Origin of the sequence: Streptomyces monomycini (assembly GCF_022271435.1) — a bacterium.
Taxonomy (GTDB): domain Bacteria; phylum Actinomycetota; class Actinomycetes; order Streptomycetales; family Streptomycetaceae; genus Streptomyces; species Streptomyces monomycini.
In genome coordinates this window covers 112176-169846 of record NZ_JAFIQY010000013.1, presented here as the reverse complement: position 1 = coordinate 169846, position 57671 = coordinate 112176, and the positions used below count along the sequence as shown (strand labels likewise).

Sequence of the window (57671 nt, the reverse complement as noted above, 5' to 3'; positions counted from 1 at the left end):
CCCGCGACCTGATCCTGATGCAGAAGAACCGGATCGGTCTGCCGGAGGACCCGCGTTCGCTGGTGCTGGACGACTTCATCCACGTGGTCGACACGCTGCGTTTCCTGGCGCCCGGGACCGTCGATCACGTGGACGTGCGGGCGAAGATCCAGGACGGTCTGATGCACCACGTGGTGCTGCACCTCTCCGGCGACGGCTTCAGCGCCATCGGCAGCATGAACCGCCTCAGCGGTTCCGCGGAGGAGATCCTCGACGTGTCGGGCCAGGACACCAAGCGCCAGGTCGTCAACCTCGCCGAGGTCATCGACCACAAGGGGCAGCCGAGCGTGCGGCGGCGCGGCGACTGGGTGCCGGTGGCGCGGCAGCGCGGCATCGAGCAGATCGTGCTCGCGTTCCTGGCCGACGTGCGAGCGGGCAGGTTCGTCTCGGCCGAGGACGCGCTCCGTACGCATGAGCTGTGCGAGCGGGTGATCCGGGAGGCGCTGGCGCAGGGGGCGTGAGGCAGGGCGCCCGTACGTCACGGGTGCGCTCCACCGTCAGGCAGACGGCCAGGTCCGCAGGGCCATGTCGGCCACCTGCTGGAGGTCGTCGCGGGTGGCGCCGCCGACGGCCTGGACGGCGATGCCGTTGGCGACGGTCATGATGTAGCGGGCGAGCAGCCCGGGATCCGTGCCGGGCGGTAGATCGCCTTCGGCGACGGCCTGCCGGAACCGGTCGCGGAGCTGGGAAGTGCCCTCCTCGCGCCAGGCGACGAGGGCGTCGCGGGCGGCGCGCCCCGGGTCGCCGGCGGCGAGGGAGGCTTGGACGCCGAGGCACCCGGCGGGGCAGTCCGGCTGGGTCGTGGTCCGGACGGAGCCGTTGAGGAACGCGGTGGCGACCTGCCGGGCGGTCGGCTCCTGCAGGGCCCGGGCTCCGTACGAGGCAGGGCCTTCGGAGTAGCGCTCCAGGGCCTTGCGGAACAGGTCCTCCTTGTTGCCGAAGGCCGCGTACATGCTGGTCCGGGTGATGCCCATGGCGTTGGTCAGGTCGGTGAGGCTGGCGCCCTCGTACCCCTGTTCCCAGAAGACCCGCATGGCCTGTTCGAGGGCCGCGTCGGCGTCGAAGCCTCTCGGCCGGCCGACCGGTCCCTTCCGTCGCGTCTCCATGGACGCGATCCTACCCCTTCCGTACCGGGCGGTGCGGATGTGCTACGTTCCCATTCCGTATCGATCGGTACGGAACTAGGTGGAGGTCAACGCCATGGGACAGCTCGAAGGCCGGACCGCGGTCATCACCGGCGGGCACACCGGAATCGGCCTGGCCAGCGCCGTACGGCTGGCGGCCGAAGGCGCGCACGTGTTCGTCATCGGGCGGCGCAGAGACGAGCTGGACGCGGCCGTGGAGGCCATCGGCCCGGCACGGGTCACCGCCGTGGCAGGTGACATCACGAAACTGGCCGACCTGGACCGCCTCTATGACGCGGTCCGCGCCCGGGGCCGGGGCCTGGACGTGGTCTTCGCCAACGCGGCGACCGCCTCGCTCGCGACGCTGGAGCAGGTCACCGAGGAGCAGCTCGACCAGACGTTCGCGGTCAACGTTCGGGGCACGCTGTTCACCGTGCGGAAGGCGCTGCCGCTGCTCAACGACGGCGCCTCGGTGATCCTGAACGCCTCCACCGCGGCCGGCAACGGCACGGAGGCGTTCGGCGTGTTCGCGGCCTCCAAGGCCGCCGTCCGCTCCTTCGCCCGCACCTGGGCCAACGAACTGAAGGACCGCGGCATCCGGGTCAACGCCGTCTCGCCGGGCCCGATCGACACCACCGGGATCACGGACCTGTTCGGTGCGGAGGCCGCGCCCGGCGTCCGGGCGCAGCTCGCCGCGGGCGTCGCGATGGGCCGGATGGGGCGCCCGGAAGAGGTCGCCGCCGCGGTCGCCTTCCTCGCCTCCGAGCAGAGCAGTTACGTCCTCGGCGCCAACCTCTATGTCGACGGCGGGGAGAACCAGATCTGACCCCTGCCTTCCCGGCAGGCCTCAGCCGTCCCGGTGCGCGCCCCGGCGTGAAGAGAGCGCACGCGGCCCCTTCGCCCCCGCGTGCGCGCCGCGCGTCACGACCACGTACACGCCGAGCGTCGCGATCAGGTACGCGCCGAGCGCCAGCATCGCGCCGTACAACGCCCAGTCACCGAGACGTACGTACGGGCTGGTGCCCTCGGCCAGCGGGACGTCGTACACGGCTGCCGCGCCGCGCTCGGTGCCGAGCCGGTCGCCCACCGGTTCGCCGCGCGGCCCGTACACCGCGCTGACCCCGGTCAAGGTGGCGTGCGCCATCGGCCGCCATGTCTCGGCGGCACGCAGCGCGGCCAGCGAGGCGTGCTGTGCGGGCGCCCAGCTGTCCTGGAAGGTCGACGTGGAGGACTGCGCGACCAGCAGCTGCGCGCCGTCCCGCGCCAGTTGGCGGCTCATGTCCGGGAACGCCGACTCGAAGCACACCAACGGTCCCACGCGCAGTCCGCCCGCCGAGCCGACGGGCATCAGGACCTGCCGGGTGCCGCGCATGCGGTTCTGGTCGGCGGCCTTGCCGACGTGCGTCGCCCAGCCCAGTACGGAGCGGAGCGGGATGTACTCGCCGAAGGGGACCAGCCGCATCTTGTCGTAGCGGTGGCCGGTCGCGCCCTGCGGGCCGACCAGGACGGAACTCTTGTAGATGCCGGGTTGGCCGGCGTGCCGTCCGTCGACGTTCACCAGGAGGTCGGCGCCCACGTCCCTGGAGAGCGCGGCGAGCCGGGCCGCCATGTCCGGGCTGCGGGTCAGGTCCCGGTTGACGCTGCTCTCGCCCCAGACCACCAGCTGGACGCCGCGTCCCGCGTGCGAGCGGGTCAGCGTCTCGCCGCGCGCTATCCGCGCTGCGGCGCCCGCGACTTCACCTGGCTGGACGAGGCCGATACGGACGGTGCCCGCCGCCCGCGGTACCGGCGCCCACAGCCATGCCGCGCAGCTGCCGACCGCGCAGACGAGGAGGCCCGCCATGGCCGGGATTCGGGCACGCGGCAGGGCGACCAGTACGGCGAGCGCGGTGTTGACGGCCACGATGACCAGGCTCAGCAGCCACACCCCGCCGATGGAGGCGAGCCGCAGGGCAGGCGGCACCTGCCACTGGCTGGCTCCCAGCAGCCCCCAGGGGCCACCCAAGTATTCCCAGGACCGCACCAATTCGACCATCAGCCAGCCGGACGGCACGAGCACGAGGGCTGCCGCACACCGGCGTACGCTCGGCGCGTCGTGCAGCAGATTCCGTACGAGTACGCCCCAGGGCGCCCACAACAGACCGAGCAGCGCCGCCAGGATGAGGATGAAGACGTGCAGACTCGGCAGCAGCCAGTGGTGCACCGCCAGCATGAAGCCGGCGCCGCCGAGCCAGCCGTCCAGCGCCGCCCGGCGGTTCGTCCGGGCCGAACGCGCCAGCAGGAGCCACGGGGCGAGGGCGACGTACGCCAGCCACCACAGGGCGGGCGCCGGAAACGCCAGCGCGGGCAGCGCCCCGGCCGCGACCGCGGCGGCACCACGCCCCCAAGGCGACGCGAGCGCCTTCTCCCACCAGCCGGCCGCCTCCCGCATACCGCTCCCTCCCTCGGACGTCGGATCGCAGCATCCAGTGTGCGCGCGTCGGCCGATCATGGACAGCAGGCGGGCGCGACCCGTCAGTCCCGCGCCGGGACCAACTGCCGCCACTTCTCGTGGACGACGACCTCACTCAGCCGCCAGCCCTCGGTGGCGCGACGGGCGGCGAAGGCGTAGCGGCCCGCGCAGGTGTAGTTCGGGGCGGCGGATGCGCCGGTGATCGCGCCGGCGTGCTCGCGGTGCAGGTCGGCCGGCACGCCGGGGCGCGGGTCGGCTGCCGCGCCGGGGTGCACTCCGGCGCCCGTGGCGGGCGGCGCGTCCTGCGGGCCCGCGAGGTGCATCGGGTTGAGGTAGTCCGCCTGTACGGTGGCCGTGTCGCCGGGCGCGCCGCCGTCGCGCAGCTCGATGCCGATCCGCCGGTTGACGATCAGATGCTGGCGTACCGGGAAGCGCCGCATCATCTCGGCCAGCCAGTCCGCGACGTCGGTGACGCCGCCCGCGATGCCGCCCGCCGAGCGGTAGTCGACGTGCCCCTCGGGGACGAACAGGGCCCGGTACGCGGTCCAGTCGCCGTCGTCCACGGCGATCGCGTAGCCGGTGACCAGGTCGTCGATGGCGAGGCGGTCCATGACAGTGGTGTGTTCCACACGCTGGGTCATCGCCTCAGTGTTCGGCATGCGTGGGCCACCGCCAAGAGCCTCGGCACACGGCGCCAAGAGCCTCGGCACGCAAGGCCCGGCACCGGGGGCACGGTGCGCGAAGGATCCGGGCACGGCACGGTACGCCAAGGGCCTGGCCCCGATCCGGCCGTGAGCCCCGATCCGGCCGTGAGCCCCAGTACGGCCGTGGGCCCCGCCCGGAAGCGGGGCCCACGGGGGCGAACGGGGGTGGGCCGGTCAGCGGGCCGAGGCCGGTTCCCCCGCGCCGCGCGCCGCCCGTCCGGCCGAGGTCAGCGCCTGCTCGAACTGCGTGCGGTACAGCTCCTCGTACCGCCCGCCCGCCGCGAGCAGCGCGTCGTGCGTGCCGCGCTCCACGATCCGGCCGTCCTCGACCACCAGGATCAGGTCGGCGGCCCGTACGGTCGACAGGCGGTGCGCGATGACCACGGACGTACGGCCTTCCAGCGCCTCGGCCAGTGCCTCCTGCACCGCCGCCTCGGAGGTGTTGTCCAGATGCGCGGTGGCCTCGTCCAGGATCACCACGCGCGGCCGGGCCAGCAGCAGACGGGCGATGGTCAGCCGCTGCCGTTCACCGCCGGAGAGCCGGTAGCCGCGCTCGCCGACCACCGTGTCCAGGCCGTCGGGCAGTGAGGCGATCAGACCGTCCAGGCGGGAGCGGCGCAGCGCGTCCCACAGCTCCTCCTCGTCCGCCGTCGGCCTGGCCAGCAGCAGGTTCTCGCGGATGGTGTCGTGGAAGAGGTGCCCGTCCTGGGTCACCATGCCGAGGGTGTCGCGGATCGAGTCGGCCGTCAGGTCGCGTACGTCCACGCCGCCCAGCCGCACCGCGCCGGTGTCCGCGTCGTACAGCCGCGGCAGCAGCTGCGCGATCGTCGACTTCCCCGCGCCCGAGGAGCCGACCAGGGCGACCATCTGGCCCGGTTCCGCGCGGAAGGAGACGTCGTGCAGCACCTCGGCGCCGCCCCGCGTGTCGAGGGTCGCCACCTCTTCGAGGGAGGCGAGGGAGACCTTGTCGGCGGACGGGTAACCGAAGCGTACGGAGTCGAACTCCACCGCGACCGGCCCGTCCGGCACCGTGCGGGCGTCCGGCTTCTGCTCGATCAGCGGTTTCAGGTCGAGCACCTCGAAGACCCGCTCGAAGCTGACCAGCGCGCTCATCACCTCGGTGTGCGCGCCGGACAGAGCCGTCAGCGGCGCGTACAGGCGGGTGAGCAGCAGGGCCAGCGAGACGATCGCGCCGGTTTCGAGGTGGCCGCGCAGCGCCAGGAAGCCGCCGAGACCGTAGACGACGGCCAGGGCGAGGGCGGAGACGAGGGTGAGCGCGGTGACGAAGTACGTCTGGACCATGGCGGTACGGACCCCGATGTCCCGCACCCGGCTCGCCCGCGCGGCGAATTCGGCGGACTCCCTGGCCGGGCGGCCGAACAGCTTGACGAGGGTGGCGCCCGGCGCGGAGAACCGCTCGGTCATCTGCGTCCCCATCGCGGCGTTGTGGTCGGACGCCTCCCGGCGCAGCCCGGCCAGCCGCCGGCCGACGCGGCGCGCGGGCAGCACGAACACCGGCAGCAGCACCAGCGCGATCAGCGTGATCTGCCACGACAGACTCAGCATCACCACGAGCGTCAGCAGCAGCGTCACGATGTTGCCGACCACACTGGACAGTGTGTCGCTGAACGCCCGCTGCGCGCCGATGACATCGTTGTTCAGGCGGCTGACCAGCGCACCTGTTCGTGTACGGGTGAAGAAGGCGACCGGCATCCGCTGCACGTGGTCGTAGACGGTGGTCCGCAGGTCGAGGATCAGTCCTTCGCCCAGGCTCGCCGACAGCCACCGGGTCAGCAGGCCGAGCCCCGCCTCCGCCAGGGCGATGGCGGCGATCAGTCCGGCGAGTTTCAGTACGGTACCGGCCGCCTCGCCGCCGTCGATGGCGTCGACCACCCGGCCGGCGAGCAGCGGGGTGGCGACCGCCAGCACGGCGGTCACCGTGCTCAGTACCAGGAACCAGGTCAGCGAGCGCCGGTGCGGCCGGGCGAAGGCGGCGACGCGCCGCAGGGTGGAGCGGGAGAACGGGCGTCTGTCCTGCTGGGCGTTGAGGGCACTGTGCAGCGAATGCCAGGCGGTGACTTCCATGTCCATCGCGGTCCTCCGGAGCGGCGTGGTCGGCACGGGATCGATCGCGGGCCGTGGCGACCGGCGACATGCCTGAAGCTATGACCTCAACCAATGTTGAGGTCAAGGGATTCCCTTGTCGGCGCGCCGGGAGCCGGGGGGGGGAGGTGGTGTGCCGCCCGGCGTACGCAGTGATGCGTACGCCGGGCGTACGGGCTCATGTGCACCCGGATGTACGGGCTGATGTGCACGCCGGGCGTACGGACTGGTGTGCGCGCCGGGCGTACGGGTTGATGTGTACGCCGGGCGTGCGCCGGGCCGTTTGAGTCCTCAGGCGTCCGCGGCGCGCCGCCACGCCGTGGAACGCAGCAGCCGCAGCCCGTTGAGACCGACCAGGACGGTTGACCCCTCGTGCCCGAGCACGCCCAGCGGCAGCGGCAGGTGCCCGGCCAGGTCCCAGACGACCAGCGTGCCGATGCACGCGGACGCGACGAGGAGGTTCTGCACCACCAGCCGGCGCGCCCGGCGGGAGAGCGCGACGACTGTCGGTACTGCCCCGACCTCGTCGCGTACCACCACCGCGTCGGCCGTCTCCAGCGCCAGGTCGGAACCCACCCGGCCCATGGCGACGCCGCTGTGCGCCGCGGCCAGCGCGGGCGCGTCGTTCACCCCGTCGCCGATCATGAGCACCTTCGCCCCGTCCGCCTGCCAGGCGCGGACCGCGGCCACCTTGTCCTGCGGCAGCAGTCCGGCCCGTACGTCCGTGATGCCGCACTCCTCGGCCGTACGGCGGGCGGCGCGGGCGTTGTCGCCGGTCAGCAGGGTCACGCCGGTAGCGGGGGCGGGCCCGGCCCCGCCCCCGGCTTCCGTCAGGCGGGCGGACGCGGGCCCGGCCCCAACGCCCGTCAGGCGGTGCAGCCGGGTCACGGCTTCAGCGGCGCCGGGGCGCAGCCGGTCGGTGACGGCGAGGACGGCGACGGGTGCACCGTCCACCAGAACGGCTGCCGCCGTCTGCCCGGCGGCCTCGATCTCCGCCGCGGCAGCGCGCGCCTCGCGCAGTCGTACCTCCACGAGCCCGTCGCCGCTCCCAGCCGCCCCCGCGCTCAACAGCGCTACCGGGCTGCCGACCCGTACGGTGCGCCCCTCGACGACGGCGTGCACGCCCTGCCCCGGCGCGGACGAGAACTCGCACGCGCCGGGCACCCGCAGACCCCGCTCCCGCGCGGCCGCGACCACGGCCCGGGCGATCGGGTGTTCGCTGGGCTGCTCCGCCGCGGCGGCGAGCGCGAGAGCCCGCGCCTCGTCCGTGCCGCCCAGCGGGCGCACCCCGGCGACGCGTGGCGCGCCCTCGGTGAGCGTGCCGGTCTTGTCCGACGCGACCCGCGTCACCGCCCCCAGGCGCTCCATCGCCGCAGCCGACTTGACCAGGACGCCGTGCCGCCCGGCAGTGGCGATCGCGGACAGCAGCGGGGGCATGGTGGCCAGCACGACCGCGCACGGCGATGCCACGATCATGAAGGTCATGGCCCGCAGCAGGGTGGTGGTGAAGTCCGTGCCGAAGAGCAGCGGCAGCGCGAAGAGGGTGAGGGTCACGGCCACCACCGCGGCGGAGTACCGCTGTTCCACCTTCTCGATGAACACCTGGGTGGGCGCCTTCGTCCGGCCGGCTTCCTCGACCATGGCCACGATGCGGGCGATCGCCCACTCGGTGGCGTCCTTGCCGACCCGTACCCGCAGCGCGCCGGTGCCGTTCAGCGTCCCCGCGAACACCTCGTCGTCCGGGCCCTTGTCCACCGGCAGCGGCTCGCCGGTGATGGTGGCCTGGTCCACCTCGCTCGCGCCGGTCAGTACCGTGCCGTCGGCGGGCAGCCGCTCTCCGGGGCGTACGAGCACCGTGTCGCCCACCCGTAGTGCGGCCGCCTCGACGGTTTCTTCCCGGCCGTCGGCCGTCAGCCGGACGGCGGTGGAGGGCGCGAGGTCGAGCAGGCCGCGCACGGAGTCCTCGGTGCGCCGGGTGGCCAGGGCCTCCAGAGAGCCGGAGACCGCGAAGATCACGATCAGCAGGCCACCGTCGAGGAACTGCCCGATCGCCGCCGCGCCGACCGCCGCGACGATCATCAGCAGGTCGACGTCGAGCGTGCGTTCGCGCAGCGCCCGGAGGCCCGCGAGGGTGGGTTCCCAGCCGCCGGCCGCGTAACACACCGCATAGAGCGGGCCCCACGCCCACGCCGGGGCGCCCGCCAGGTCGAGGGGAAAGGCGAGCAGGAAGGCGAGCGCGGAAAGGGTCGCCCAGCGCACCTCCGGGAGGGCGGAGAGGCGAGTGCGGCGCGGGCGGGGTGGGAGAGCGGGGGCTGTCGGGGCCTCGACGGGGCCCGTGGGGACGGCGGCAGCGGGAACGGTGGACGGCGCGACGGGGGTCGGCCGGCCGGCCGACGGCGCGGCGGTGGCCGGTGGCTGCTGCGTACGGCCGTGACTGGACGTGGACGTCATCGGTACCTCGGTGCGGGGAGGGGGTCGGGTGGAACCCGGACACCATAACCGAATACATGAAGACGTCTTCAAGTATTGCTGAATATACGATGAGGCATATGGGACACGGAGTCGACGGCAGGACCACACCGGCAGCACACCTGGACGCGGATGCGGCCGCGACCATCGCCGCCACACTCCAGGCGCTGGCCACCCCCTCGCGGCTGATGATCCTCACCCGTCTGCGCCAGGGGCCCTGCCCGGTGGGTGAGCTGGCCGAGGCGGTCGGCATGGAGCAGTCGGCCGTCTCGCACCAGCTACGGCTGCTCCGGGCGCTCGGCCTGGTCACCGGGTCGCGGCAGGGCCGCCGGATCGTCTACAGCCTGTACGACACGCACGTCGCCCAGCTCCTCGACGAGGCCGTCTACCACATCGAGCACCTGCGGCTCGGTGCGCGGGACCTGCCCGACACGGCGGCAACGGAGGACACCGACGACTCCGAGGACGAGGCCGAAACCGAAGCCGGAACTGGTGCCGGAGCCGTGGTGGGGAGGCGCATCAGCCGCTGATCAGGCCCCTGACTCAGCCGCAGACTCCGTCCGCGATCCGGCGTGCACCCCCGCGCACCCTCGCGTGCAAGCCCGGAACGCGCCCCGCGCTCGCCCCGCGCTCACCCGGCCTTGCGCGCCGCCAGCTGCTCCCGTACATCCTCCGCCGAGAGATAGACATCGGTCCGTTCGAAATCGCGCAGCGTCGCGGGCTTCTCGGCCTGGAATCCGGTGCGTACGAAGTCGTCCCCGGCGGTGGCGTTGATCAGCCAGTTCGCCACGGTACGGAACCTGGCGACACCGGTACGCAGCGCCATCAGATGGTAGCCGCGCGCCGCCACCTGGGCGGGCAGCCCCGTCAGCTCGTACCCCAGCGGTTTGGACACCGCGTCGATGCCGCCGAGGTCCACGACCAGGCCCAGGTCCTTGTGCCGGTACGGCGTCCGCGGCGCTCCGCGCAGCCCGGCGATGATGTTGCGCGCGGCGTGCTTGCCCTGCCGCTGGGCATGCTGCGCGGTGGGCGGACAGACGGCGCCTGCGCCCTTCGTCAGGTCCGGGACGGCCGCGGCGTCACCGCAGGCCAGCACGTCCGGCGTGCCCGGCACGGTCAGGTCGGCGTCGACGACGAGCCGGCCCCGTACGGTCTCCGCCCCGAGCGTGCCGATGAGCGGGCTGGCCGCCACGCCCGCCGTCCAGATCAGCGTCCGGCACGGCAGCACCCGTCCGTCCGTGAACTGCACACAGTCCTCGGTCACTTCGGCGACCGAGACGCCGAGCGACACCTCCGTACCGCGCTGCCGCATCAGTTCCAGCGCCTTCTGGCCCAGCCGGTCGCCCAGCTCGGGCATCAGCTTCGGCGCGATGTCGATGAGGTGCCACTTGATCTGGGTGGGGTCCAGCCGCGGGTAGCGCCGGGCGGCCGCGTTGGTGAGCCGCTGGAGGTAGGCGACCGTCTCCGTGCCCGCGTAGCCGCCGCCGACGACGACGAACTGGAGCCGCGCCGCGCGCTCTTCCGGATCGGTCGAGGCCGCGGCGATGTCGAGCTGCGCGATGACGTGATCCCGGATGTACGCGGCCTCGGCCAGCGTCTTCATGCCCCGCGCGTACGTCGTCAGGCCGGGGATGTCGAACGTACGGGTGATGCTGCCGGGCGTCAGCACCAGACGGTCGTAACGGATGTCGGTCGTCTCACCCGTGATCAGCCGTACGACGCAGACCTTCGCCGCGGTGTCGATGCCGATCACCCCGCCGGGCACCAGACGCGTCCGGCGCAGGATCCGCCGCAAGGAGGGCGCGATCGACTGCGGGGTGACCACTCCGGCGGCGACGTGCGGCAGCAGCGGCAGGTACAGCTCGTAGTTGTTGGGTGTGACCAGCATGATCTCGGCCGTCTCGGCGGACAGTCCGTGCTCCAGGCCCCGGGCGCACTCCACCCCGGCGAAGCCGCCGCCCACGATCAGGACTCTGGGTCGTTCCATGACGCGTCCTCGCCTCTGTCAGCAGCTGTGTCGGCTCCCGGCCACGCTGGCACGGGGCGGCGGGGCCCGCCACCGCGCCCACCGAGTACCTCCTGCGACCGGGTGAGAAACAGGTGACCCTGCCGCCACATGCGTCACGGGCCCCCGGGCCCTGGGCCCGGGCTCCGGCGCCCGGCTCAGCGGCCGTCGCGATGGGTGGGCCGGGGACGTCCGGTGCGGGCGAAGTGCGGCAGGGAGATGCCGCCGCGGTGCGCCGTCTCGCCGGCGCCGGGCCGGACGAAGAGGGTGACGGTGACGCCCTCGGTGAAGCCGTTACGGCGCATCAGCGTCGCCGACGCCGTGTTGTTCACCTCGACGTCGGTCACCACGGACGAGGCGCCGGCCTCCGTCAGCGCGGCGCAGCAGTCCTGCACCAGCCGCCCGGCCACGCCGCGCCCCTGGAAGTCCGGGTCCACCGCGATCCACTCCAGATACCCCCAGTCCTCCCGCTGCTCGAAGGTCATCGAGCCGAGCACGAACGCGGCGAGCCGGTCGCCGGCCATGGCGACCCGGCAGGCGGGCACGGAGGCGTCGAGGTGCGTGGCGACGGCGGTCAGCGACCATCCGGTGTACGGCATGGCATCGGTGTCGTAGACCCGTTCGCCCAGCTCCAGGACGGCCGGGAGGTGCTCGGGGCGCAGCGGGAGCAGGGTGATCTCAGTGTCGTGCGCGTCCGGTGTGGCCATGACCGGCGCTCCTTTCGCTAGGACGGTGGCGGCCAGGGAAAACCGCAAATCCACCCTAATTGGCGCAATGACCCTCCGTAGATCCACCCCTGTAGTTTGCGGGGGTGAGTACCGCCGTCGCCGAAATCCTCTCCCTCCTGCTGCTGGTCTGCGTCCTGGTCTTCGCCGTACGGAGGCCGGGCGGCGCCCCCGAGGCGGTGGCGGCCGTACCGGCGGCGGGTCTGCTCGTGCTGGTCGGCGCGGTGTCGCCGGGCGCCGCGTGGGAGCAGGTGCACAAGCTGCTGCCGGTCGTCGGTTTCCTGGCCGCCGTGCTGGTGCTGGCGTACCTGTGCGCCAGGGAAGGGCTCTTCGAAGCGGCGGGCGCGGTGTTGGCGCGGCGCTGCGCGGGACGGCCACGGCTCCTGCTGGCCGGAGTCTTCGTACTCGCCGCTGCCGTCACGGCGGTGCTCAGCCTGGACGCGACGGTGGTGCTGCTGACACCGGTGATCGTGGCCACCGCCACGCACGCCGGCGTGCGCGCCCGCCCGCACCTGTACGCGGGCGCCCACCTGTCGAACTCCGCCTCGCTGCTGCTGCCCGTATCCAACCTCACCAACCTGCTGGCTCTCGGCGCGGCCGGGCTGTCCTTCACCCGGTTCGCCGCCCTGATGGCGCTTCCGTGGGTCGTGGCGGTGCTCTTCGAGTACGTGGTGTTCCGGTGGTTCTTCGGCCGGGAACTGGCGGACGACGAACGGTGCGTGGACGCGGGGGAGCCTTGTGCGGGCGGGGCACACGGGCAACAGGCAGCTCCGCCACCGCTCCCGGTCTTCGCGCTCGTGGTCCTCTCGCTGACACTCGCCGGGTTCGTCGTGACCTCCTTCGCCGGGATTGCTCCGGTCTGGGCGGCGCTGGGCGGCGTGCTGGCCCTCGGGATACGCGAGATGGCACGCCGGGGGACGACCGCGACCGACACCGCGGCCGGCCCGGCGACCAGTTCCAGGACCGCGACCAGGACCGGTACCTCGACCGCGACCGGAGCCCTGACCGGGATGCTGAAAGCGGCCAACCCCTTCTTCTGCCTCTTCGTGCTGGCCCTCGGCGTCGTGGTGGAGGCGGTCGTCGCCAACGGTCTCGGCGACGCCGTCGACCGACTGCTGCCCGAGGGCGCTTCGCTGCCGGCGCTCCTCGGGGTGGCCGTGTTCGCCGCCCTCCTCGCCAACGTCATCAACAACCTGCCGGCCGTGCTGACGCTGCTTCCGGTCGCGGCACACGGTGGTGCCGGCCCCGTCCTCGCGGTGCTGATCGGCGTGAATCTCGGCCCGAACCTGACGTACGTGGGCTCGCTGGCCACACTCCTGTGGCGACGCATCCTCCAGGAACGGGGCGACGCACCGGAACTGGGCACGTTCACCCGGCTCGGGCTCCTGACTGTCCCGGGAGGCCTGGTCCTGTCCACGCTGGCCCTGTGGGGAGCCATGCAGATCATCGGCACATGACGGCCCGCCACCCCCGACGACCGATCGGCGAAATCACCTACAGCCCGCCCGGACGAGTGAACTGAGTGAACTTGCGACCGATTGGCGAGAAGGGCGCGCAGACGCCGCGTAGGGCAAATGTGCGTACGGGATAAGCGCTGACCGGAAACAGCTCGGTCCTTCAGCCGAAGCACGGTGCCGGGAAGGGCACGCATGACGCCTTTCCCGCCCCGGTCGGCACTCCTCCCCACCCCCGTCCCGCCCGACAACCGCCCCATCGCACCGGCTGCGCCCACCGTGACCGCCGTCACATTCACGGCCTCCGGTGGGCGGGCGTCCACCACTCAGGTCCATGGCATGAGTTTCGGACAACTTCATTACGTATGGGCCGTCCGGACTGACGGTGGGGCCAGCGGGTAAGCCGTAGACACGTAGGGCGCAGCCGACGACCCGGACCCCGCCGGAGGCTGGCACCGCGCGGATGCCGAACGCCGACGGTGGTCATCTCCGCCCGGGCCGCAACGGGCGACTCCCCAAACTTCCGTACGTCTCCACCGCCAGCGTGCGGCGGCATCACGCGCACCGGCACGGAGGTGGGGACGGGCATGGTGGAACAGGGGCGGAGCTACGCGAGCAGGGAACACGTGGTGGGCGCGACCACGGTGGTGGAACTGAGCGGAGAAATGGACATCCTGGCGACGACCGCGTTGACCGCGCGTCTCGACGAGATCACCGGAGCGCGCTGCCCCGATCTCGTCCTCGACATGCGGCACGTGACCTTCATCGACTGCTGCGGCATGTCGATGCTGTGCCGCACCCGCCGCCGGGTCGAGGCCAAGGCGGGCCGCCTGCGCCTGGCCGGCGTCGCCGACAGCCCCAGTGTGCTGCGACTGCTGCGCCTGACAGGCCTGCTGCCCGCCTTCGACCTCTGCCTCGACCCGGACCCCGACGCCATTCCCGGACTCGCCGGTGGGACCCGGCCGGACGGCGACTGCCGCCCAGGCCCCGAAGGCGCAGGCCGCCCGGCCGCCCCGGACACCGCCGTCGCTTGAGCAGACGTCAGGCCGGCAGATGGGCCTCGATCGCCTCCGTCAACTCCGCCGCCTCGGGCTCGGTTCGGGGCCGGAACCGCCCCACGACCTTCCCCTCCGCGTCGATGAGGAACTTCTCGAAGTTCCACTGCACGTCACCGGCCTCGCCCGCGCCGTCCTCGGTGCGGGCGAGCTCCGCGTACAGCGGGTGCCGGTCCGGTCCGTTGACGTCCGTCTTCTCGAACAGCGGGAAGCTGACCCCGTAGGTGGCCGAGCAGAACGTGGCGATCTCCTCGGCGCTGCCCGGCTCCTGGCCCGCGAACTGGTTGCTGGGGAAGCCGAGCACGCTGAAGCCGCGGTCGCCGTACTGCTGCTGGAGCCGCTCCAGCCCCGAGTATTGCGGCGTCAGGCCGCACTTGGACGCCACGTTGACCACCAGCAGGGCGCGACCTCGGTAGTTGGCCAGCGAGGCGGGCTCACCGTTCAGGGTGCGCAGGGGGATGTCGTACAGGCTCACGTTCAGGCTCCTCGCTACGGGACCGCTGGTGCGGACGGACTTCCTCGGTGACAACAGCGCTCGCCCGCGCGTTCTTCCCTGGCTGCCGTTCCTGCCGGGTTGTGTGGGCGGGGCGGCATTCGTGGGGGACGGGAACGGTTGGTGCGTGTGCGTGACCCGGCCCGGCGTCACATGCCGAACCGGGTGACCGAAGGGCGTTCGGCGACTGGTCGAGCCCTCCCGCTCAGGACAATTCCGGGACAGGGTCGTGGCCATGCTCGGCCATGAATGCATTCTGGGCCTCTTGTGCCCTCTGCGGAATCACGGCCATGCAGTAGGTCCAGAAGTCCGACAGGACAGCGGCGGTCTGGTCGATGGTGAAGTCGCCCTGCACATGGTCAACGTGCTCGTTCTGGATGTGCACGCCGTGAGGGGAAATCTCCGCGTAGTGTGCATTGCCGCCGAATTCTTCGACCTGAGCCTTGGGATTTCGTCGGGCCGCTGCGACCAGGGCGGCGACTTCCAGCAGGCCGTTGGGGGCGAGCTGGATGTCCGTCGTCACCCATTGCCCCAGCACGCGTAGGTCATCGGGACCCACGTACCTTGGGTAACCGCCATCGCTGGCGAAGTACTCGGTGACTCGCTCCATTGGTGTGAAACCTTCCTTACGACGGTGGGAAGACAGGGTATCCGGTCAGGGCATGGCCGGTGACCGGGTCGTAGTACCCCTGGATCCGGATTCCCTTGTACGTGCTCTCCCACATGTTGCTGATGGGGTCGACCACTTCCGCATTCGTAAACGCTTTCCGGATGGCCCGGTCGCACTGTGCCGGAGTCCAGTCCTCAGGGAAAAAGGTGCTCTGTGCGCGCTTCTTGATCCACTCTCCGTCACGGGGATTCTTCATCCACACATGCCCCCGGGTGAGTCCGGACGCATGATCGCGGTCGGTGATCTTCGGCACCTTCACGCCCGGCCGGTCCTGCCCTCCCGGGCGTACGTGATACCCCGTGACCCGCGCCTGGCCGTTTGCGCTGTATTTGATTTCTCCCTTGAGTACGTGATGCCGGGCGGAGTCGGGGAACTTGCCGCTCGGTTTGGCGCGGGCGAGACTGCCGACGTTGTTTTGAGTATTGCGCAGCAGGGGGCGGCCCCTGGGGCCGGTGGGACCTCCACCAGCCATGGCCAAGCGGCGGCCGCCCAGATCGGGCAGCGACAGATCCAGGTTGCGCAGGGGGTTGTCGAGTGAGCGCCACCGCTTGCTGAAGTTACGCAGCGGGGCATTGATATTGCGGAGACCGTCCAGCTTCATGTTGCCCAGGACGTTCTTGACGCCCCCGGCTTCCCCGATGGCTCTGGCGCCGCGGGCGGCTCCTCCGTAGGCGCCGCCCAGGAGGAGGCCGGAGGTGCCGGCGTCCTGGATCTCGGCGAGGTTGATGCCTTTCTGCTCACCGAGCAGGTTGCGGCCGCCCTGGGCCACCACCACGTCCACCGTGATGGCTTCGACGCCGCCGATGGCTGCGGTGGCCAGGACCGTTCCGGCGATTTCGGCCACAGTGGCGGAGACGGCCACGCCTGCGGTGCCGGCCGCGGCGACGATCGCCTCGGTGGCGCCTGCCGCGGCTATCTCGCTGATGCCGCCGGTGAACAGGGCCAGGGCCGTCCCGGCCACCAGCACTGCTCCCGCGATCTCCAGTTCGTGCTCGATCTTCTTCTTGGCCGCGGCGATCTCGTCGGCGAACTTGTCCAGGGCCTTGGCCATGTCCCGGGCGGCGGAGGCCACATCGTCCAGGTAGCCCTTGCCGCCGCCGTGGTATTTGCGCCAGAAGTCGCCGAATGCCTCGATGCCCGGGCCCTTGTTGTTGTCGATGACGTCCTGGGCAGGCTTGTGCGCCGCCGCGGTGACGTCCTCCACGTCGTCGGCGAAGGTCCGCCATGCGCGGGCGGCTTCCCGCAGTTCGTCCTCGTCGCCCTCCGGCCACCACATGCCGGTGAGGTCCTGGACAATCTCCTTGGCCTTGTCGGCGGCGCTCACTGTGCACCGCCCTTGCCGAATCCGGAGGACGCGGAACGGTCTGCTTCCTCGTGGTTGTCCGCCATGTCTTTCATGGCCTTGGAGATACTTTCCAGTCCCTTGACCAAGGCTTGGGCGGCCTTTTCTATTTGCTCGCGGTGCGGGGCGTACATGTGCTGGAACTTCTGTCCCTGCTCGTCGTCTCCCCACGGCGAGCCGAGGCCGTCCAGCGAGCCTTTGAGTTTGCTCGTCGCCTTCGCCAGCGCGTCCGCTTCCCGGTGGAAACGCGGCGCCGCGGACTTGAGCTGGTCCGTGTCGATGTCGAAGCCGTCACCGGCCATAGGTCCCCCCAGGAACTGTGCTTTCGCGTGTTCCCACAATCTATCGCGAGCCACTGACAACGCTTCAGCCGGTTTCGCAGCCGTAGCTGTTCACCGATCAAGTAATTAGCCGTGTGCAGAGAAGAAGCCGTGACGGCGGCGCAGCAGCTCATCGGAAGCCATGCGGGTCCTCATGGCCCGCCGCTCGCGATCGATGATGAACGTGTGCGCGAAAGGCGCGGGACCCTTGTCGTTCCCTGCGGTTCCATCGAGTATCTGGAGAGCCGAGACCTGGACGAGCAGTCGGTTGGCTGCCGGCCCGCGGACTGATTGCCGGGGCGCTGAGCACGCTGAAGCCGCGGTCGTCGTACTGCTGCTGGAGGTTTCGGCCGACGGGGGCGGGTTCACCGGTCAGGGGGCGCAGGGGATGTTGTACAGGCCGCGCTTTCGGACTCCTCGTTGTGGGGCCGCGTTTGTGGACGGGCTTCTTCGGGAGTCGCGGCATTCGTATGTGGGTTCTCTTCCGGCCGTCGCTCCTCCAGCGGCCAGAGTGGCCACGGTCGGAGCGTGCCGGTGCGCCATTCTCTGAGTAGTTGGTCGAAGATCGGGGTGCTTGTGGCTGGTGGTTGGTGGGGCTGGTGGGGCTGAGGGTTCTGTGCGCCGTTCATGTCCAGGGCCAACAGGGAGCCGGTGTCCCGGGTTGCGGTTCGCCACTGGGGCCGGGCCGAGAAGCCCCCGAGTCGGTGATGGGCAGAAGATACGTTCCCGCGCTCTGGTGGCGCGTTGCGTGTGAGCCGGACTAACCGCGGGCTGAGGGCGGCGGGCAGATGGGGTGCCAGGTCGTCGGTAATAACGTGGCTGTGTAATTGCTGTGTGGAGACTATCTCCTTTCTGTGAGGGATTGGTATCGGCCATGCTTTGTTCCGTCATTCGCGGAGGGGAGCGAAGGGAGGAGGTCGGAAAGTAGCAGGCTGTGGGCTGATCGGGTCTGGGTGCGGTGGCGGGCGCGGGTGGAGCGGGGAGCGGAAGTGCAGGTCGGATGTATGGCGTTGGGCGCCGGGGGCTTCGGGGGAAGCGTTCCTGCGGGGCGGGGATTTCTGGTGGTGGCAACCGGAGGGCTCGCTCCGCGGGGTTGACCGGAAAGGTGCTGGACGAAGCAGGATTCATCATTCCGCTTCTGTGGCTCATGTTTCTCTCATGTTCCCGTGTCACGGTGAGGTGGCGTGTTCGAGGCGGCATCGGAAACCACGTACGGCCGTGCCCTTTTCCTGTGGCGGGACATCCCGCTATTCCGGTGCCGTCGCCGCCGGTCATGCACTTCCCCCCCGAAAACCGGCCTCGGCGCAAGGCCGTCGACCTCCGAAGGTGCCGACCGCGGCGGCGCCTTCGGACGGTCGCGCCCGCGCCGGAAAGATCACCGTCGCCCTGCGGTGCCCCTGCCCCCTTCGCTTCCGGGAGAGACCACCATGTCCGCCACCACCTTCGTGGACCGGCCCGTCCTCGCTGAACGACCGCACGGCCGCTGGCAGTTCTGGCACACACCCGCGGGCCGGCCGCGCTGGGACCGGCCCGCCCTCCTGGGCATCGCCGCGCTCGCCGCGGTGCTGTACGCCTGGAACATCACCAGCAGCGACTACGCGGGTTATTACGCCGCCGCAGTCCGCAGCATGTCGGAGAGCTGGAAGGCGTTCCTCTTCACCGCCTTCGACCCGGCGTCCACCGTCACCCTGGACAAGATCGGCGGCTTCCTGTGGCCGCAGGCGCTGTCCGCGCGGATCTTCGGGTTCAGCAACTGGGCCCTGACGCTCCCGCAGTGCGTCGAGGGCGTCGTCTGCGTGCTGGTGATCCACCGCACGGTACGGCGCTGGCGCGGCCCGGCGGCCGGCCTGCTCGCCGCCGGAGCGCTGACCCTCACTCCGGTGGCGGCGTCGATGTTCGGGCACGCGCTGCTGGAGGCGCCGCTGACCATGTGCCTGGTGCTGGCCGCCGACCAGTGCGCGAAGGCGATGACAGAGGGGCGGTTGCGGCCCCTGTTGCTGGCGGCGGTCTGGGTGGGGGTGGCCTTCCAGGCGGCGATGATGCAGGCGTGGATCATCGTGCCGGCCCTCGCCGTCGCGTACTTCGTCGTGTCCCCGGCCGCGCTGCGCAAACGGCTCGGCCATCTGCTGACCGCGGGCGCGGTGCTGCTCGCCGTCTCGTTCTCCTGGGTCCTGCTGATGACCGTCGTCCCGAAGGACGCACGGCCGTACGTGGACGGGTCGCGCGACAACAGCGCCCTGTCGATGGTGTTCGGCTACAACGGCTTCGACCGGCTGAAGTCCGGATGGGATATCGATGCCGCCAACAGCACGCCTCCGGGGGCGGCCAAGGGAGCGTCCGGAGCGGGCGGCGGGGCCGGGGGCGGGGCTGATGAGGGGGGCGGGACGTCTTCCAAGACCTCGGCCAAGACCGGTTCTGGGCGGCACGCGCCCGCGCAGGCCGGTTCGGGGGCGAAATCCGCGCCCGGGACCAGCCTGGCGAAGGGTGGCGGGCAGGCCCAAGGCGGCGGTGGATCGCACGTGGCGGTGGGCGCACCCACCAGCGGCTGGCTCAAGCTCTTCCGCGCGCCTCTGGCCCAGCAGATCGGCTGGCTGTTCCCGCTGGCCCTGTCCGCTCTCGTGCTCGGCTTCGTCACCCGCCGCAAACAGCCCCGTACGGACCCGGTACGCGGCGGCTACCTGCTGTGGGGCGGCTGGCTGCTGACAGCGGTGGCGGTCATGAGCGCCATCAACGTCCCGCACGCCACGTACATGGCCGCCCTCGCTCCCGGCCTCGCCGCGCTGTCCGCCGCCGGAGTCGTCACGCTGTGGCGCGCCCATCGTCGGGAGATGGGAGTGCAGGGGGAGTGGGGAGAGCAGGGAGTGAAAGAGGAGCGGGGAGCGCAAGGGGAGCGGGGAGTGCCAGGAGAGATGGCAGAGCCGGGGGAACGGGTGGTGGGGCGTCCGGCGGCTGGGCGTCGCGTCGGGGGAGGCGTAGGGTCGGCCTTGCGTGCGTGGCTGCTTCCGGCCGTCGTCGCGGCACAAGCGGCATGGGCGGTGTATCTCGTCTCCAGTCACTCCGACTGGGTGCCGTGGCTGACCCCCGTCATCGTCGTGACGGCGCTCGCCGCCCTCGGCCTGTTTGCCTACGGCATTCTTCGCGCCCGGCGCGCTGACGACGGATCGCACGCCCGCGCGCAGCAGTACACCCGCGCCCGGCAGCGCGCCCGCGCCCGGCGCGTCGCCACCGCCGGACTGATCGCCGGCTGCGTCACGATGACGGCGGCCCCCGCCACCTGGTCGCTGTCCGTCCTGAATCCCCGGTACACCGGCTCCGCGCACTCGGCGTCCGCCGGTCCGCAGGACTTCACGCTCGGTACGCCCACCCGGCTGACGGACACCCAGCGCAAGATCCTCGACTACGTCGAGCGCCGCCGTGGCACCGCCGACTACGCCTTCTCCGCCGGACTGCTCACGGCAGAGCCGTACATCCGCCTCGGCGGGTCCGTCGTGCTGCCGCTCGGTGGCTTCGCGGCGGGGACCGAGCCGGTCACCCTCAGCGAGTACCAGCGGCTGGTGGCGGCCGGGAAACTGCGCTTCGCGCTCGTCGGCGCGGGGGACGACGTGGGGACCTCGGAGACGGCGCGGATCAGCCGGTGGGTCCGGTCGGCGTGCGAGAAGGTCGATCCGTCCGCGTACGGGGGCGAGACGCGCGCCGGAGGCGGAAGCGGGAGTGAGAGCGGAAGCGGAGGCGGGAACGGGCGACAAGGTGGCGCCGGGGCCAAAGCCGGAGGGGGCGCGGGTGCCGGTGCGGGTACCGGTGGCGGTTCCGGTGCCGGCCAGAGCCTCTACCGCTGCTCCGCCGCGAGCCCGCGCGGCTGACGGCGTATGCGGCTGACGGCCTGCGCGGCTGACGGCATCTCCCCTGACGGCACACGCCCCTGACGACACACGCCCCTGACAGCCCCCGGCGAGGAGGCGGCGGAGCGCCTCCGTGGTCCCTCTTCCGCCCCTCGCCGTCTATGACCCTCTTGGCCCGTCGTGCCCCTCTTGACCCGTGAGCGAGCGGGCCAGCACAGTACGGATGACCGTCTGGTCCGACCGGCCTCCTGACCCCGCGTCAGGGGAGGTGGAGGGTGCCGTGCACAGCAGCCCGAGCGTCGTGCCGTCCGGTCCGGGCATCGGCGCGACAGGGGCGGGCGGCGAGCCGTCGGGCGCGGGCCTCACCGACGCCGTAGCCGTGCCGCCGGTCGACGAAGCGGCCGCCGTGGCCCTCACACAGGCCCTGGTCCGGCTGCGGACCGTCAACGCCGCGGGCGCCACCAGCGTGGAGCAGCCCGCCGCCGACCTCCTCTCCCGGCTCTTCACCGACTTCGGCTGGCCGCACGACGTCGTCGAGGTCGCCCCCGGGCGGCCCAATGTCGTCGCGGTCGTCGAAGGCGGTGGCGGGCCGGGCCGCACGCTGATGTTCGAAGGGCACACGGACGTCGTGACGGAGGGCGACGCCGCCGCGTGGAGCGTCGACCCGTACGGCGCGGAGATCCGTGACGGACGGCTGTGGGGGCGTGGCGCCGCGGACATGAAGTCCGGGGTGGCGGCCATGATCTACGGGGTGCGGGCGCTCCAGCAGGCCGGTCCGTTCCCCGGCCGGGTCGTCGTCGGCGTGCTGTGCGACGAGGAGGGGCTGATGCTCGGCGCCAAGGCGTTCGCCGCCTCGCCGCCGGCCGCCGAGGTGGACGGCGTCGTCGTCTGCGAGCCGGAGGGGTACGAGGTGTGCGCCTCGGCCCGCGGCGGCATCCGCCTCCGGCTGGACCTGCACGGGGTGATGGCGCACGGCGCGATGCCCCAGGAGGGCCGCAATCCCCTCGTCGCGGGTGCCCGCATCGTCGCCGCGCTCGCGGAGACCGAGGAGTGGGCGGCCGGGCGGTACGGCACCCACCCGCACGCCGGGACGGTGACCGTCACCCCGACGGTGCTGCGCGCCGGTGACCCCGACCAGCTCAACGTCATCCCCGGCCACGGCGTGCTCGGCGTCGACGTACGGACCGTGCCCGGCACCGACCACGCCGAGATCGTCGAGCGGCTGCGGCGGACGGCCGTGGCCGCCGCGGCCGGCGTGGGCGTCACGGTCGAGCTGACCGTCGTCGACGACCGCCCGGCCGTCGAACTCCCCCTCGGCCACCCGCTCGTCCGGAGCGTGGTGGCCGGTCACCGGCGGGTGCACGGCGTCGAGCCGGCGTTCGGCGCGGTCCCCGGTACGACCGACGGGACGATCCTGACCCGCGACGCGGGCCTGCCGACCGTCGTCCACGGGCCGGGCGGCAAGTGGATCGCCCACCAGAAGGACGAGTACGTGGAGGTACGGGAGATCGCCGAGTACGCGCGGGTGTACGCGGTCGCGGCCCGGCACTTCCTCGACGGGAGCGACACCGGCCCCGCACCCGTCTCCGGAACCACCAGCTCCGAAGACGGTGAAGGCGCCAAAGTGGGCGAAAGTAGCGAAAGTAGCGAAAGTAGCGAAAGCGGCAAAGGCGGCGACACTGCATGAGGCCTCCCGCCGGCCGCGACGACGCGCCGCCCCTCCCACCCGTGCCCCCGGCCCGCCTCCCCGTAGGCGACAACTGGGTGCCCGCCCCGCGTACCGGGCCGGTGATCTTCCCGTACGACGGAGCGGAGTTCGCCATGGCGCCGGTGGGGGACACGGACCTCGCCCGGCGCGCCGTCGAGCACGCCGTGGCCGTCCGCCCCCGGGTCGCGAAGCTGACCTCACGCGTACGGCGTCAGGTGCTGGGCGGTGTGGCGGCGGACCTGGAGGACGTCGCCGGGCCGATGGAGGAGCTGCTCGTACGGGAGACAGGCAAGCCGCGTACCGACTGCCGTACCGAGGTACGGCGGGCCGTGGCCACCTGGCAGGCTGCCGCCGACGCAGTGGCGCACATCCACGGTGAGACGGTGCCGCTGGACCTGCTGCCCACGGGGGACGGCATGTTCGGGTTCTGGACCCGGCGCCCGGTCGGCGTCGTGGTCGGCATCGCGGGCTTCAACTACCCGATGATGCTGGCCTCCCACAAGATCGCCCCGGCGCTGGCGGCCGGCTGCCCGGTGATCGTCAAACCGGCCCCGGCCACCCCGCTGGCCACCCTGTGGCTGGTCCACCTCGTACGGGAACGCCTCACCGCGGCCGGCGCCCCCGCCGGCGCCGTCCAACTGGTCACCGGCGACGCCGAGGCCGGCCGCGCGCTGACCACGCACCCGGGGGTCGCCGCGGTCTCCTTCACCGGCTCCGCCGCCGTCGGTCACCGCATCGCCCGGGACGCCGCGCCCCGCAAGGTGGTGCTCGAACTCGGCTCCAACGCGGCGCTCGTGGTCGCCGCCGACGCGGACCTGGACGCCGCCGCGGACGCGGTGGCCCGCGGCGGCTACTACGCCTCCGGCCAGGCGTGCATCGCCGTGCAACGCGTGATCGCCGTCGCGGAGATCGCCGCCGACCTGGAGCGGCGGATCGCCGAACGGCTGCCCGGCATCGTCGTCGGCGACCCGCGCGAGGAGGACACCCGGGTCGCCGCCCTCATCGACGAGGCCGCCACCGAACGCGTGCTGACCTGGATCGACCAGGCCCGCGCCGCCGGGGCGCGGCTGGTGGCGGGCGGCACCCGCGTCGGCCGGTGCGTGGCACCGACCCTGCTGGCGGAAGTGCCGGACGGCCAGCCCGCCTGGGACGAGGAGATCTTCGGGCCGGTCGTCGCGCTGCGTACGGTCCCGGATCTGGACGCGGCCTACGACCTGGTCAACGCCGGGCGGTACGGGCTGCACGCGGCGGTCTTCACCCGCGGCCTGGACGCCGCCTTCCGGGCGCTGGACGCGCTCGACGTCGGCGGCGTGGTGATCAACGAGGTGCCGGGCTACCGCAGCGACGTGGCTCCGTACGGCGGCGTGAAGGACTCGGGGCTGGGGCGTGAGGGCCCGCGCTTCGCGATCGAGGAACTGACGGTGACGCGGATGGCGATGATCCGTCCGTGAGCGCCGCGGACGGCGACGGCACGGGCCCGTACCCCCTACGACCCCGGAGCACACCATGGACCAGGTGAGCGAGTACGCGAAGCTGTTCCGCCTGGACGGGCGGCGGGTCGCGGTCGTCGGCGGGGCCGGCGGCATCGGCCGGGAGGCGGTACGGGCGCTGGCCGCCCACGGGGCCGAGGTGATCGTCGCCGACCTGGACGCGGCCGGCGCCGCCCGCGCCGCGGAGGTCGCCGCGGCCGAGACACCGGCCCCCGGCAGCCGTACCGGTACGGCGACGGCCTGCGCCCTCGACGTGCTGGACGCGGACGCCGTACGGACCGCGGTGGCGGGGTGGGGCGCTCTGGACGGGCTGGTCGTCACCGTCGGCGTCAACGTGCGCAAACGGATCACCGACTACACCGCCGCCGAGTTCGACCGGGTGGTCTCCCTCAACCTGCGGGCCGTCTTCACCCTCGTACAGGCTGCCGCGCCCGCCATGGCGGAGCGCGGCCGGGGCAGCGTGGTCGGCCTGGCCTCGATGCGCGCCTTCCAGGTCGAGCCGGGGCAGAGCGTGTACGCGGCGTCCAAGGCGGGGCTGGTGCAGTTCCTGCGGACGGCCGCGGCGGAGTGGGGGCCACGCGGCGTCCGGTTCAACGCGGTGGCGCCCGGCGTGGTCCGTACGCCGCTGACCGACCAGATCGCCGCGGACCCGCAGTGGTACGACGCCTACGCGCAGGCGTCCGCGCTGGGGCGCTGGGCCCGCGTCGACGAGATCGCGGGTGCCGTCACCTATCTCGTCTCGGACGCGTCCACGTTCGTCACCGGCAGCGTTCTGGCGGTCGACGGCGGCTGGACGGCGGTCGACGGCCGGTACGAGCCGTCGCTCTGAGCCCCCGCCCGTACGGCCGCCTCGGTGTACCCACCGGGCCGGTGCACCCGCCGGCGTACCGGTACACGGAACACTCGGAACACGGACCCGGAACTCGGAACACGAACGCGGAACTCGGAACACGGACCCGGAACTCGGAACACGGACGCGGAACACGAAGCAAGAACACGGACTCCCCATGGAGATACATGCCACCCAACACCACCACCTTCCCCCTCCCCGGCCTCACCGCCCCCGTCGAGATCCGCGTCGACCGCTGGGGCGTGCCCCACCTCTACGCCGCCTCCCAGAACGACCTCTTCCTCGCGCAGGGCTTCAACGCCGCCCGGGACCGGCTCTTCCAGATCGACCTGTGGCGGCGCCGCGGACTCGGCCTGCTCTCCGAGGTGTTCGGGGAGAGCTGCCTCGAACACGACCGGGCGGCCCGGCTCTTCCTGTACCGCGGCGACATGGCCGCTGAATGGTCCGCCTACGCGCCCGGAACGGAGCGCATCGCCGCGGCCTTCGTGCGCGGTGTCAACGCGTACGTCGCGCTCTGCCGGGCCGATCCCACGCACCTGCCCCGCGAGTTCGCGCTGCTCGGTCACCAGCCCGCCTACTGGGACCCCGCAGATGTCGCCCGCATCCGCAGCCACGGCCTCTTCTACAACCTGGAGCAGGAGGTCGCCCGCGCGCTGACCTTGCGGGACCACGGCCCCGCGGTCGAGGACCTGCGCCGGGTACGGGAGCCCGCGCACGGCCTTCGTGTGCCGGAGGGTCTGGACCTGTCCGTCATTCCCGACGACGTGCTCCGCGTCTACCGGCTGGCCACCACACCGCCGTGGGAGAACGGCGGGCCGCCCCAAGGGCCGGACGGCAGCAACAACTGGGTGATCGCCCCGTCCCGTACCGCCACCGGCCGCCCGCTGCTCGCCAACGACCCGCACCGGGCCGTCACCCTCCCCGCGCTGCGCTACCTCGTGCACCTGTCGGCCCCCGGCATCGACGCGGTCGGCGCCGGGGAACCCGCGCTGCCCGGCATCTCCATCGGCCACAACGGCCGGATCGCCTTCGGGCTGACGATCTTCCCGATCGACCAGGAGGACCTGTACGTCTACCGCACCAACCCCGCCGACCCGCGGGAGTACCGGTACGACGGCCACTGGGAGCCGATGCGCCGCGTCACCGAGACGGTCCCGGTGCGCGATGCCGGGCAGCCGGCCACCGTGGACCTGTGGTTCACCCGGCACGGCCCGGTGATCCACGACGACCCGGAGCGCGGCACCGCGTTCGCGGTACGGGCGGCCTGGCTCGATCCCGGCATGGCCCCCTACCTGGGCAGCACCGGATACATGACGGCGGACGGCCCGGACGCCTTCGGCACCGCGATGGACCGGTGGGGCGCCCCCGGCGAGAACCAGGTGTACGCCGCGCCCGACGGGACCATCGGCTGGCAGCCCGCCGGCCGGGTCCCCGACCGCCCGAACTGGGACGGCACGCTGCCGGTGCCCGGCGACGGCCGCTACGAGTGGGCGGGCTGCCACCCCGTGGGCTCGCTGCCGTCCGTACGCGACCCCGCGCAGGGCTGGTTCGCCACGGCCAACCAGATGAACCTGCCGCCCGGCTACCCCAACGCCGACCGGACCGTCACCTACGACTGGCACGCGCCCGTCCGCCACGACCGGATCGCCGCGGAACTGGCCGCGCGCACCGGCTGGACCGTCGCCGACTGCGTACGCTTGCAGACCGACCACACCAGCCTCACCGCGCGCCGCGTCCAGCCGCTGCTGGCCGGCGTCGGCAGCGACGACCCGGACGTGGCATGGGCGCTGGAGCAGCTGCGCACCTGGGACGCCGACCTGGCGCCCGACTCCCTTCCCGCGGCGCTCTTCGAGGTCTGGTTCCGACGGCACCTGCGTCCGGCCGTACGGGAACGGGCACTGGCCCGCCTGCTGCCCCCGGAACGGCGGGCCGCCGCACTGGCCCGCGTCCTGCCGGTCGGCGACGCCGCCACCAGCGACCCCCGGGTGGACCTGGAGCTGCTGCTCACACCGGGGGACCGGCTCGGTCCCGACCCGGACGGCGCCCTGCGTACGGCCGTCCTCGAAACCCTCCCCGCCGCGCTCGCCGACCTCGGGCGGCTGCTCGGACCGGACCGCGCCCGCTGGACCTGGGGAGCGCTGCACCAGGCGGAACCCCGGCATCCGCTCGCCGCGTGGCTGGGGGAGCAGGCCCCGCTCTGGACCCGGGCCGGGCCCGCGCCGCGCGGCGGCAGCGGCGACACGGTCGATGCCACCGCGTACGGCACGGACTTCCGGCAGACCACCGGAGCGACCTTCCGGCTGGTGATCGACGTCGGCGACTGGGACGCCTCGGTGGCCATGAACGCGCCCGGCCAGTCCGGCGACCCGGACAGCCCGCACTACCGTGACCTCTTCGCGGACTGGGCGGCGGACGGCGCCTTTCCCCTCCTGTACAGCCGTGCCGGGATCGAACGGAACACCACCCACGTGATCATGCTGAGGCCGCCGGACGAGCCGGGTGAGGACACCCCGCCGGACCACCGTGATTCAGATCACGGGAATGGTGGTGTAACAAACCACCGGTAAGAGCGCGATGAATAAGGAGGTGCTCGCCGTGCACCGTGCCTATGTGTATCGAGAGGTTCCTCGTGTCACTCACCTCGCCCGTCATGCGACCGCAGGAGACAACCGAATCCCCGGCCCCGGAAGCCGTACCGTCCGACGGTACGGCCGTCGAGGCGGCGGGCGGATTCACCCTGTCCCACGGTGACGAGGGGGACGCGCCGGCGCAGCAGGTCGCCGGCGCCGGAGCCTCCGCCGACCCGGTCAAGGACTATCTGAAGCTGATCGGCAAGGTGCCGCTGCTCAACGCCGAGCAGGAGGTGGAGCTGGCCAAGCGCGTCGAGGCCGGGTTGTTCGCCCAGGAGAAGCTGGACACCGGCGAGCCCGCCGGGAAGCTCCGGCGCGAGCTGGAGATCCTGGTCGCGGACGGCGCCCGCGCCAAGGAGCACCTGGTCGAGGCCAACCTCCGGCTCGTCGTCTCGCTCGCCAAGCGCTACACCGGCCGCGGCATGCTCTTCCTGGACCTGATCCAGGAGGGCAACCTCGGTCTGATCCGCGCGGTCGAGAAGTTCGACTACGTCAAGGGATTCAAATTCTCGACGTACGCGACGTGGTGGATTCGCCAGGCCATCACCCGGGCGATGGCCGACCAGGCCCGGACGATCCGTATTCCCGTCCACATGGTGGAGATCATCAACAAGGTGGCGCGGATTCAGCGCCAGCTGCTCCAGGACACCGGCCGCGAACCCACTCCGGAAGAACTGGCCAAGGAACTCGACATGGCCCCGGAAAAGGTCATCGAAGTACAGAAATACGGCCGTGAACCGATATCCCTGCACACGCCGCTGGGTGAGGAGGGCGACAGTGAGTTCGGCGACCTGATCGAGGACACCGAGGCGGTCGTCCCGGCGGAGGCCGTCGGTTTCTCCTTCCTCCAGGAGCAGCTGCGCTCCATCCTGGAGACCCTGGCCGACCGCGAGGCCGGTGTCGTCTCCATGCGCTACGGCCTCAAGGACGGGCAGCCGAAGACGCTCGACGAGATCGGCAAGGTCTACGGCGTCACGCGTGAGCGGATCCGTCAGATCGAGAACAAGACCATGTCGAAGCTCCGTCACCCGTCGCGGTCCCAGTTGCTGCGCGACTACCTGGACTAGGGAGCCGGTATCCGGACCAGGGGAGCCCGTACCCGGACCAGAGGAGCCGTAGGGCGCGCGGGAGCGGAGCGTCGGACGCGTCGGACGGCTCGCTGGGAGCGGCGCAGGGGGCGCGCGGCCCGCTCAATGCGCCCTCCGCCGGCCGGTGACCGGCCGGCGGACCGCTGCTAGCCTCGCAGGCAGCGGCTCGCGGGGGACGGGGGTCCGGGATGAGGTCCGCAGCAGCGAAAGCCGGTCGTGCCACCGTGACGGCGGTGCTGATCCTTGTCGCCACCACCACGGCTTGTGGCCGGTCCGCCGGGCCAGGGCCCGGCGGCGTTCCGCCCGGTGCGGGGTCCGGCGGCGCCGTGTCGTCGGTGTCCGGGAGCGGCGCGGCGGACGGCGGGGCGTCAGGGGCGCAGGGGCCGAGCTCGGGTGGGCCCGGCGGCCGGGACGGCTCGTACGGCGCCGGAGACGGTTCGCACGGTGCCGGTGAGGGCTCGGCCGCGTACAGCCAGGGTGGTGACCCGGTCGCACCGGTGTCACAGCCGCCGGAGGACACCGGCGTCCCGGAGACGTACGGCGTCGGCGACACGCCCAGCCAAGGCCACGAGTCGCCCGCGCCGTCGTGCACCGACTCCGCTGGCCGGAAGATCTCGTGCCGGGCGGACGATTCCTCCCCGCCGACGGAGGAGAGCGCCCCCAGCCCTTCGCGGACGGACACCGGGCAGTACGGGCGGAACTGGGGCGGCGGCCCGACCGGCGAGACCCGGCAGTCCCCGCGGTCGGCGGACAGCGGGAACACCCGGCCCGGCCCCAGCCCGGCCGCCACCGACGTGCCCTGATCCGGCGATGGGCGCCCCACCTGCCGTACCGGACGATCCGGCCGCCGCGGCCCGCGTCCGTGCCCGCGTCCGTGCCCGGCGCCGCAGACAGCTCCGCCGTGCTGCCCCGCCCTCCCGCGCCTCTGGTTCCGATGGTTCCGACACGCCGCCGCAGCCCGGTCAGCGGTTCGAGTGGGCCAACACCGTCCTGGGCGCCGGATCGCTCGTCGGCGGCCTGATGTTCTACGCGGGCGTCATGCACAGCAGCGCCTACTTCGCCTACTTCCACGTCCGAGCGTCGATCCTCGGCTTCGGCTTCCCCCAGATGATCATCTGGAGCCTGCGCCTGGTGACCCTGCCGGTCCTCGTCAGCCTCGCCCTCCTGGCCGTGACGCCGCGCCTGCCGGAACTGCTCGTCTCGCTCCGTGTCCCGTACCGCGTCACCCTCGGGATGCGCCGCGCGGGCCGGGCCGTCGCCCGCCAGTACGTACTGTTCGTGGCCGCCGGTGTCGTGCTGATGCTGCTGTGGCAGCGCATCCAGCCGTACGGGTGGGCGGCGCCGCTGCTGGTGGCCACCGGCCTCGTACTGGGCCAGAGCGACGCGGCGAACCCCGTACGCCCGCCGCGTGGCCTGTGGCGCAGGGGCTTTCCCATCGCGGCGGCGGCGCTGTTCCTCGTATGGGTGATCGCCCTGGTCGCGGGCCGACTGGGTACGCAGGACGCCCGGTCGACCGCCGCCCACCTCGTCCGCCGTCCCGCCGTCGTCGTGCTGAGCGTCGAGCGCCTCAGCCTGTCCGGCCCCGGCCTGGTGACCGAGACCCTTCCGGGCATGCACTACCGCTACCGCTACACCGGGTTGCGCCTGATCCTGGAGCGCGACCGCCGCTACTACGTCCTCCCCGTCGGCTGGCGCGCCCGTACCGACCCCGCCTTCGTCATCGAGGACGACGACACGATCCTGGTCCAGCTCATGCCGGGCACCCAGCCCCGGGACGGGACGGACACGCGGTGAGAGGCCGGTGCCCCGCGGAGCCGCCCAATTCTGGTCCAGCGTGCAACCATCTTGCATCCGCGCCGGTCTGGCCTCGTATGAACGGATCGATGACCGGGACACGGTCGCAGCGCGTGGCGGGGACCGCCGCGGCCGTGGTGCTGGTGACGCTGGCCGTGACGGTGACGGCCGGCGGCAAGGCTCCGGTGGCCGCGGTCGCGGACGAAGCGCCCGCCGCGGGGCCGCGGCTGACGCTCACCGGCATGACGGACACCTACTCCGTCCCCCCGTACCGCCTCCCGCTCCGGGACCACCTTCCCGAGGAGTACCGGATCACCCTGGAGGTCCGGGAGGCGCGCGTCGTCAAGGATGTCGAGGTACGGATCGACCTGCCCGTCCTCGCGGGCCGGGCGGACATCACCCGGGTCGACGAGGGGCACCGGTGCGCTGTGGCGGGCCAGGTCATGACCTGTGCGCTGGGGGACGTCGAACGGGGCGTGGCCTTCACCCCGTTCGCCCTCACCCCGCGGCAGGGGGCCGCCCCGGGACCGGCCGGAGCCCTGACGATCACCGTGACCAGCGCCGACACGCCCACCGTCCGGCACACCACCCGGGTGGTCGTCGGCGCGCCCGCGGCACAGCCCGCGAGCGCCCCCGCCGGGCGGGAGTGAAGCCCGTCCGACGGCGTTCCGCTGCGCGGCCGTTGGCCGTACCGTTCGGTGCGTTACGTGAGACCCCGCACCGAACGGTGCGCCCGGCAGACGACCGCAGGAGGACATGTGACCAGCGCAGTCGAGCACAGCTCCGTCGAGGTGAACGGCGTCCGGCTGCACATCGCCGAACAGGGGGAGGGGCCCCTGGTCCTGCTTCTGCACGGCTTCCCGGAGTGCTGGTACTCCTGGCGCCACCAGTTCGCGCCGCTGGCGGCGGCCGGATACCGGGTCGTGGCACCGGACCAGCGCGGGTACGCGCGCAGCGACCAGCCGGCCGACATCGCCTCGTACACCATGCTGCACCTGACCGGTGACGTGATCGGACTGATCCACGCGCTGGAGGAGGAACAGGCGGTCGTCGTCGGCCACGACTGGGGCGCCCCGGTGGCCTGGACGACGGCGCTGCTGCGTCCGGACGTGGTGCGCGGTGTCGTCGGGCTGAGCGTGCCGCCCGCGCCGCGCTCTCCCGTGGCGCCCCTGGCCCGCCTGCGGGAACTCCTCGGGGACGGCTTCTACCAGGTCTACTTCCAGGAACCGGGCGTCGCCGACGCCGAGCTGGCCCAGAACCCGGCCGCCACCTTCCGCGCCATACTGTCCAACGGCTCCGGCGACAGCCCGTTCACCGACCCGCCGCGCCCGTGGGTCGTTCCGGAGGGCGCCAAGCTGCTGGACACGATGGAGGAGCCGGCGGAACTGCCCGGCTGGCTGACCGAGGAGGACATCCAGACCTTCGTCGGCGAGTACGCCCGGCACGGCGCCCGTGCCTTCACCGGCGGCCTGAACTGGTACCGCAACATCGACCGCAGCTGGGAACTGCTCGCGCCGTTCCAGGGCCGCGGCCTCGACGTCCCCGCCCTGTACATGGCGGGCGACCGCGACCTGGTCCGCGCCTTCCCGGGCGTCGACCAGCTGCTGCCCGCCCTGGAACGGGCGATGCCGAACCTGCGGCAGGCCCCGGCCCTGCCCGGCTGCGGCCACTGGACGCAGCAGGAGCGGCCGGCGGAGGTCACTGCCGCGCTGCTGGAGTTCCTGGCGGAACTGCCCGCGGCGAAGTGAGGGGGAGCGGTTCGGCGCACGCTCTTTCCGGGCGTGCGCCGGTCGCTCGTTGTTCCGGGCATGCGCCGGCCGCTCGTTCCACCTGGCCGTACGCCGCCCCGAACCCCCGCGTCAGACGAGCCCGGCCAGCACCCGTGCGAACTCGGCCGGCCGGCTGAAGTATCCGACGTGCGACGCGGCCAGATCGTGCACGTCGAACGGGTTGTCCGGCGTCAGCGCGTCGGCCTGGGCGATCATGCGGTCCTGGACGGTGAGCGGAATGCTGCGGTCCGCGGTGAGCCGCAGGAAGGAGTGCGGCACCCGGCCCCACCGGTCGGCGCGCACCACACAGCCGGGAGCCACCACCGCGTAACCCTCGTCCGGGTCCATCGAGTCCAGCAGCGCCCGGAACAGGTCGTCCGTGGCGTCCGCCATGATCGCGGCCTTCAGCCGCGCGAACAGTTCCGGGTCGTCCTGCGCGGCCCGCCAGTTCAGCCGGGCGAAGCCGTTGGCCTGCGTGCCGGGCAGCTCGATCCGCGCGGCGGCGGCGTCGAGCAGGTTCTCCTCGCCCTCGGGCACGTCCCACGCCTCGGTGAGCATCCGGGTGTCGCTGAGGCAGGTCGCGGAGATGTAGACGATACGGGCGAGCAGCTCCGGTACGGCGTTGCCGACGGCGCTGATCGTGACGCCGCCGAGGCTGTTGCCCGCGAGGATCACCGGGCCGTGCTCGGCGAGCCGCTGGACGACACCGACCACGTGCCGGACGTTGTCCTCCAGCGTGACGCCACGCATCGGCGACGGCTCGGCCGCCAGAGCGCCGGTGTCCTGCCGCGCGCTGTAGTAGGCGGCGGGGCGGCGGGCCCCGACACCGTGCCCGGGCAGGTCGACTGCGTACGAGCGGTGGCCGAGCAGGGCCAGTTCGTTGCGGAGCGGGCCCCACGCCTGCGCGTTGCTGGAACCGCCGTGCACGAAGAGGAAGGTGGGGCGGGCAGAGACGTGCCCGGGAGAGTGTGTGGAAGGCATGGCTGTGCGTCCTCGTCATCAGAGGGGGAAAGGCGGTCGCGCGTACGGAGGCCGCCGCCGGTGCGGACCGGCGGCGGCCTCAGCCGTTGGAACGGGTGCGCGAGAGCTGCACCTTGATGACGAAACCCATGGGGCACACGGTAACCAGCCGTATCGGCCGGTGCACGGGAATTACGGACGGGGACCGACGCCGTATGACCGGCCCGGCCCCGGGCCGGTCCAGACCAGTCCCGGTCCAGACCAGTCCCGGTCCAGACCAGTCCCGGTCCGGGCCGGCCCGGACCGGAACCCCCGTACCGCTACACCGCGGCCCCCGCCTCCTCCGCCGTGTCCCGCGTCCGCTCGTTGAGCTTGCTGTGCCGCCGGCCGTAGCCGAAGTACAGCGCGAGGCCGACCGCGAGCCAGACCAGGAAGCCGACCCAGGTGATGAGCTGGAGGTTGAGCATCAGGTACAGGCAGCACAGCAGCGAGACCAGCGGGATGAACGGCACCCACGGCGTACGGAACGCGCGGGGCAGGTCGGGGGCCGTGCGCCGCATGATCAGGACACTGGCGGACACCGCCGCGAAGGCGAACAACGTGCCGATGTTGACCATTTCGGCGAGCAGGTCGAACTTCAGGAACGCCGCCAGCGCCGCCATGATCACGGCGAGCACGACCAGATTGGCTTTCGGGGTGCCGTGCCGCGGGTCCACCTTGCACAGCGCCTTCGGCAGCAGCCCGTCCCGGGCCATCGCGAAGATGACGCGGCTCTGCGACCGGAAACAGATCAGACTCACCGCCGCGAGGCCGACCACCGCGCCGAGACTGATGACCGTGGCGAAGAAGGGATGGCCCTTCGCGGTGAAGGCGTCGGCCAGCGGAGCCTTGACCGACAACTGCGAATAGTGCTGCATTCCGGTGACCACCAGGCACACCGCCACGTACAGCACGGTGACGATGATCAGCGAGGCGATGATGCCGATGGGCAGATCGCGCTGCGGGCGGCGGGTCTCCTCGGCGGAGGTCGCCACCATGTCGAAACCGATGTAGGCGAAGAAGACCATGGCGGCGGCGCTGAGAATTCCCGCGACACCGAATGCCGTCGGGGTGATGCCCGTCAAAAGCTGCAACAGCGGAGCCTGCAGTCCGGACACCTTGGCGGTGTGCTGCGCCTCGGGCACGAAGGGCTGGTAATTCGCGGTGTCGATGAAGAACAGCCCGGCGACGATGACCAGCAGCACGATCGCCAGCTTGATGCCTACCAGCACGTTGGTGACGCCCTTGGACAGCTTTCCGCCGACGACGAGCACCACGCCCAGGACGAGCACGAGAAGCGCCGCGGGAAGATTCACCACGGCGTCGTCGCCCCCGCTCAGCGCGGCGGGAAGGTGCAGGCCCAGGCTGTTGAGCATGGATTGCAGATAACCGGACCAGCCGACCGCCACCACCGCGGTGGCCAGGGTCAGTTCCAGGCTCAGCGCCCAGCCGATGATCCAGGCCGGCAGTTCGCCGAGCGAGGTGTACGAATACGAGTACGCGGAGCCCGCGACCGGGACCGAGGAGGCGAATTCGGCGTAGCACAGCGCGGCGCAGGCGCAGACCGCGGCGGCGACGACGAAGGAGAGCGCCACGGCCGGCCCGGCCATGTTCCGGGCCACCGTACCGGTCAGCACGAAGATTCCGGTGCCGAGAATGACACCGACCCCGAGGATGGTCAGATCGAGCGCGGAAAGATCCCGGCGAAGTTGTTGTTCGCCCTCTCCACGAGCCTCCTTGACGGCTCGCTCCAAAGGCTTTTTGCGCAGCAGACTCACGGTGGGTGTTCCGAACTCTCTCAGGGGTACGGGAAACGGACGTACGCGTTCCCGGTCGGAGTCTCCGTCAGGCGTCCGCGTCCTCGCAACGTAACGCTCCGGCATCTCAAATACTGGGACCGGCGCCGGGACGCGGCGCACCGCGTGCGGGAATGGGTCCGGCCCGGCGCGGCCCGGTGCGGGCGTGTCCCGGACAGTTGTTTCCGTTCGTCCGCCGTGCCCGTCGGCTACAGTGGAGGACATGGCTTCCTGGTACTACTTCATCTGAGACCGGGCGTGACCGCGGGCGGCTGAGGCTTCGCCGCTCCGCCGTACGACCGGCAGCGTTGCCGCCCGCGCAGAACCACTTGCCGCAGGGCCGCCGCGCCGATTCCGCGGTCACTTCTTTCCGCAGCCGCAGCCGCAGCCGCAGCCGCAGCCGGAGACCCATCTGTCCCCGCATTTCGCATGCTCCTGCGCGCTGCCTTCCCGGCCTCCATCGGAATCCGGCCCCCGTGCGAAGCGCGCACGGCGCGGCCACGACGTACCCAGGGAACACCCGTGCGCCATCGCGCCCAATTGACCATGAAAGACGTCTCCCACGGCTACGGTGACCGCGCCGTGCTGGAGCAGGTTTCGCTGACCGTGCGCCCCGGTGAGAAGGCCGGCGTCATCGGAGAGAAGGGTGCCGGCAAATCCACGCTGCTGCGGCTGCTGGCCGGTGCCGAGACGCCGGACACGGGCGAGATCACCGTGTCCTTCCCCGACGGCACCGGCCATCTCGGCCAGACCTCCGCACTCGACCCGCGCGGCACCGTCCAGGACGCCGTCGACGCGGCGCTCGCCGGACTGCGTGACCTCGAAGCCCGGATACGCGCCGCGGAAGCCGCGCTGGCCACCGCGGCGCCGGACGAACTCGACGCATACGGCGAGCTGTTGACCACGTACGAGGAGCGCGGCGGCTACCAGGCGGACGCCCGCGTGGACGCCGCCCTGCACGGTCTCGGACTGGGCCACCTCACCCGCGACCGGGTGCTCGGCTCGCTCTCGGGCGGCGAGCGGTCGCGCCTGTCGCTCGCCTGCGTACTGGCCGCCGCGCCCGGACTGCTTCTGCTCGACGAGCCCACCAACCACCTCGACCAGCAGGCCACCGCCTGGCTGACGGCACACCTCGCGGCGCACCGCGGCACGCTCGTCCTCGTGTCCCACGACCGTGACCTGCTCGAAACGGTCACCTCGGCCATCCTTGAGGTCGACCGCGACCTGCGGACCGTCACGCGGTACGGCGACGGCTGGCAGGGCTACCGTACGGCGAAGGCCGCGGCCCGCCGCCGCTGGGCGCAGGACCGCGAGGAGTGGCTGGCGGAGGTCGCCCGGACCGCCGACCTGGCGGAGTCGGCCGGCCGGCGGCTGGCCGGGACCGGCAAGGACCCGCACGAGGGCTTCGGCAAGCACCGCCGCTCGCACGAGGCGAAACTGTCCGGCCAGGTCAGGGCGGCCCGGCAACGGCTGGCCCGGCTCCGTCGCCATCCGGTGCCGCCGCCTCCCGTACCGCTCCGGTTCACGGCCGAACTGGCCACGGCAACCCCTTCCACCGCTCTTTCCACCCCCCTTTCCACCACCCCGTACGCCACTACGGCTGCGACATCGCCGGCCACTACAGCCGCCACCACGCCTGGTGCGCTCGCCGAACTCACCGGCATCACCGTCGGCGACCGGCTCCGCATCGCCGAACTGACCGTGCAGCCGGGCGACCGCCTGCTGGTGACCGGCCCCAACGGCGCCGGCAAGTCGACGCTGCTGCGCGTCCTGGCCGGTGACCTGCGCCCCGACACGGGCACCGTGCGCCGGCCGGCCCGTACCGGATACCTGGCGCAGGAACTGTCGGCCGCACCGCCCCGGCAGTCCCTGCTCGCCGCCTTCGCCGCCGGCCTCCCCGGCCCGCCCGAGGAGCACGCGCCCGGGCTGCTGTCCCTCGGCCTGTTCCGGGAGGAGGACCTGGCGGTCCCGGTCGCGGCCCTGTCCGTCGGCCAGCGGCGCCGGCTGGAACTGGCGCGCCTGGTGACGCACCCCGCCGACCTGCTGGTCCTGGACGAGCCGACCAACCATGTCTCGCTCGCCCTGGTCGAGGAGCTGGAGGAGGCGCTGTCCGCCTACCGCGGCGCGGTGGTCGTGGTCTCCCACGACCGACGCTTCCGCAGCGGGTTCCGCGGACGTGAGCTGGAGCTCGACGGCGGCCGGGCGGTGCAGGAGCGGGAGAGTGCCGCGGGGAGCCGCTGAACGGGCGGACGGCGGGCGCGCTCCGGGTGCGCCCGCCGGGCCGAGGGCCGAGAGTGGAGGAGGAGTCCGCGAGGAGCCCGCGAGGAAAGGGTGAAGCGACAACCAGTCCGGTGACGGAGGGGCATGGCGGCGCGGTGAACGGGCACGCGTGCGGACAGGCCGGACGGCGGCGTACGGCCGGGGGAGCGGTGCACGGCACACGAGCACGTGTCCGGCACGCGGGACCCACCGGCCGCGAGCGCCACACAGAAACCGTCCGCACACGTTGCAACCATCGAAAACCGGGCACCCGGAACACCGTCAAGACATCACCGTCGAGGCTGTCACGCCTGTCAGTCGGTGACCCGCGCACCCTGAGGAGGAAGCGCCATGCACCTCTCGCTCCTTCAACCGATCATCGACCGGCCGGGCCCCTGGGCCTCCGTGTACGCCGAGGTGCCGCACAGTACCGAGGACGCGGCCAAGCAGCGGGAGCTGTCGGCGGACGCGGCGGCCCGGCAGCTCGCGGAGCAAGGGGCGGACCGGGCCACGTGCGACGCCGTGCGCGAGGCCCTGGCCGGATTCCGCGCCGACGGCGACACCGCGGCCCCCTCCGGGCGGGCGGTCTTCGCCACGGACGGCGAGGTCGTCCTGGACACCCCGCTCGCCGGGCGCCCCGCCCAGCCGTTCGCGGCCTGGTCGCCGCTGCCCCGGATCACCCCGTGGGCCGAGGCCGCGGCGGACAACGCCGGCTGCCTCGTGGTCTACGTGGACCGCCAGGGCGCCAACTTCGAGCTGCACGACGACCGGGGCGGCGAGGCAGCCGGCAAGGTCGACGGCGTGGACTGGCCGATCCACCGCACCGCTACGGCGGACTGGTCCGAACGGCACTTCCAGACCGCGGTCGAGAACACCTGGGAACAGAACGCCGGCGAGATCGCCGAGGCCGCGCAGCGCGTCTTCCACAGCTGCGGGGCCAAGGTCATGCTGCTGGCGGGCGACCCCCGCGAACGCCGCTCGGTCCACGACAAGCTCCCCGAGCAGCTGCGCTCGGTGACCTACGAGAGCGACCACGGCGGCCGGGCCGCGGGCTCCGACAGCACCGCGCTGGCACGCGACATCGCCCACGTACGCGCCGCCCATGAGCGCGACCACGTGGCCGACGTCCTGGACCGCTTCCGGGCGGGCGCCGGAGTGGGCGGCACGGACCCCGCGTACGCCGCGACCGGCGTACCGGCCCTCGTCGAAGCGGCGCGCGAGCACCGCATCGACACCCTGATCATCACCCCCGGCGGCGCCGACGCCGGCCGCGAGGTCTGGGTGGGCCCCGGCGCCGACCAGCTGGCGGTCCGCAACTCCGAACTGCAGTACCTGGGCGAGACCAACCCGTCCGCGGCCCGCGCGGACGACGCCCTGCTCCGTTCGGCCGCCGCGAACGGGGCCGAGGCCGTGGTCGTCCGCGACCCCGCCGAAGCCCCGGCCGGCGGCCTCGGCGCCATCCTCCGCTGGAGCACACCGACCCAGCACGAGTAGGCCCACGGCCGCACCGGACCGGTGCCCGGACAGTCTCCGCACTGTCCGGGCACCGGTCTTTTCGCGTGGACGGGAGCGGTACGTCAGCGACGGCAGCGGACGCGAACCGGCCGCGACCGTCCGGAATCCGGCCAACTCCGTTACGGGGCACCAGGATACGGACCGGCATACAGCTAGAGTCCTAAAGTGCTAGGAGCCTAGATGAATAGAGTTGGTCCGTGATGGAGTTCCACCTCGACACCCGCTCCGGTGTCGCGCCGTACCTGCAACTGGTCCAGCAGGTGCGCCAGGCCCTGCGTCTCGGCCTGCTCTCCGAGGGGGATCGCCTGCCCACGGTCAAGGACGTCGCGGCCCAGGTGGCGGTCAACCCCAACACCGTCCTCAAGGCGTACCGGGAGCTCGAACACCAGGGCCTCGCCGCGCCCAAACCCGGGGTCGGCACCTTCGTGACCGGCACCCTCGGCGACCTCTCGCCCGCCGAACACGAGCCGCTGCGCCGGGAGTTGCGGCGCTGGCTCGGCAGGGCGCGGGCCGCCGGGCTGGACGAGGAGGGCATCGAGGCGCTGTTCCGGACCACGTTCCGTACGCACATCGAAGAGGAGACATGACCGCGATTCTGGAAACCGCAGGCCTGGGCAAGCGGTACGGGCGGCGCCAGGCGCTGTCCGACTGCACCCTGAGCGTGCCGCGCGGGCGGGTGGTCGGGCTGGTCGGCCCCAACGGCGCCGGGAAATCCACCCTGTTACAACTGGCCTGCGGGCTGATCTCGCCGACTTCGGGCACCGTCACGGTCCTCGGCGAGCCGCCCGCGTCCGGCCCGGAACAGCTGGCGAAGGTCGGCTTCGTCGCCCAGGACGCACCGGCCTACGCCGCCCTGACCGTCGCCGACCACCTGCGGCTGGGCGCCCGCCTCAATCCGGGCTGGGACGCCCGGCTCGCGGCGGACCGCATCCGCCGGCTCGGCATCGACCCCGCTCAGCGGGCCGGCGCCCTCTCCGGCGGGCAGCGCGCCCAGCTCGCGCTGACCCTCGCGGTCGCCAAGCGGCCCGAACTGCTCCTCCTGGACGAACCGGTGGCCGCTCTCGACCCGCTGGCGCGGCGCGAGTTCCTGCGCGGCCTCATGGAGTTCGTGGCGGAGCACGGAGCCACCGTCATTCTCTCCTCGCACCTCGTCTCCGACCTGGAACGGGTCTGCGACCACCTGATCGCACTCGTCGCCTCCCGGGTCCGGCTCGCCGGCGACGTCGAGGAACTGCTGACCACCCACTTCCGCCTCACCACGGCACGCCGCGACGGCGACAGCCTGCCGGACGGCCTGGAGGTCGTCCGGGCCGTCCACACCGGCCGGCAGAGCACCTTCGTCGTCCGTGCCGAGACCGCCGCCCACGACCCGGCCTGGGTCATGGAACCGCTCGACCTGGAGGACCTCGTGCTCACCTACCTGGACCCGGCCGCAGCCACGCCCGGCGCCCGACCCGTACCGGAGACGCTGAGATGATCTGGCTGACCTGGCGCCAGTTACGCGTCCACGTCCTCGTCGCCCTCGCAGCCCTGGCCGCGATCGCCCTCCTCCTGCTGGTCACCGGCCTGCAGATGCGGCACTCCTATGACACCGCCGTCACCGCCGTCACCGGCTGCGCGAGTGGCTGTGCCGCCGCCGAGGCGGACTTCCTTTCCCGGTACACCGGCCTGTCCCACCTCGCCACGGGCCTCGTCATCGCCGTACCCGGCCTGCTCGGCGTCTTCTGGGGCGCGCCGCTCATCGCCCGCGAAGTGGAGACGGGCACCCACCGGCTGGTCTGGAACCAGAGCGTGACCCGCGCCCGCTGGCTCGCGGTCAAGCTCGCCACCGTCGGCCTGGCCGCCGTCGTCGTCACCGGCCTGCTCAGCCTCCTGGTGACGTGGTGGGCGGGCCCCCTCGACCAGGTCGCCATGGACCGCTTCTCGCCCCTGCTGTTCAGCGCGCGCGGCATCGCGCCACTCGGCTACGCGGCCTTCGCGTTCACCGTCGGTGCCTGTGCCGGGCTACTGATCCGCCGGACCGTACCCGCCATGGCCGTCACCCTCGCGGTCTTCGCCGCCGTGCAGATCCTGATGCCGGTCGCGGTCCGCCCGTACCTCCAGGAACCGGTGCACACCGACGTCGCGGTGGACCTCTCGCAGAGCACGTCGGGCCGCTACACGCTCCTCAGGTCGGGCTCCGGTGCCGAGGCCCGCGTGGACGTACAGGTGTCCAGGCCCGGTGACTGGGTCGTCTCCGGGGCGAGCCCGGTCCTCGACCGGTCCGGCCGGGACACCGGCCGCAGCCTGGCCTGCGGGCAGAGCGCGGCGCCGGCCGGTGACGGGGGAGCCGAGGGCTGCACCGTCCCGGCGGATCTGCACACGCGGATCGCCTACCAGCCCGCCGACCGCTACTGGGCCTTCCAGTGGTCCGAAACCGCCATCTACCTCGCCCTGGCCGTCCTGGCGGGCGGCTTCTGCTCCTGGTGGCTGCGCCGCCGCAGGAGCTGAGAGGCCGGGACCGTGGGGGGTGCGGGCCGGAGCCGTGCGGGGTGCGGGCCGGAGCCGTGCGGGCCGGGGCCGTGCGACGGACTCCTTCCGCCGGGGCCGGCCGTCGGGTCCAGGGCCGCCCCGGCAGGCAGGGCCGAGCTGGTCAGGCGAAGCCGTAGGAACCGGCTGAAGGCGCCGTGACCTGCTTGCTCACGGTCTTGGTGAAGACCGTCACCGTCAACTCGACCTTCCTTTCGCTCTTCCTCCTGTGGCCCACGCTCGCAGGCTAGGAGCGGGCGCGCCGGCCGGGCAGGGCGCACGTTCCGCGCCCGGTCGCGGATTCCGGGCGCACACCGGGGGGAACGGCGCGTCCGTCCCACGAAGCGCGAGCGCACCAGCACCGCCTGCCGGAGCGGACGGAACGGCAGGCACAGTCTGGGCCTGGCGGCGGCCGCCGCGTTACGGTCCATGACCATGGACCGCTGAACCGCACCCCACCCGGGCGCGCTCCGGCCGCACCGGCCGCTACGGGAGCCAAACCGACGAGGAGGCCGACCTTGGCCCGTACCGCCCCCGCCCCCACCCCTGACGCCGCGATCCGCGCCCGGCTCGGCGCCGTGCGCGACCCGCTGCTCTCGCTCGCCCGCGACCTCCACGCGCACCCCGAGACGGCCTTCGCCGAACACCACGCGGCCGACGTCCTCACCCGCCTGCTGGCGGACGCGGGCTTCACCGTCGAGCGCGGTACGGCCGGGCTGCCGACCGCCTTCACCGCCACCGCGGGACCGGCCGACGCCGACCTGACCGTGGGGCTGTGCCTGGAGTACGACGCGCTGCCGGACCTCGGCCACGCCTGCGGACACCACCTGATCGCCGCCGCCGGGGCGGGCGCGGCCATCGCGCTGGCGGCGGCCGCCGGTGACCTCGGGGTGCGGGTGAAGGCACTGGGCACGCCCGCGGAGGAGGGCGGTGGCGGCAAGATCCTCATGCTGGACGCGGGGGCGTTCGACGACGTGTCGTGCGCGCTGATGGTCCACCCGGGACCGGCGGACGACTTCGGCGGTACGTCCCGGGCCTCACGCGGTGTGCAGGCGGAGTACCAGGGCCGCGCCGCGCACGCGGCCATCGCGCCGTACGACGGCCTGAACGCGGCCGACGCGTGCGTGGTCGCGCAGACCGCGCTGGCCCTGCTGCGCCAGCAACTGCCCGACGGCGTACGGATGCACGGCATCGTCACCCACGGCGGCGACCGTACCAACATCATCCCGGCGCGGGCCCGGATGAGCTGGCAGCTGCGCGCGGACACCCTGGACGAACTGGAGACGCTGTGGCCCCGCGTACGGGCCTGCTTCGAGGCGGGCGCGGTGGCCACCGGCTGCGAGCTGACGCTGACCGAACCGTCCCCCGCCTACGCCGACCTGCGCCAGGACGCGTGGCTCGGCGACACCTACGCACGGCACGTACGGGCCCTGGGCCGGGACCCCGAGCCCGCGGTGTTCATCGGGGCCTCCACCGACATGGGGAACATCAGCCAGGCCCTGCCCGCCGTCCACCCCACCATCGGCCTGTCCTGCCACGCCCGGCCGCACACGGCCGAGTTCGCCGAGGCGACCACCGGCGAGCACGCCGACCGCGCGGTGCTGGACGGCGCCCTGGCGATGGCCCTGACAGCCGCTGACCTGGCTGCCGACGTCGAGCAGCGGGCCCGGGTCACGGCAGCGCACCGTGCCCGGGCCCGTCCCGCCGGTACGCGTCAGGGGCGCTCGTCGGCCGGTTCGCCTCTCGGGTGACCCGCCGCGTTCTGCTGCTCCGCCAGGTTGGTGGAGAACGTGTCCCCTTCCTTGCCGACCCGCTCGTCCTCGTCCGACTCGCCCGTGACGTCCAGCTCCGCGTCCTCGAACTCCTTGACCAGCTCGTCGGCGGCGGAGTCGGTGTGCTCGCGGTCGTTTCCCTTGGTTCCCATGGAGCAGTCCTTCCTGTGGGCCCGCCGGCCGTGCGGCCCGGCGGGCCGGTCGTCCGGCGCGCGCCGTGGCCCGGGCCTCGCGGGGTGGTGCGGTCGCCGGGCACCCGGTGTGCACCGGGCGTCCCACGCACCAGCGGGTTCCCTGCCGTGCGGTGATCATGCCCGGGCGGGCGGCGGCCCGTCCGCCCGTACGGGTTTCCCGCGCCGTACGGGGGCTACCCGGTGCTGCGGCCGTTCGCGGCGGGCCGGGCACGGGCGTCCGGCCGGTCCCGGTTCCGCCGCGACCACCGAGACCAGGAGGTACGTGGGATGTTCCGAGCCATCGCGGACGTGCTGAGGGCCGTGGGCAGCACGCTCGCGACAGTCGTCACCCTGCCGTTCAGGGCGCTGGCCCGGCTGTTCGGCGGCGCCTCACGCTCGGCCCGCTGACCCGGCCGGGCCGGGAAACCGACGACAAGAGCAAGAAGGCGCAAGAGCAAGAAGGCGTACGGCCGTCTCCCGGCCGTACGCCTTCTTGCTGCCTGCGACCCGGTGGCAGCTGAGTAGCGCCGGGCCTACGGTCCGGGGTCGGCCGGGCAGCGCCGGGTTCACGGCCCAGGTCAGCCGGGCAGCGCCGGGCGGTTCCAGTGCCGGTGTGCCGCGACCGCCTCGGCGAACGCGCCGGTGAAGTCCTGGGCGGTCGTCCCAGCCGCGAGCCGGTCGGTGACGATGCCCGCCTCGGAGACGGTCGCGTCCCCGTCGGCCGCCGTACGCAGCTCACCCGGCAGCTGGTCCGCCAGCTTGTCCACGCTCGCGCCCAGGGCACCGATCGGCTTGCCGTGCCGGTAGGCGCTGCGGACGAACCGCAGGGCCGCGTCGTCGGCGGCCGCGTTGCCGGAGTCCAGTCCGCCCGGGGGGAGCAGCACCGCGTCGTAGAGCACCGAGGCGACGGTGGGCAGCGCCCGGTCCACGGCGAGCGTGCTGCCGTCCTTGTCCTGAACGGTGCCGTCCTGCGGGGCGAGCAGCTCCACGATCGCGCCCTGCTCGGCCAGCGCGTCGCGGACCGCGATGGTCTGCGCCGCGTCCACGCCGTCGGAGACCAGCACGGCGATCTGCCGCGTGCTGATCGAGCCGTCCCCGCGGTTGTTCTCGAAGCTCAGCGCGGGGGAGGGGGCCGGCTGCGGCGTGTTCGGGCGCTCCGGCGGCGCGGGGACGCCGATGCCCTCGGCGACCGCGACGGCCAGCGCGTGGTCCACGTACGAGAGCTGCTCGACCGTACGGGCGCGGACCTCCTTGGTGCCCACCTTGCCCAGCTCGAAGCGGAACGCGTCGACGATGTGCTTCTGCTCCCAGTCGGCCATGCTGTGCCAGAACATCGCCGCCTGCGTGTAGTGGTCCTCGAAGCTGGGGCTGCGGCGCCGGATCTTCCGGCCGTCCACGCGCTCGGTGTAGTGCCGGAACGCCGGGTCGTCCGGGTCGGCCAGCGCGGGGCAGCCGCCGCCGAGCGAGTTCGGGTGGTAGTTGGCGCCCCGGTGGATCTCGTTCTGGTGGTACCCGTCGCGCTGGTGGTTGCGGACCGGGGCGACCGGCCGGTTGACCGGGATCTGCGCGAAGTTCGGCCCGCCGAGCCGGATCAGCTGGGTGTCCAGGTAGGAGAAGTTGCGGGCCTGGAGCAGCGGGTCGTTGGTGAAGTCGATGCCCGGTACGACGTTCGCCGTGTGGAACGCGACCTGCTCGGTCTCGGCGAAGAAGTTGTCGGGGTTGCGGTCGAGCACCATCCGGCCGATGGGCTCCACCGGGACCTGCTCCTCCGGGATGATCTTGGTGGCGTCCAGCAGGTCGAAGTCGAACTCGTGCTCGTCCGACTCCGGTACCAGCTGCACGCCCAGCTCCCACTCGGGGTACGCGCCGGCCTCGATGGTGTCCCACAGGTCCCGGCGGTTGAAGTCGGGGTCCCGGCCCTGGGCCTCCTGGGCCTCGTCCCACACCAGGGAGTGCACGCCCAGCTTCGGCTTCCAGTGGAATTTCACGAAGGTGCCTTGACCCTGCGCGTTGACGAACCGGAAGGTGTGCACGCCGAAGCCCTGCATCATCCGGTAGCTGCGCGGGATGGCCCGGTCGGACATCAGCCACATGATCGTGTGCAGCGTCTCGGGCTGCAGCGAGACGAAGTCCCACAGGGTGTCGTGCGCGGACGCGCCCGTCGGGATGTCGTTGTGCGGCTCCGGTTTCACCGCGTGCACGAAGTCCGGGAACTTGATGCCGTCCTGGATGAAGAAGACCGGGAAATTGTTCCCCACCAGGTCGTAATTGCCCTCCGAGGTGTAGAACTTCGTCGCGAATCCCCGCACGTCACGCACGGTGTCGGCGGAGCCGCGCGGGCCCTGCACGGTGGAGAACCGGACGAATACCGGAGTCTTCACGGACGGGTCCTGGAGAAAGGCGGCCCGGGTGAATTCCGCACACGAGCGGTACGGCTGGAAATACCCGTACGCCCCGGCTCCGCGCGCGTGCACCACCCGCTCCGGGATCCGCTCGTGGTCGAAGCGGGTGATCTTCTCCCGGAAGTGGAAGTCCTCCATCAGCGTAGGGCCGCGCTCGCCCGCCTGGAGGGAATCGTCGGTGTGGTCGACCGGCACGCCCTGGTCGGTTGTCATGGGCCCGGAGGCCGGGTCTTCGGCGCGGAAGCGGTCACGCTGTTCTTGCTTCGGGTCGGCCATCGGATTCTCGCTCCTTGTCTGCCCTGTCCACACGTGTGCGGGAGCCCGTACGGCCAATGGCGCGCCGATTCCGGCGGCCCGTCGCGACGGCACTCCGCCGGGCTGGGTATCCGGCATGAGGGGATACCAAACATGCATTTCGGGCCGGTCGGATGACGGGGTGCAGCGACGCGTGAGCGCTCCGCAGGCGAGCCGCCCCGGATCGACCTATGCTCGGATGTGCAGACGTTGGGCGTACACCGCGTACCTGGTCGGACCCGGTGTGCGGGCAGCCGGAGGCTGTCCCGAAGGTGTGCCTCCGCCGTCTCGGAGACGACGCCCAGACCCCGCGTCCGTTGGGAGAGTGGTCCCGTGAGCACAGCTGCCACGGCTCCGTCGCGCCGCCGACGAGCTTTTCCGGACACCCCGGACGCGGCCGAGACGAACGCCGTTTTCACACGCCTGGCAGAACTGCCCGAAGGCCCGGAGAAAAGGCGGCTGCGCGATGAACTGACACGCGCCTGGCTGCCGATGGCGGTACGTCTCGCGCTGCGGTTCCGGGACCGCGGTGAAAGCATGGACGATCTGAAACAGGTGGCCGCGCTGGGCTTGGTGAAGGCCATCGGCGGGTACCGGCCCGAGCGTGGCAGCGCATTCGAGAGTTACGCGATCCCCACCATCGTCGGTGAGGTCAAGCGGCATTTCCGGGACTGCACCTGGGGCGTGCACGTACCCCGTCGCGTCCAGGAACTCCGCAACACCGTACGGCTCGCCGTACGCGAACTGGCCGCGGCCTCCGACAGTCGTTTCCCGACCGTCTCGGAGATTGCCGAACGCACCCGGCTCTGTGCCGACGACGTCATCCTCGGCCTGGAAGCCATCGAAAGCTACAAAACCCTTTCGCTGGACGCCGAGCGGCCGGGCGCCGACGACGATTTCGCCCTCCGTGACAGTATCGGTTTCACCGAGTCGCAGTACGAGCTGGTGCTCGCCCGGGAAACGGTGCGCGACGGTCTGCGCGGCCTGCCGGAACGTGAGCGCCGCATCCTGTACATGCGGTTCTTCTGCGACATGACGCAGAGCCGCATCGGCGAGGAACTGGGGCTGTCCCAGATGCATGTGTGCCGTCTCATCAAGCGGACCTGCGCCCGCATTCGCGAGCAGGCCGACGGGACCGGCCCCGAGGCGCCCGCCAGTTCGGTTGCGGCTTGACCCGGTGAAATGACATGCGGTCCCGCCTTTCCTGGTAGGACCGCAGTAGCAGTGCTGGAGACAATGGTGGAGAAGGGCCGGCTTTACATGGGCGAGTGCCAGATGACGTTCGTTCCCGGGGTGCCGTCGTGGGCCACCCTCCTGACGGGGGACCTCGACGTCGCGACGCGTTTCTACGGACCGCTGCTCGGCTGGCGGTTCGAGGCCGGACCGGACCGGTGGGGCCCGTACGTACGGGCGATGGCCGGGGACACGGCGGTGGCGGGGCTGAGCGCGGCCGCCCGCCACACCGAACTGCCCAACGCGTGGACGACGTATTTCGGTACGCACAACGCGGACGAGGCGGCGAACGGGGTGCGGGAGCGCGGCGGCACGGTCGCCATCGGCCCGCTGGACTTCGACGCGGGCCGGCTGGCGCTGGCCGCCGACCCGGCCGGGGCCAACTTCGGCCTGTGGGAGTGCCGGGAGAGCGCCCCGGGGGCCAACCGGCAGCCGGTCGGCACCGGCGCGCCGGTCTGGGTGGAGCTGCGCACCCGGGACGCGTTCGACGCCGCGCGGTTCTACGGCGACCTCTTCGGCTGGCACAGCGAGGCGGACGACAGCCCCTTCGACGTGCGCTGGGAGGACGAGCGGGTGGTGCTCAGCGCCGACGACCGGGACGTGGTGGGCCTCTACGGCGGTGCCATCGAGGCGGCGGCCGACCCGCAGGTGCGGCCGCGCTGGAACATCCACTTCCAGGTGCCGAGCGTCGAGGAGGCCGTGGGGACCGCGAAGAAGCTGGGCGGCCGGGTGGAGTCCCAGGCCGAACGCACCCCGCACGGTCCCGTGGCCGAACTGCGCGACCCGGAGGGCACCCTGTTCCACATCATCGGCGCCGTCACCTGAGCCCACCGGGCGGGACGACAGCAACGCCACGGCCGATCCCACCGGAACCACCCCCCTCCCGAGCCCGCCGGACCTACCTCACCGCCACCAGCACCGCATCCTCGCCGAACTGCCAGACCGGCGCCGCGTGCCGGAAACCGGCCCGGCGCAGCAGCCGTGCGTGATGGGACAGCGGCAGCCCGTTGTGCACGCTGTGCGCCGTGTGCCGGGCGCGGCGGGCGGTGAACGGGCCGGCCAGCTCCGGGTCGGCGGCGGCAGCGGCCCACCAGGCCGCCCAGTCTTCGCGGCCGGGCGGCCGCTGCCGTTCGGCCCGCCGCAGCCCCACCTGGGCCGCCACCTCCGCCGCACGGTCCCCCCGCGGGCTGCGGAACCGGTCGCTGTTGACGAGCACGCCGCCGGGCCGGACCAGGCCGGCGAGGTCCTCGTACGCCCGGCGCAGCGCGTCCGGTGCCAGGCAGTGCAGCGCCGTCGAGGAGACCGCCGCGTCCAGCGGGCGGTCCAGGCCCAGGGCGCCGGTCCAGCCGGCCGCGCCGACCGGCGCCTCGACGAACCGCACGGCGTCGCCGTGGTGGGTCCGTCCCAGCGCCAGCAGGACGGGGTCCTTGTCCACCGCCACGACGTCCGCGCCGGGCAGCCGCCGGGCCAGCCGCGCGGCCAGCGAGCCGGGCCCGCAGCCCAGGTCCAGGACCAGCGACCGCTCCTGCTGCGCGGTCACCTTCTCCACGGCGTCGGCGACGACCGTGAAGCGTTCCTCACGGTCGATCGCGTACCGCTGCTGCTGTCGTTCCCACCGCCGCACCCACAGGGCGGCCGTAGCCGTGCTCAGTCCCATCCGGTCGCGCCACCTCAGCCGTCTCGCACCTGTCCGCCGGTGGTCCTCAACCTACAGGTGAAAACGGTTTCCAATGGCGTGCTGTCACTCCAAAGGGGTCACTCCCCAGGGGCGGGCCCCCAGGAGTCAGGCACACGCGCCCAGCACGTCCAGCAGCCGGTCGATCTCCGCCGGGGAGTTGTACGCGTGCAGGCTCACCCGGACCGAGTGCTGCCGCTCGCCCCCGCTGCCCTGGCAGAGACTGTCGGAGCGGACCATGAAGCCGTGGTCGAACAGCGCGAAGCCGAGATCGCCCGAGTCGATGGCGCGGTGCCGGAAGGTCACGATGCCCTGCCGCCGCTGGATGTCCGCATCGGCCGCCAGACTGCGCCCGCAGCCCAGGACCTGGTACGCGGGCAGGTGGCGCAGCCCCTCGGTCAGCCGGGCGGCCAGCGCCGACGCCCACCGTTCGACGCGTCCGGTGCCCACCGCGTCCAGCCAGTCGAACGCGGCGAGCAGGCTCCGGATGCCGGTGGTGTTGGGGCTGCCGTCCCACCCGCCGGGCACGAACGCCGGGCCCCGCGCGTTACGGGACCACACGGCACCGGAACCGGGCAGCGCCAGGGCCTTGTGCCCGGAGAAGACGGCGAAGTCCACGTCCAGGTCCGCCAGTGACACCGGGATGTGGCCCACGCTCTGCGCCGCGTCCAGGCAGATCGGCACGTCCGGGCCCACCGCCTGCCGGATGCGGTGCACGTTCATGTCGCCGCCGTAGACGTGATGGACGTGCGTGACCGCGACGAACCGGGTCCGCGGCCCGGCCAGCGAGGCCAGGGCCGCCGGGTCGTAGTCGCCGGACCCCGCCTGGTACGGCATCGGGCGGACCCGTATGCGCAGGCCCTGCCGGGCGAGCAGGTCCCGTACCTCCAGCCACGGGACGATGTTCGCCTGGTGGTCGGCGAGCGGGACCACGATCTCGTCACCGTCGGACAGCTGACCGGCCAGCCAGTCGTGCGCGACGGCACGCAGCCCCGCGGTCGCCCCGCTGACGAAGTGCACCCCGGAGCGCTCCGGCTCCGGATCGCCGAGGAACTCCTTGACGCGCTGCCGGGTCTCCTCGACCAGCGCCGTGGTCCGGTTGGCCCAGGTGTAGGTGCCGCGCCCGGCGTTGGCGTTGCCGGTGGTGAGGTAGTGCTGCACGGCGTCCAGCACGGCCTGCGGCTTCTGCGTCGTGGCGGCGTTGTCCAGGTAGGCGAGCCGCGGGGCGCCCGTGATGATGGGGAACTGGGCGCGTACGCCGGTGTGCCAGGCATTCAGTTCGTCCAGCGCCGCGATGGCGGGCGGGTTCGTCGTGGTCATCGGCTGTCACTCCCGTATCAGCGGAGCGCCCGCGTCGCGCCAGGCGATGATTCCGCCGCGCAGACTGCGGACGTCGGGGTGGCCCATGCGCGCCAGCAGCGCGGCGTACTTGGCGGACTGCTCGCCCACCGGGCAGGCCAGCAGCACGGGCCGGCTCTTGCTGAACGGCAGCCCGCCGCGTACCAGTTCACCGAACAGCTCGTCGACGATGTTGACCGACCCGGCGATGTGCAGCGCGGTGTAGGCGAACGGGCTGCGCAGGTCCACGACGAGCGGCCGGTCGTGCTCGATCCACCGGCGGGCCTCCTCGACGTCGATGTCCGGCGCCCCGCGCACCTCGGCGTCGGAGAGGGTGGCGACGGAGTTCGGCTGCGGCGGCCGGCCCAGCAGCTCGGGCCGCCGTTGCCGTACGTATCCGAGATAGCTCTCGATGCGGTCGCACACGATGAACACGGCGGTCCGGCGTCCCGCCGGGCGGTCCGGATCGGAGTCGCGGCCCGGCGCCGGGCCGTCGTCCAGCTCCCGCAGATGGCGTACGGCACCGAAGTACGCGGCCCCGCTGGTCGGACCGGCCAGGATGCCGCACCGCCGGGCCAGCGTCAGCATCCCGTCGATCGCCTCGTCGGCGGTGACGGAGGCGATCGTGCCGTACGTACCCGGGTCGAACAGGCCGACCTCCTGCACCTCGTCGATGGTGCGGATGCCCGGCACGAAGTCCGCCTTGTGCGAGACCAGCCCGACCACCTCCACCCGGGGGTCGTGCTCCCGCAGCACCCGGGCCACCCCGGTGGACGAGCCTGCCGTGCCCACACAGGCGATGAACCAGTCCGGCGCCCGGCCGTCCAGATCCTTGAGGATCTCCGGGCCGGTGCCCTCCACATGGGCCTGGGTGTTGCGGTCGTTGTAATACTGATCCGTGTACAGATAGGCGCTGCCCGGCTCGGTGAGCGTCTGATGGAAGTGGGTCAGCGGATCGTCGGTGTTGGTCGGATCGAGACATTCGGTCTGCCCCGGCAGCTCCTCGACCTCCGCGCCCAGCAGCAGGAGGAGGTCCTTGATCTCCGGTATGCGCATCCGGTTCGTGACGGTCTTGAACGGCACCCCGTGCATACCGGCGAGGACGACCAGCGCCTTGGCCGTGTTGCCGCTGGACAGCTCGATGACCGTACGGTCCTCGGCAGCGGCGGCGGGCAGCCCCGCGCGCACCATGTTCCAGGCCGCCCGGTCCTTGACCGAACCGAACGGGTTGAGCATCTCCAGCTTCGCGTACAGATCGATGGTGCGCAGGCCGTGCACGGACGGATCGATGCGTACGAGCGGGGTGTTTCCGATGGCGTCGGTGATGCGCTCGAACCTCATGCAGACCCTTTCCTCCGGCGGTTCACGTGCGGCCAGTACTGTTCGTCCAGGCACCAGTGCCAGGAGGTGTCCTCCCGGCCGGTGCCGTCGGCCGGCCCGTCCTGCCATACGGCGACCTTGCGGGCGACGGGCTGCTGCTGGGCCTCGTCCGCGCTGAAGTCCATGCAGTATCCGGCGGTGTTCGCGAAAGCCAGCAGGTCCCCGGGGTGCGGAGCGCTCGGCAGATGGACCGCGCGCCGCGTGATCATGTCGGCCTCCAGGCAGAGGTTGCCCGCGAGGTAGCAGGTCACCGGCCCGGCGTCCGGGGCACCGCCCGGCGCGGCACGGGGGACGAGGACCGGGTCGACCAGGACGCCGTGCTCCTCCAGGCCGATGTCGTCGGCGTTCGCGTCCAGACGCACCAGGAGGTGGCCGGGGCCCGTACGGTCGGCGGCCTCTGCCCGGTCGGCGTTGTCCGCACGGTCGTCCGTGGATTCCCTACGGTCCGTGGATTCCCCACGGTCCGAGGGTTCCGTGCGGTCCGTGGCTTCCGTACGGCGTACCTCCAGCACCCGCGCCAGCGTGACCCCGCACTGGTCCACCAGCGCGCGCCCGGGCTCCGTGTGCAGCTCGTACAGGTTCTCCAGCAGCAGCGTGGCCAGCGGGCGGCCCAAGGAGGGAGCGGGGAGCGAGAGGAGCGCGTCCAGGTACTGGGCACCGGCGGTCGGCCGGTGGGCCGGGTACAGCGCGAGGGCGCCGCGCAGTGTGCCGTTCTCGTTGCGCAGCCCGTAGGTGTGGCGGCGCCAGGTCATGGGCGGGCGGGTGCCGAGCGCGGCGTTGGTCAGCTCCGTCGTGTACCGCTGCCACTGCGCGCCGTCGGCGAGGTAGTCGGTGCCGAAGCCGCCGCCGATGTCGACGGCGCGCGGGGTGAAGCCCCGGGCCCGGCAGGTGTCCAGGGCCTTGACGCACCCTTCGAGGGCCACCGCCTTCTCGGCCGGGCTGGTCGTGTCGAGGTGGTAGCCCACACCGGTCAGCTCCACCGCGTCGCGGTGGCGTTCCACCGACTTCAGCAGGCCGTCCAGCTCCGCCTCGGCCGTGCCGAAACGGCTCTGCCGGGTCAGCAGCCGGACACCGGGGGTGCAGAAGCCGGAGAGCCGCAGCAGGATGCGGGTGCGGGGGAGGCCGTAATCCCTCACCAGGGCGGCGAGTTCGTCCAGTTCCACCGGGCTGTCGATGTTCACGGTGGTGCCCGAACGGGCCGCCAGCCACAGGAACTCCGGGTTCTTCGGCCCGGTCGCCATGACGCGGTCCGGTACGAATCCGGAGCCCAGGGCGTGCTGGAGTTCGCCGAGGGAGGCGACGTCCACGGCGGCTTCCGTGGCGGCGAGCCGCCGTACCAGGGCGCTGGAACGGTTCGCCTTGTGTGCGAAGAAGATGCCGCCGCTCAGGTAGTGCCGGCGGTAGACCGCCCGGAAGGCGGCCAGGTTCTCGGCCATGCGGTCCGGTAACACGACGTTCAGCGGCGACCCGAGCCCGCCCGCGAGGGTATGCAGAAACGTCCTTGCGCGCAGCAGGGACGCCAGCCGGGACTCCAACCGCGGTTCGAGGTACAAGGGAACGTCCATACGCAATACTTCCCCCGGTACGGACCCCAGGCCACCTCATCCGCCGAACCGGCCGGGGCGGACCGGCCACGGGCACCGGCTCCCCGCCGCCTGCCCGCCACCTCCCCGACATCTCTCCGCTGCCGGTCCGCCGCCGGTCCGCCCCGGCCCGCGGCCGTTCCGTCGCCGGTCACCCGGTGGCGGTACGTGACTCCGTCAGATGCCGGACGCCGGACCGCACGGCCCAGAAGAAGATCACGACCGCGAAGGCCGCCACGGCCAGCGAGTCGTAGGGGGCCGGCAGCCGGGCGGCGCCCCCGAAACTGCCCAGCCACGACAGCACGGTCAGCACCGCCAGGTACGTCACCAGCCAGGCGCCGGTGCGCAGTTCGGTGAGCAGCGGCAGCCGCCGCCCGGCGCCGTCCCGGTCGCCGACGGCGTCCGCCGGGCCGTTCCCGGAGCGCCGCATGGCCAGGAAGATCAGCAGTCCGGCGAGGACCAGCGGCAGGGCCAGGCGCAGGGTGTGCCAGCCCGACCAGTACACGAACTCGCTGGCCACCACGAAGCTGACGGGCGCGATCCAGCGCAGCCCCGGAACCCAGCCGGTCGTGCTGCTCCCCGGATCGGCGAGGAAGACCGCCGCCGCGACCGCGGAGGCGCCGTAGATCAGCAGATACATGTTGCCCATCACGCTCACGATGTCCTGCCAGCCGCCGAACGGCAGCAGGAAGATCACGATCACCGCGAGGTTGATCGCCAGCGCCCGGCGCGGCACCCCGAACCGCTCGTTGACCTTCATGAAGAACCGGGGGATCGTGCGGTTCTTGGCGAGCGCGTAGGTGTGCCGGGCGTTGATGGCCACGCCCACGTACGCCGAGCCGCCGGGGGAGATCACCGCGTCCGCGTACAGCAGGCTGGACAGCCAGTGCAGGTTGAGGATCAACGCCAGCTGGCCGAACGGGGACTCGAAGGAGACGCCCTTCCAGCCGCCGCCGAGCACACTCTCGGGGACGGTGAACAGGAACGCCACCTGGAGGGCCAGGTACATGGCGACGGCCAGACCGATGCCGGTCAGGACGGCCGCCGGGATGGTCTTGCGTGGGTTGCGGGCCTCGCCGGAGAAGTCCAGCGGCGCCTGGAAGCCGTTGACCGAGTAGACGATGCCGCCGCCGGCCAGCGCGGTCAGGCAGGCGGCGTACCCGTACGGCGCGAAGCCGCCGTGGTCGGTCAGGCGCCCGTCGTGCCAGCCGGAGGCGATCAGCGCGACGACGGTGATCACCGGCACCGCGATCTTGAACACCGAGATCAGGTTGTTCAGCCGGGCGAACAGCCGCACCGCGTACCAGTTCAGCGCCGTCAGCACCACACTGAGCGCGGCGGCGACGCCCACCCCGGTCAGGGTCAGGGTGTGGCCGCTGTAGAGCCCCGGCACGTAGTGCGCGGCGTACTGCATGATCGCGCTGATCTCGGCCGCGGTGCCGCCCACCGAGAGCAGCACCGACCAGCCCACCAGGGTGCCGACCAGCCGGCCGCTGGCGAACAGCGGCCAGCGGACCGTGCCGCCGCCCTCGGGCCGCGACGCGCCCAGCTCGATCATGACCAGGGCGACCAGGCCGCACAGCAGGCCCGCGCCGATCCAGGACAGCAGGGACGCGGGGCCCGCCGTCTGGGCCGCGTACAGCGCGGCGAACAGCCAGCCGGACCCCACGATGTTCGAGAAGCCGATCGCGGTGAGCCCCCAGAACCCCAGGTCGCGGCGCAATCGGCGCTCCTGTGCCACCACGGGCGCACCGGCCTCGTCGACCTCACCCGTCACCTGCCGTTCCGACACCGAACTTCCTCCCTGACGTCCCTACCGGCGGCGCACGCCGCACGGGCGCGGGGCGTACCCGCGGTTGCGTGCCCCTGCGGATTCTGCCGTTCCGACGCGGTGCGGACGCACGTCACCACGCACGGCCGGGCCTCGGGTGTCCGAAATGCCCGGTCGGGAGGGGAGGGCTCCGGCGGCAACCTCGGTGGCACGCCTGCCGGGAGGAAGGGAGATTACGGCTGTGTGAAATCTACGTGCGGTTGTTCGAAACGCCGCCTGATCGGGGGCGTGAGACGGGGCGTGAACTGTCTTTCCGCGCCCCGCCGCCCGCCGGTCAGCTGCGCAGCGGGCCCTCACACGTGTAGGACGCGCTCCCGGCCCGGCCGTCGGACCAGACGTCCACGGCCCCGAAGAAGCAGTCCATGTCGGCGAGGTTGTCGGCCGCGGCACCGGCCCGGTCCAGCAGGAAGTAGTCGACGGTCTCCGACATGTCGGCGAACACCCGGTCGGGGTCGCGGGCGTCGGCGAGGTTGGCGGTGATCCGGCCGGTGCAGGTGAAGCGGGCCCGGCCGGCCGTCTCGCCGCTGCCCGTGCATGCCGGGGTGAGGGACGTGGCGGTGGCGAGGGCCGCCCGGACCTCGGACGCCTCGGCGAAGCGCAGCGAGGCGACCGGGTGGAAGGTGGTGCGGGGCACGTACAGGTCGTCGACCTCGGCGATCCGCGCGTCGAGGAACGCGTCGTACGCCCGCTGGAGCGCACTGTCCGCGCCCAGCCTGCTCCGCCAGGCGTCGAACCCCTTCGGGTCGTCGGCGCGCTGGTAGCCGTACATCTCCCGGATCAGCGACGGGCGCTGCTGCCACAGGAACTCGAAGAAGGTGCCGGCGTAGTGGTAGAAGCGGAAGCCGTCGCCGGCGTACGTGGCGTGCAGCAGCCGGTCGACACTCATCCGCGGGCCGCCGCCGGCCGTGTCCGCGATGACGCCCGCGACCAGCGATTTGCGTACCCGTATCCCGTCGTCGCGGGTGCCCCCGGCGAAGAACTCGGCCGTCCCCTCGTCCATGGCCGTGGTGAGGTCGCCGGTGTACCAGGGCGCGTCACCGAAGCTGCCCGGTACGGCCCAGCGGCCGTTCAGGTAGTGGGTGTACTCGTGCCGGAACAGCTCTTCGAGGGTGAGGGTGGAGTCCTGCGGCACGCGCCGCTGGTACGTGTAGAAGGTCGCCCCGTTCTCGATGTAGACACCGCCGTTGTCGGTGCCCATGCCGGTCAGCAGCGGGTGCATGATCTCGTACTCGGACCGGGACGCGTACAGGTGGACGTGCAGCGTGGCGTTGGCGTCACCGGCCAGCGGCGTGTCCGTGCCGAGCACCCGGAAGAACTGGGATCTGACCTTCTTGCTCGCGTAGTAGAGCTGGTCGACGGTGGTCCGGTCGAGTGCGGTACGGACTTCGAGGGCGCCCCGGTCGTAGGTGTACGTGTGCGGGTAGATCTCGCGCTCGATCTGCGGGAGGCAGATGGCGTACCGCGCGCAGACGCCGTAGTAGTTCAGCCAGCCCGCCACACCGGCCCAAGGCGCGCTGCGGCGGCCGAAGTTGGTTTCCGCGACGGTCAGCAGCGCGCCGAGGTCACTGACGACGGCGGGCTTGAGTTCCTCGATCTGCCCGAAGCGGCCGTACTCGCCCAGGGCGTCGCGCACCACCCAGGCGTTCACCGTCCCCTTCAGGTGCGTGTGTCCGGAGAAGGCGCGGAAGGCGGCGCGGTACCCGGCGTCGGCGGTGACGGCCGCCCGGAAGGCGGTGTCGTTGTTGCCGGGGTACACGCCGAGGTAGTTGACGGTGAGGGCGGCGAGGGCGGCGCCGCCCCACACCGGGTCCGTGGCGGTCGGCTTGCCGGGCCCCATGGTGCCGAGAACCCTGACGACCAGCGGAAGCTGGTGCTGGCGCAGCCCGGGCGCGCTCGCCGTCGTGAGGGCTTCCCGCAGCGTCTCGGCGTTGTGCCGGGTGGGCTCGAAGGTGCGGGCCGCGGTCCCGTACGCGGCGACGGCCGCCCGCATCGCCCCGACCGTGGGCGCGTCCGTCACATCGATCTCGCCGCGCGAGAAGTCGTGGTAGACGACGGCGTGCAGGTAGGTGAACAGCTCGTACAGGTGGGTGGCGTCCGTCGCGTCATGCCCCGGCGCGAGCGCGCCGACCCGGCGGGACACGGCCTGTACGTGCGCCCGCGACATCACGGGGGCGAGCCGCGCGTCCCAGGTCCAGATCAGGCCGCGCAGACAGCCCTCGACGGTGACGGCCGGATCGGTGAGGAAGCCGGCGAGGGCGTCCGGGCCGAGGCGGGTCAGCGCGTCCAGGGTGCAGGGGGTCGTGGTGCTCGGGCGGTGGGGCGCGTCGGAAGTGTCCCGCAGCAGGTCGCCGGGGGGACGGCCCCGGGGGACGCGGCCGTTGCCGGGCGGGAGGTCCCGCGCCGCCCGGTCGGGGGCGTCGGCGAATCGGGCGGCCCGGTCGGTGCCGCTGCCGTCCGGTCCGCGGGGGGAGGCCGCTACCGGGAAGGCCGCTACCGGGGAGGCCGTCGCGGCGGCCGGTGGCCGGGCGGGTGCCGCGCCTTGGGCGGCCTGGGCCGCGGGGAGGGCGAGTCCCACCGACAGAGCGGCGCTGAGCAGGCCCTTGCACACAGTGCGTAACGGAAACACCGGCTGCTCCTGTGGAGAGGCGTGTACGGCACGTACGCGCACACGCGGCCGCGCAACTGGCGTGTCACATACGGGAGTTGACGCCACATCGGGCCGCTGTGCGCCCCGTAACCTAGTAATGTGACATTGCACTGACAACCCGTCGGATACGCCTTTCGGCCCCC

At 72.3% G+C, this 57671-nt stretch carries 44 protein-coding genes and 1 pseudogene (1 of these 45 only partly in view); 24 read left to right on the top strand and 21 right to left on the bottom strand.

Annotated features, from left to right (window positions below; all coding sequences use genetic code 11):
* A protein-coding gene (locus JXZ78_RS17715) for a Gfo/Idh/MocA family protein (RefSeq protein WP_030021889.1) crosses the window boundary here: on the top strand, positions 1–500 show its 3' portion. Its footprint begins 406 nt before the window's first position; only the last 500 of its 906 coding nucleotides appear in the window; its start codon lies off the left edge, out of view; it ends in the stop codon at positions 498–500.
* A gap of 36 nt (positions 501–536) precedes the next feature.
* Here JXZ78_RS17715 and JXZ78_RS17710 read toward each other — a convergent pair whose 3' ends face one another.
* Positions 537–1145: a TetR/AcrR family transcriptional regulator gene (locus JXZ78_RS17710; protein WP_030021888.1), complete on the bottom strand. Its 609-nt coding sequence runs from the start codon at positions 1143–1145 to the stop codon at positions 537–539.
* 94 nt (positions 1146–1239) lie between these two features.
* Here JXZ78_RS17710 and JXZ78_RS17705 point away from each other — a divergent pair, with 94 nt between their 5' ends.
* The gene (locus tag JXZ78_RS17705) at positions 1240–1989 is read left to right on the top strand and encodes an SDR family NAD(P)-dependent oxidoreductase (protein WP_030021887.1); all 750 of its coding nucleotides are present in this window, start codon (positions 1240–1242) and stop codon (positions 1987–1989) included.
* A gap of 21 nt (positions 1990–2010) precedes the next feature.
* Here the strand turns inward: JXZ78_RS17705 and lnt are convergent, their stop codons facing one another.
* From lnt to JXZ78_RS17685, 4 genes are all read right to left on the bottom strand, one after another.
* Positions 2011–3594: an apolipoprotein N-acyltransferase gene (gene lnt, locus JXZ78_RS17700; RefSeq protein WP_078624456.1), complete on the bottom strand. Its 1584-nt coding sequence runs from the start codon at positions 3592–3594 to the stop codon at positions 2011–2013.
* 83 nt (positions 3595–3677) lie between these two features.
* Complete coding sequence (locus JXZ78_RS17695; protein ID WP_030021885.1) at positions 3678–4256, bottom strand: nuclear transport factor 2 family protein; 579 nt, start codon at positions 4254–4256, stop codon at positions 3678–3680.
* Positions 4257–4493: 237 nt separating this feature from the next.
* On the bottom strand, positions 4494–6410 hold the full coding sequence (locus JXZ78_RS17690) for an ABC transporter ATP-binding protein (protein ID WP_030021884.1): 1917 nt from the start codon (positions 6408–6410) through the stop codon (positions 4494–4496).
* A gap of 303 nt (positions 6411–6713) precedes the next feature.
* Positions 6714–8873, bottom strand: a complete 2160-nt coding sequence (locus JXZ78_RS17685; RefSeq protein WP_078624455.1) for a heavy metal translocating P-type ATPase — start codon at positions 8871–8873, stop codon at positions 6714–6716.
* 98 nt (positions 8874–8971) lie between these two features.
* On the opposite strand from JXZ78_RS17685, the gene JXZ78_RS17680 reads away from it, so the two are divergent.
* Positions 8972–9421 carry an ArsR/SmtB family transcription factor gene (locus tag JXZ78_RS17680; protein WP_078624454.1) on the top strand — a complete coding sequence of 150 codons (450 nt, stop codon included), beginning with the start codon at positions 8972–8974 and terminating at the stop codon, positions 9419–9421.
* Positions 9422–9522: 101 nt separating this feature from the next.
* On the opposite strand, the gene JXZ78_RS17675 is transcribed toward JXZ78_RS17680, so the two are convergent.
* Positions 9523–10878 carry an NAD(P)/FAD-dependent oxidoreductase gene (locus JXZ78_RS17675; RefSeq protein WP_030021881.1) on the bottom strand — a complete coding sequence of 452 codons (1356 nt, stop codon included), beginning with the start codon at positions 10876–10878 and terminating at the stop codon, positions 9523–9525.
* Positions 10879–11054: 176 nt separating this feature from the next.
* Positions 11055–11603 carry a GNAT family N-acetyltransferase gene (locus JXZ78_RS17670; protein WP_033038565.1) on the bottom strand — a complete coding sequence of 183 codons (549 nt, stop codon included), beginning with the start codon at positions 11601–11603 and terminating at the stop codon, positions 11055–11057.
* 104 nt (positions 11604–11707) lie between these two features.
* Between JXZ78_RS17670 and JXZ78_RS17665 the strand changes: the two genes are divergently transcribed.
* The gene (locus tag JXZ78_RS17665) at positions 11708–13078 is read left to right on the top strand and encodes an SLC13 family permease (RefSeq protein WP_030021879.1); all 1371 of its coding nucleotides are present in this window, start codon (positions 11708–11710) and stop codon (positions 13076–13078) included.
* A gap of 584 nt (positions 13079–13662) precedes the next feature.
* Positions 13663–14109 (top strand): STAS domain-containing protein, encoded by a 447-nt coding sequence (locus tag JXZ78_RS17660; RefSeq protein WP_050502713.1) that lies wholly within the window; start codon positions 13663–13665, stop codon positions 14107–14109.
* Between the two features lie 7 nt (positions 14110–14116).
* Here JXZ78_RS17660 and JXZ78_RS17655 read toward each other — a convergent pair whose 3' ends face one another.
* The 4 genes from JXZ78_RS17655 to JXZ78_RS17640 form a co-directional block, all read right to left on the bottom strand.
* Entirely contained in the window at positions 14117–14605 is a 489-nt protein-coding gene (locus JXZ78_RS17655) for a glutathione peroxidase (protein WP_030021876.1), read from the bottom strand.
* A gap of 223 nt (positions 14606–14828) precedes the next feature.
* A complete protein-coding gene (locus JXZ78_RS17650; protein WP_030021875.1) occupies positions 14829–15233 on the bottom strand; it encodes a hypothetical protein in 405 nt (134 codons plus the stop codon).
* Between the two features lie 16 nt (positions 15234–15249).
* Positions 15250–16617, bottom strand: coding sequence for an EndoU domain-containing protein (locus tag JXZ78_RS40800; RefSeq protein WP_050502712.1), 1368 nt, complete (start codon positions 16615–16617; stop codon positions 15250–15252).
* Positions 16614–16937, bottom strand: coding sequence for a WXG100 family type VII secretion target (locus JXZ78_RS17640; protein WP_030021873.1), 324 nt, complete (start codon positions 16935–16937; stop codon positions 16614–16616). The genes JXZ78_RS40800 and JXZ78_RS17640 overlap by 4 nt, the downstream gene beginning before the upstream one ends.
* Before the next feature lie 1445 nt (positions 16938–18382).
* Here JXZ78_RS17640 and JXZ78_RS17635 point away from each other — a divergent pair.
* From JXZ78_RS17635 to JXZ78_RS17590, 10 genes and pseudogenes are all read left to right on the top strand, one after another.
* Positions 18383–20815: an ArnT family glycosyltransferase gene (locus tag JXZ78_RS17635; protein WP_238783188.1), complete on the top strand. Its 2433-nt coding sequence runs from the start codon at positions 18383–18385 to the stop codon at positions 20813–20815.
* Between the two features lie 259 nt (positions 20816–21074).
* A complete protein-coding gene (locus JXZ78_RS17630; RefSeq protein ID WP_238783187.1) occupies positions 21075–22481 on the top strand; it encodes a M20 family metallopeptidase in 1407 nt (468 codons plus the stop codon).
* Positions 22478–23953, top strand: coding sequence for an aldehyde dehydrogenase family protein (locus JXZ78_RS17625; RefSeq protein WP_238783186.1), 1476 nt, complete (start codon positions 22478–22480; stop codon positions 23951–23953). The genes JXZ78_RS17630 and JXZ78_RS17625 overlap by 4 nt, the downstream gene beginning before the upstream one ends.
* A gap of 55 nt (positions 23954–24008) precedes the next feature.
* Positions 24009–24821 (top strand): SDR family NAD(P)-dependent oxidoreductase, encoded by an 813-nt coding sequence (locus JXZ78_RS17620; protein ID WP_030021869.1) that lies wholly within the window; start codon positions 24009–24011, stop codon positions 24819–24821.
* A gap of 188 nt (positions 24822–25009) precedes the next feature.
* On the top strand, positions 25010–27409 hold the full coding sequence (locus JXZ78_RS17615) for a penicillin acylase family protein (RefSeq protein WP_078624452.1): 2400 nt from the start codon (positions 25010–25012) through the stop codon (positions 27407–27409).
* 140 nt (positions 27410–27549) lie between these two features.
* Positions 27550–28539, top strand: a pseudogene (locus JXZ78_RS17610) (RNA polymerase sigma factor); the annotation flags it as partial.
* A 254-nt stretch (positions 28540–28793) separates the two neighbouring features.
* Positions 28794–29363, top strand: a complete 570-nt coding sequence (locus JXZ78_RS17605; protein WP_238783185.1) for a hypothetical protein — start codon at positions 28794–28796, stop codon at positions 29361–29363.
* Positions 29364–29370: 7 nt separating this feature from the next.
* Positions 29371–30354 (top strand): hypothetical protein, encoded by a 984-nt coding sequence (locus JXZ78_RS17600; protein ID WP_030021865.1) that lies wholly within the window; start codon positions 29371–29373, stop codon positions 30352–30354.
* An 89-nt stretch (positions 30355–30443) separates the two neighbouring features.
* Positions 30444–31004, top strand: coding sequence for a hypothetical protein (locus tag JXZ78_RS17595; RefSeq protein ID WP_030021864.1), 561 nt, complete (start codon positions 30444–30446; stop codon positions 31002–31004).
* 108 nt (positions 31005–31112) lie between these two features.
* On the top strand, positions 31113–32102 hold the full coding sequence (locus JXZ78_RS17590; RefSeq protein ID WP_030021863.1) for an alpha/beta fold hydrolase: 990 nt from the start codon (positions 31113–31115) through the stop codon (positions 32100–32102).
* 111 nt (positions 32103–32213) lie between these two features.
* Here the strand turns inward: JXZ78_RS17590 and JXZ78_RS17585 are convergent, their stop codons facing one another.
* Positions 32214–33104 (bottom strand): alpha/beta fold hydrolase, encoded by an 891-nt coding sequence (locus tag JXZ78_RS17585; protein ID WP_030021862.1) that lies wholly within the window; start codon positions 33102–33104, stop codon positions 32214–32216.
* A gap of 299 nt (positions 33105–33403) precedes the next feature.
* On the bottom strand, positions 33404–34876 hold the full coding sequence (locus JXZ78_RS17580; RefSeq protein ID WP_078624450.1) for an amino acid permease: 1473 nt from the start codon (positions 34874–34876) through the stop codon (positions 33404–33406).
* A 588-nt stretch (positions 34877–35464) separates the two neighbouring features.
* Here JXZ78_RS17580 and abc-f point away from each other — a divergent pair.
* From abc-f to JXZ78_RS17550, 6 genes are all read left to right on the top strand, one after another.
* Positions 35465–37159 carry a ribosomal protection-like ABC-F family protein gene (gene abc-f, locus JXZ78_RS17575; RefSeq protein WP_238783193.1) on the top strand — a complete coding sequence of 565 codons (1695 nt, stop codon included), beginning with the start codon at positions 35465–35467 and terminating at the stop codon, positions 37157–37159.
* Between the two features lie 369 nt (positions 37160–37528).
* Positions 37529–38671 carry a baeRF2 domain-containing protein gene (locus tag JXZ78_RS17570; protein ID WP_030021859.1) on the top strand — a complete coding sequence of 381 codons (1143 nt, stop codon included), beginning with the start codon at positions 37529–37531 and terminating at the stop codon, positions 38669–38671.
* A gap of 221 nt (positions 38672–38892) precedes the next feature.
* On the top strand, positions 38893–39279 hold the full coding sequence (locus tag JXZ78_RS17565; RefSeq protein WP_208870190.1) for a GntR family transcriptional regulator: 387 nt from the start codon (positions 38893–38895) through the stop codon (positions 39277–39279).
* On the top strand, positions 39276–40169 hold the full coding sequence (locus JXZ78_RS17560) for an ABC transporter ATP-binding protein (protein WP_030021857.1): 894 nt from the start codon (positions 39276–39278) through the stop codon (positions 40167–40169). Before JXZ78_RS17565 ends, JXZ78_RS17560 begins: the two co-directional genes overlap by 4 nt.
* Complete coding sequence (locus tag JXZ78_RS17555) at positions 40166–41182, top strand: ABC transporter permease (protein ID WP_030021856.1); 1017 nt, start codon at positions 40166–40168, stop codon at positions 41180–41182. Before JXZ78_RS17560 ends, JXZ78_RS17555 begins: the two co-directional genes overlap by 4 nt.
* Positions 41183–41718: 536 nt before the next feature.
* Positions 41719–42951 carry an amidohydrolase gene (locus tag JXZ78_RS17550; RefSeq protein WP_078624448.1) on the top strand — a complete coding sequence of 411 codons (1233 nt, stop codon included), beginning with the start codon at positions 41719–41721 and terminating at the stop codon, positions 42949–42951.
* On the opposite strand, the gene JXZ78_RS17545 is transcribed toward JXZ78_RS17550, so the two are convergent.
* The gene (locus JXZ78_RS17545; protein WP_030021854.1) at positions 42915–43124 is read right to left on the bottom strand and encodes a hypothetical protein; all 210 of its coding nucleotides are present in this window, start codon (positions 43122–43124) and stop codon (positions 42915–42917) included. The two genes, JXZ78_RS17550 and JXZ78_RS17545, sit on opposite strands and share 37 nt — an antisense overlap.
* A 309-nt stretch (positions 43125–43433) precedes the next feature.
* On the opposite strand from JXZ78_RS17545, the gene JXZ78_RS40315 reads away from it, so the two are divergent.
* Positions 43434–43553, top strand: a complete 120-nt coding sequence (locus JXZ78_RS40315; RefSeq protein WP_275127866.1) for an LPFR motif small protein — start codon at positions 43434–43436, stop codon at positions 43551–43553.
* Between the two features lie 170 nt (positions 43554–43723).
* On the opposite strand, the gene JXZ78_RS17540 is transcribed toward JXZ78_RS40315, so the two are convergent.
* The gene (locus tag JXZ78_RS17540) at positions 43724–45823 is read right to left on the bottom strand and encodes a catalase (RefSeq protein WP_030021853.1); all 2100 of its coding nucleotides are present in this window, start codon (positions 45821–45823) and stop codon (positions 43724–43726) included.
* A gap of 351 nt (positions 45824–46174) precedes the next feature.
* On the opposite strand from JXZ78_RS17540, the gene JXZ78_RS17535 reads away from it, so the two are divergent.
* Positions 46175–47014 (top strand): SigB/SigF/SigG family RNA polymerase sigma factor, encoded by an 840-nt coding sequence (locus tag JXZ78_RS17535; protein ID WP_050502709.1) that lies wholly within the window; start codon positions 46175–46177, stop codon positions 47012–47014.
* 51 nt (positions 47015–47065) lie between these two features.
* Positions 47066–47899: a VOC family protein gene (locus tag JXZ78_RS17530; protein ID WP_308281044.1), complete on the top strand. Its 834-nt coding sequence runs from the start codon at positions 47066–47068 to the stop codon at positions 47897–47899.
* A gap of 73 nt (positions 47900–47972) precedes the next feature.
* Here JXZ78_RS17530 and JXZ78_RS17525 read toward each other — a convergent pair whose 3' ends face one another.
* The 6 genes from JXZ78_RS17525 to JXZ78_RS17500 form a co-directional block, all read right to left on the bottom strand.
* Positions 47973–48731 (bottom strand): class I SAM-dependent methyltransferase, encoded by a 759-nt coding sequence (locus tag JXZ78_RS17525; RefSeq protein WP_030021850.1) that lies wholly within the window; start codon positions 48729–48731, stop codon positions 47973–47975.
* A gap of 126 nt (positions 48732–48857) precedes the next feature.
* Positions 48858–50069: an aminotransferase class V-fold PLP-dependent enzyme gene (locus tag JXZ78_RS17520; protein WP_030021849.1), complete on the bottom strand. Its 1212-nt coding sequence runs from the start codon at positions 50067–50069 to the stop codon at positions 48858–48860.
* A gap of 6 nt (positions 50070–50075) precedes the next feature.
* Positions 50076–51428: a pyridoxal-phosphate dependent enzyme gene (locus tag JXZ78_RS17515; protein WP_030021848.1), complete on the bottom strand. Its 1353-nt coding sequence runs from the start codon at positions 51426–51428 to the stop codon at positions 50076–50078.
* Positions 51425–53032, bottom strand: a complete 1608-nt coding sequence (locus tag JXZ78_RS17510) for a type III PLP-dependent enzyme domain-containing protein (RefSeq protein ID WP_063726125.1) — start codon at positions 53030–53032, stop codon at positions 51425–51427. The genes JXZ78_RS17515 and JXZ78_RS17510 overlap by 4 nt, the downstream gene beginning before the upstream one ends.
* A 169-nt stretch (positions 53033–53201) precedes the next feature.
* Positions 53202–54842, bottom strand: a complete 1641-nt coding sequence (locus JXZ78_RS17505) for an APC family permease (RefSeq protein WP_030021846.1) — start codon at positions 54840–54842, stop codon at positions 53202–53204.
* Between the two features lie 313 nt (positions 54843–55155).
* Positions 55156–57507 carry a collagenase gene (locus JXZ78_RS17500; protein ID WP_030021845.1) on the bottom strand — a complete coding sequence of 784 codons (2352 nt, stop codon included), beginning with the start codon at positions 57505–57507 and terminating at the stop codon, positions 55156–55158.
* Positions 57508–57671 lie beyond the last annotated feature (164 nt).

Coding starts and splice junctions, on each gene's coding strand:
- JXZ78_RS17710 (WP_030021888.1), bottom strand. CDS start 1,145: ATGGAGACGCGACGGAAGGGACCGGTCGGCCGGCCGAGAGGCTTCGAC.
- JXZ78_RS17705 (WP_030021887.1), top strand. CDS start 1,240: ATGGGACAGCTCGAAGGCCGGACCGCGGTCATCACCGGCGGGCACACC.
- lnt (WP_078624456.1), bottom strand. CDS start 3,594: ATGCGGGAGGCGGCCGGCTGGTGGGAGAAGGCGCTCGCGTCGCCTTGG.
- JXZ78_RS17695 (WP_030021885.1), bottom strand. CDS start 4,256: ATGACCCAGCGTGTGGAACACACCACTGTCATGGACCGCCTCGCCATC.
- JXZ78_RS17690 (WP_030021884.1), bottom strand. CDS start 6,410: ATGGACATGGAAGTCACCGCCTGGCATTCGCTGCACAGTGCCCTCAAC.
- JXZ78_RS17685 (WP_078624455.1), bottom strand. CDS start 8,873: ATGACGTCCACGTCCAGTCACGGCCGTACGCAGCAGCCACCGGCCACC.
- JXZ78_RS17680 (WP_078624454.1), top strand. CDS start 8,972: ATGGGACACGGAGTCGACGGCAGGACCACACCGGCAGCACACCTGGAC.
- JXZ78_RS17675 (WP_030021881.1), bottom strand. CDS start 10,878: ATGGAACGACCCAGAGTCCTGATCGTGGGCGGCGGCTTCGCCGGGGTG.
- JXZ78_RS17670 (WP_033038565.1), bottom strand. CDS start 11,603: ATGGCCACACCGGACGCGCACGACACTGAGATCACCCTGCTCCCGCTG.
- JXZ78_RS17660 (WP_050502713.1), top strand. CDS start 13,663: ATGGTGGAACAGGGGCGGAGCTACGCGAGCAGGGAACACGTGGTGGGC.
- JXZ78_RS17650 (WP_030021875.1), bottom strand. CDS start 15,233: ATGGAGCGAGTCACCGAGTACTTCGCCAGCGATGGCGGTTACCCAAGG.
- JXZ78_RS17640 (WP_030021873.1), bottom strand. CDS start 16,937: ATGGCCGGTGACGGCTTCGACATCGACACGGACCAGCTCAAGTCCGCG.
- JXZ78_RS17635 (WP_238783188.1), top strand. CDS start 18,383: ATGTCCGCCACCACCTTCGTGGACCGGCCCGTCCTCGCTGAACGACCG.
- JXZ78_RS17625 (WP_238783186.1), top strand. CDS start 22,478: ATGAGGCCTCCCGCCGGCCGCGACGACGCGCCGCCCCTCCCACCCGTG.
- JXZ78_RS17620 (WP_030021869.1), top strand. CDS start 24,009: ATGGACCAGGTGAGCGAGTACGCGAAGCTGTTCCGCCTGGACGGGCGG.
- JXZ78_RS17615 (WP_078624452.1), top strand. CDS start 25,010: ATGCCACCCAACACCACCACCTTCCCCCTCCCCGGCCTCACCGCCCCC.
- JXZ78_RS17600 (WP_030021865.1), top strand. CDS start 29,371: ATGGGCGCCCCACCTGCCGTACCGGACGATCCGGCCGCCGCGGCCCGC.
- JXZ78_RS17595 (WP_030021864.1), top strand. CDS start 30,444: ATGACCGGGACACGGTCGCAGCGCGTGGCGGGGACCGCCGCGGCCGTG.
- JXZ78_RS17585 (WP_030021862.1), bottom strand. CDS start 33,104: ATGCCTTCCACACACTCTCCCGGGCACGTCTCTGCCCGCCCCACCTTC.
- abc-f (WP_238783193.1), top strand. CDS start 35,465: ATGAAAGACGTCTCCCACGGCTACGGTGACCGCGCCGTGCTGGAGCAG.
- JXZ78_RS17570 (WP_030021859.1), top strand. CDS start 37,529: ATGCACCTCTCGCTCCTTCAACCGATCATCGACCGGCCGGGCCCCTGG.
- JXZ78_RS17565 (WP_208870190.1), top strand. CDS start 38,893: ATGGAGTTCCACCTCGACACCCGCTCCGGTGTCGCGCCGTACCTGCAA.
- JXZ78_RS17560 (WP_030021857.1), top strand. CDS start 39,276: ATGACCGCGATTCTGGAAACCGCAGGCCTGGGCAAGCGGTACGGGCGG.
- JXZ78_RS17555 (WP_030021856.1), top strand. CDS start 40,166: ATGATCTGGCTGACCTGGCGCCAGTTACGCGTCCACGTCCTCGTCGCC.
- JXZ78_RS17545 (WP_030021854.1), bottom strand. CDS start 43,124: ATGGGAACCAAGGGAAACGACCGCGAGCACACCGACTCCGCCGCCGAC.
- JXZ78_RS40315 (WP_275127866.1), top strand. CDS start 43,434: ATGTTCCGAGCCATCGCGGACGTGCTGAGGGCCGTGGGCAGCACGCTC.
- JXZ78_RS17540 (WP_030021853.1), bottom strand. CDS start 45,823: ATGGCCGACCCGAAGCAAGAACAGCGTGACCGCTTCCGCGCCGAAGAC.
- JXZ78_RS17525 (WP_030021850.1), bottom strand. CDS start 48,731: ATGGGACTGAGCACGGCTACGGCCGCCCTGTGGGTGCGGCGGTGGGAA.
- JXZ78_RS17520 (WP_030021849.1), bottom strand. CDS start 50,069: ATGACCACGACGAACCCGCCCGCCATCGCGGCGCTGGACGAACTGAAT.
- JXZ78_RS17515 (WP_030021848.1), bottom strand. CDS start 51,428: ATGAGGTTCGAGCGCATCACCGACGCCATCGGAAACACCCCGCTCGTA.
- JXZ78_RS17510 (WP_063726125.1), bottom strand. CDS start 53,032: ATGGACGTTCCCTTGTACCTCGAACCGCGGTTGGAGTCCCGGCTGGCG.